The following is a 56,391-nucleotide window of genomic DNA, read 5'->3' as shown; positions in this document are numbered from 1 at the left end:
GGAGACCTCGGTGACGGAGGCGGCGGGCGCCCGGATGACGAGGTCCTGCTCGGCCTGGATGACGGAAAGGGGCCGGGCCCGCGGTCGTTGTCGTGCGCTACGGGGCCGTGCTCTACGAGAACGGGTCGAAGTCCCGGTACTCCTCGGCGACCTCGTCGCGCTCCGCCTCGCGGTCGCGGCGGCGCTGAGCGGCCGGGCGCGGCTCCTCCAGGCGGTGGTCCTCGCCACGGCGGCCCAGCATCTCCGCGCCGGCGGTCACGGTCGGCTCCCAGTCGAAGACGACCGCGTTGTCCTCGGCGCCGATCGCCACGCCGTCGCCCGCCCGGGCCCCGGCCTTGCGCAGCGAGTCCTCGACGCCCAGCCGGGCGAGCCGGTCCGCGAGGTAACCGACGGCCTCGTCGTTGTTGAAGTCGGTCTGGCGCACCCAGCGCTCCGGCTTCTCGCCGCGCACCCGGTAGATGCCGTCCTCCTCCAGCGTGACGGTGAACCCGGCGTCGTCCACGGCCTTGGGCCGGATGACGATGCGGGTGGCCTCCTCGACCGGCTTGGCGGCGCGCGCCTCGGCGATGATGCCGGCCAGGGCGAACGACAGCTCCTTCAGCCCGGTCCTGGCGACGGCGGACGCCTCGAAGACGCGGTAGCCGCGCGCCTCCAGGTCGGGGCGGATCATGTCCGCGAGGTCCTGGCCGTCCGGGATGTCGATCTTGTTGAGGACGACGATGCGGGGACGGTCCTCCAGGCCCCCGTACAGCTTCAGCTCCTCCTCGATCATGTCGAGGTCGGAGACCGGGTCGCGGTCGGACTCCAGCGTCGCCGTGTCCAGTACGTGGACGAGCACCGAGCAGCGCTCGACGTGGCGCAGGAACTCCAGGCCGAGCCCCTTGCCCTGGCTGGCGCCCGGGATCAGGCCGGGGACGTCCGCGATGGTGTAGACGGTCTCGCCGGCGGTGACCACGCCCAGGTTCGGGACGAGGGTGGTGAACGGGTAGTCCGCGATCTTCGGCTTCGCCGCCGAGAGGACGGAGATCAGCGAGGACTTGCCGGCGCTCGGGTAGCCCACGAGGGCCACGTCGGCGACGGTCTTGAGCTCCAGGACGATGTCGCGGCTCTCGCCGGGCTCCCCGAGCAGCGCGAAGCCGGGGGCCTTGCGGCGGGCGGAGGCCAGCGCGGCGTTGCCGAGGCCGCCGCGGCCGCCCTGGCCCGCGACGAAGGCGGTGCCCTGGCCGACCAGGTCGGCGAGCACATTGCCCTGGCGGTCGAGGACGACGGTGCCGTCCGGGACGGGCAGGACCAGGTCCTGGCCCTCCTTGCCGGTGCGGTGGTCGCCGCCGCCGGGCTGGCCGTTGGTGGCCTTGCGGTGGGGGTGGTGGTGGTAGTCGAGGAGCGTGGTGACGGACTGGTCGACGACCAGGGTCACATCGCCGCCGCGGCCGCCGTTGCCGCCGTCCGGACCGCCGAGCGGCTTGAACTTCTCACGGTGAACGGAGGCACAGCCGTGGCCTCCGTTACCCGCGGCGACATGCAGTTCGACGCGGTCCACGAAGGTGGTCATGGATGGAACCTCCAGTTGCATACCTGCGGAAAAACTTCGCTCGCCCCCGTAAGGGCAACACGCGAAAGGCGGACCCACTTCCCTTCTCGGGAAGTGAGGTCCGCCTCCACGTCATACCGCTCTACGAGCGCCGGGAATTCAGCCGGCGATCGGAACGATGTTCACGACCTTGCGGCCACGGTGCGTGCCGAACTCGACCGCACCGGCGGCGAGGGCGAACAGCGTGTCGTCGCCGCCACGGCCGACGCCCGTGCCCGGGTGGAAGTGGGTGCCGCGCTGGCGGACCAGGATCTCACCGGCGTTGACGGCCTGGCCGCCGAAGCGCTTCACGCCGAGCCGCTGAGCATTGGAATCGCGCCCGTTCCGGGTGGACGATGCGCCCTTCTTGTGTGCCATGTGTTCTCAGTCCCTTACTTCGCAGCCGCGGGAATACCGGTGACCTTGATCGCCGTGTACTGCTGGCGGTGACCCTGGCGACGGCGGTAGCCGGTCTTGTTCTTGTAGCGAAGGATGTCGATCTTCGCGCCCTTGTGGTGGTCCACGACCTCGGCCTGGACCTTGATGCCGTCGAGCACCCACGGGTCGCTGGTCACGGCGTCGCCGTCGACAACGAGCAGGGTAGAGAGCTCTACCGTGTCGCCAACCTTGGCAGTGGAAATCTTGTCAACCTCAACGATGTCACCGACAGCAACCTTGTGCTGGCGGCCACCGCTGCGCACGATGGCGTACACGCGGATCTCACTCTCACTCGAAGCGGAAACCTCTGATGCCAGCCGCTCACACGGGTCCGGGAACCCGTGACGATCCGGAGTGGACGAGCGGCCTCTCCCGTACGAGCGGGAGGTCGGTGCTCAGAGGTGTGGCGAACAGACGCCGACGGTCAAGGTTACGGGGCCCCGCACAGCCGGTCAAACCGGGCCCCGCTCAGACCGCGGCGCTCCTGACGTACTCGGCGTACGCGTCCCTGATCCCGTCCTCCGACAGGTTCAGGTGTTCCAGGATCGTGTACCGGCCCGGCCGGGTCTTCGGCGCGAACGCGACCACCCGTACGAACTCGTCCACGTCGAAGCCCATGTCCTCGGCGGTGACCGGCAGCCCGTGGCGCCGCAGCACCTGGGTCATGCGTACGGACTCCTGGACGGCGCCGCGCAGATGCATCGCGAACGCCGCGCCGAGCCCGCACTGCTCGCCGTGGCTGGCGGCCCGCTGCGGGAAGAGCAGGTCGAAGGCGTGGTTGATCTCGTGGCAGGCGCCGGAGGCCGGGCGGCTGTCACCGGCCACCGACATCGAGATCCCGGTGAGCACCAGGCCCTCCGCCAGCACCTGGAGGAACGCGTCGTCGCCCAGGCCGCCCGGGTGGCGCAGCACGGCCTCGCCGGCCTGCCGTGCCATCGCGGCGGCCAGGCCGTCGATGTCCTCGCCGTTGACCCGGTGGGCCAGCTCCCAGTCGGCCACGGCCGAGATGTTGGACAGGGCGTCCCCGACCCCGGACCGCACGAAGCGGACGGGGGCCTCGCGGATGACGTCGAGGTCGATGACCACGGCGATCGGGTTCGGCACGCCGTACGAGCCCCGGCCCGCGTCGTTGTCCAGCGTCGCGACCGGGGAGCACAGCCCGTCGTGGGACAGGTTCGTCGCCACGGCGACCAGGGGCAGCCCGACGCGCGCCGCCGCGAACTTGGCACAGTCGATGATCTTGCCGCCGCCGAGGCCCACCACGGCGTCGTACCGCCCGGACTTCATGGCCTCGGCGAGCTTCACGGCGTCGTTCAGCGTGCCGCCGCCCACCTCGAACCAGGAGGCGCCCGGCAGGCTGCCCGTGAGCCGTTCCCGCAGGGCCCGGCCGGAACCCCCGCTGATCGCGACCGCCAGCTTGCCCGAGCCGGAGATCCGCTGGTCGGCGAGGACGCCGGCCAGGTCCGCGAGGGCCCCGGCCCGGATGTCGACGACGACCGGCGCGGGTATCAGCCGGGTCAGTACTGGCACGCGATCTTCCTGCCCTTGGCCAGGTCCTCGTGGTTGTCGATCTCGACCCACTTGACGTCGCCGATCGGCTCCACGTCGACCTTGAAGCCGCGGTTGACGAGCTCCTGGTAGCCGTCCTCGTAGTAGAGGTCCGGGTCGCGCTCGAAGGTGGTCTTCAGCGCGTCGGCCAGCTCCTCGGCCGCCTCGCCCTCGATGAGGGTGACGCCGATGTACTCACCGGTGGCCTCGGCCGGGTCCATCAGCTTGGTGATCCGCCGGACGCCCTTGCCGTCCTCCACGACGACCTTCATCTCCTCGTCGGCGAGGGACTTCACCGTGTCGAGGGCGAGGATGATCTTCTTGCCGTTGCCGCGCGCGGCCAGCAGCGTCTTCTCGACGGAGACCGGGTGCACGGTGTCGCCGTTGGCGAGGATGACGCCGTCCTTGAGGGCGTCCCGGCCGCACCACAGGGAGTAGGCGTTGTTCCACTCCTCGGCCTTGTCGTTGTCGATCAGCGTGATGCTGACGCCGTACTTGGCCTCCAGCGCCGCCTTGCGCTCGTACAGGGCCTCCTTGCGGTAGCCCACGATGATCGCGACCTCGGTCAGACCGACCTCGGCGAAGTTGCCGAGCGTCAGGTCGACCACGGTCAGGCTCTCCTCGTCGCCCTCGGGGCCGACGGGCACGAGCGCCTTGGGCAGCGTGTCGGTGTAGGGGCGCAGACGACGGCCGGCGCCGGCGGCCAGAATCATGCCGATCATGGGGTTCTCCTCGGTGCGGTGTTACGGGTGTCTGGGATCAGGAGTACGGGCGCGGCGGGCGGGTCAGAGTTCCGACGCCACGTAGGCGCGCAGCCAGGTACGGAAGTCGGGGCCCAGGTCCTCGCGCTCGCAGGCGAGGCGGACGATGGCCCGCAGATAGTCGCCGCGGTCGCCGGTGTCGTAGCGCCGGCCCCGGAAGACCACGCCGTGCACCGGGCCGCCGAGCTTCTCGTCGGCGGCGAGCTGCTGGAGCGCGTCGGTGAGCTGGATCTCGCCGCCCCGGCCCGGCTCGGTCTCGCGCAGCACGGCGAAGACGGCGGGGTCCAGGACATAGCGGCCGATGACCGCGAGGTTGCTCGCCGCGTCGCCCGGCTCCGGCTTCTCGACCAGGCCGGTGACCCGGACGATGCCGTCCTCGGGGGTGGGCTCCACCGCCGCGCACCCGTAGAGGTGGCTCTGTTCGGGCGCCACCTCCATCAGCGCGACGACGCTGCCGCCCTCGCGCTCCTGGATCTCCGTCATCCGGGTCAGCAGCGGGTCGCGCGGGTCGATCAGGTCGTCGCCGAGGAGCACCGCGAAGGGCTCGTCGCCCACATGGGGCTCCGCGCACAGGACGGCGTGGCCGAGGCCGCGCGGGTCGCCCTGGCGGACGTAGTGCATGGTCGCGAGATCGCTCGACTCCTGGACCCGGACCAGCCGCTCGGCGTCGCCCTTGCGGGTCAGCGCCGACTCCAGCTCGTAGTTCCGGTCGAAGTGGTCCTCCAGCGCGCGCTTGTTGCGCCCGGTGATCATCAGTACGTCGCTCAGCCCCGCTGCGGCGGCCTCCTCCACGACGTACTGGATCGCCGGCTTGTCCACGACCGGCAGCATCTCCTTGGGAGTCGCCTTCGTCGCCGGCAGGAACCGGGTACCGAGCCCGGCGGCCGGTATGACGGCCTTCTGGATCTTGCGCATGTGGGGGCTTTCGTGTCGGGGGCGGGAGGGCCCGGGCCCGTGACACGGTCCGGCCGGTCCCGGGGTGGGACCGGCCGGACCGTGTCACGCGAGACGGATCAGTCCTCGTCGGCCGTGGCCGTGACGGCCGGGGCGGTCTGCTGCTCCGCCGCCACCGTCTTCTTCGCCGCCGCCTTCTTGGCCGTCGTCTTCTTCGCGGCCGTCTTCTTGGCCGCGGTCTTCTTGACGGCCGCCTTCTTGGCCGTGGCCTTCTTGGCGGTCTTGCGGGCCGCCTTCTTGGCCGGAGCCGCCTCGGACTCCGCCTCCGCCTCGGGGGCCTCGGGGGTCTCCACCACGACGACCGCGGCCTCCTCGGCCCCCGCGGGGGACCCGGCGGGCGCGCTGACCTTGCGGGTGGCGCGGCGCCGGACACGCGGCGGCGCGGCCGGCTCCTCGGCCGGGGCCTCGGCGTGCGACGCCTCGACGACCGGGTCCTCGGCGGCCACCGGGTCGGGAGCCTGGACCGGCTCCTCGGCGGCGGCCGGGGCGGGCTCGGCCGCCGGGGCGGGCTCGGCCACGACCGCTTCGGCCGGGGCCGGCGAGCCCGCCGGGGCGGTCGCCTTGCGGGTCGCCCGGCGGCGCGTACGGCCCTGAGGTGCCTCGGCGGGCGTCTCGGCCACCGGCTCCGGAGCCGCGACGGGCTCCGCGACCGGCTCGGCCACGATCTCCTCCACCGGGGCGGCGGAGGTCTTCGGGGCGCCGGCCGGGGCCGATGCCTTGCGGGTGGCCCGGCGGCGGCCACGGCCGCGTGCGACGGCGGCCTCGGCCTCGGCGGCGCTGCTGTACAGCTCCTCGTCCGGGACGAACTCGGGCTCGGGCAGGGCCACCGGCGCGGCGACCTCCGCCGCCACCTCGGCCTCGGTCTCGGCCTCCGCCTCGGTGTGCTCCTGGACGTGCTCGTGGCCGTGCTCGTGGTCCTGACCACCGCCGCGGCGCTTCTTCGAGCGCTTGCCGCCGCCACCGCCGCCCACGGACGCGGGCTGCTCCATGTGGACGATGACACCGCGGCCGTTGCAGTGGACGCAGGTCTCGGAGAAGGACTCCAGCAGGCCCTGGCCGACCCGCTTGCGGGTCATCTGGACCAGGCCCAGCGAGGTGACCTCGGCGACCTGGTGCTTCGTACGGTCGCGGCCCAGGCACTCCAGCAGGCGCCGCAGCACCAGGTCCCGGTTGGACTCCAGCACCATGTCGATGAAGTCGACCACCACGATGCCGCCGAGGTCGCGCAGCCGCAGCTGGCGCACGATCTCCTCGGCCGCCTCCAGGTTGTTCTTGGTGACCGTCTCCTCCAGGTTGCCGCCCTGGCCGGTGAACTTGCCGGTGTTGACGTCGACCACGACCATCGCCTCGGTCTTGTCGATCACCAGCGAGCCACCGCTCGGCAGGTAGACCTTGCGGTCCAGCGCCTTCATGAGCTGCTCGTCGATCCGGTACGTCGCGAAGATGTCGACCTCGGAGGTCCACCGCGACAGCCGGTCCGTCAGGTCGGGCGCCACGTGCGAGACGTAGCCGTGGATGGTCTCCCACGCGTCGTCGCCGCTGACGATGACCTTGGAGAAGTCCTCGTTGAAGATGTCGCGGACGACCCGGACGGTCATGTCCGGCTCGCCGTACAGGAGCGTCGGCGCGTTGGAGCTGCCGGTGCCCTTCGCCTTCTTCTGGATGTCCTCCCACTGCTGCTGCAGCCGCTCGACGTCACGGCGCAGCTCGTCCTCGCTCGCACCCTCGGCGGCCGTGCGCACGATGACGCCCGCGTCCTCGGGGACGATCTTCTTGAGGATGGTCTTGAGCCGGGCGCGCTCGGTGTCGGGCAGCTTGCGGCTGATCCCGGTCATCGAGCCCTCGGGCACGTAGACCAGGTAGCGGCCGGGCAGCGAGACCTGGCTGGTCAGGCGGGCGCCCTTGTGGCCGATCGGGTCCTTGGTGACCTGCACCAGGACGGACTGGCCGGACTTGAGCGCGGTCTCGATGCGGCGGGGCCCGTGGGCCATGCCGAGCGCCTCGAAGTTGACCTCACCGGCGTACAGGACCGCGTTGCGGCCCTTGCCGATGTCCACGAAGGCGGCCTCCATGGACGGCAGCACGTTCTGGACCTTGCCCAGGTAGACGTTGCCGACGTAGCTGGTGGCCTGCTCCTTGTTGACGTAGTGCTCCACGAGCACGTTGTCCTCGAGCACGCCGATCTGGGTGCGCTCGCCGCTCTGGCGGACGACCATGACGCGCTCGACGGCCTCGCGGCGCGCCAGGAACTCGGCCTCGGTGATGATCGGCACCCGGCGGCGGCCCTGCTCGCGGCCCTCGCGGCGGCGCTGCTTCTTGGCCTCCATACGGGTCGAGCCCTTGATGGACTGGACCTCGTCGAAGCCGGTGCCGAGCTCCCGCTCCTCCTTCTTGCGGGGCTCCCGGACCTTGACGACCGTGCGCTCCGGGTCGTCCGAGCCGTTCTCGGCGTCGGACGCCGCGTCACCGCTGCGGCGACGACGGCGACGGCGACGGCGGCTGCTGCTCGTGCCGGAGGCGGCGGACTCGCGCTCGTCGTCCTCCTCGTCGGCCTCGTCCCCGGACTCCTGGGCGGCCTCGGGCTCGTCCTCGGCCTCGTCGTCCGTCTGCTGCTCGGCGCCCTCGTCCTCGGCGGACTCGCCCCGGCGACGGCGACGGCCGCCCCGGCGACGGCGGCGCGACGGGCGGTCGCCGTACTCGTCGGTGTCCTCGCCGTCCTGCTCGGCCTCGGCCGCGGCCTCCGGCTCCGGCTCGTCCTCGGCCTGCTCCTGCGCCGGGGCGGCGGTCACGGTCTCGGTGGCATCGGCCTCGGCGGCCTCACCGCGACGGCGGCGCCGACGGCGCGAACCGCTCTGGGACGCGGTCTCGGCGGGCGCGGTGCGCTCCTCGGCCGGGGCGGACTCCTCCTCGGGCTCCACCTCGTGCGAGGCGGCGGCCGCGGCGGCGGCCGCGGTCTCCGGTGTCTGGAACATCGGCTCGGCGAAGACCGGCGCCTGGAAGACGGCGACGGCCGGGCGGGTGGCCCTACGGCCGCGGCGCGCGGGCTCCTCCGGCTCGGCGGTGAACTCGGGGCGGCCGGCGGCGGCGGTGGCCCGGCGGCGCTGACGGCCGCGCGGGGCGGCCTCCTCGACCTCGACGGGCTCGGCGGCCAGCTCCTCCACGGCGGCCTCGGGCAGGCTCTCACCGGGCTGGGCCTCGGCGGGCTGCTCGGCGGCGGCCTTCGGCGCACCGGCCGGGGAGGTGGCCTTGCGGGTCGCGCGACGGCGGCCACGGGGGGCCTCTGCGGGCTGCTCGGCGGCGACCGGCTCGGCGGTGACCGGCTCGGCGGGCGTCTCGGTGAGCTCTTCGGTCTCCTCGGCCTCTTCCGCCTCGTCGGTGACCTCGGCGGCCGGCTCCACGGGTGCGGCGGCCTGCGGGGCACCGGCCGGGGCGGAGGCCCTGCGGCGGGTACGGCCGCGCGGGGCCTCGGCGGGCTCGGCGACGGCTTCGGCGACCGGCTCGGGGGCCTTCTCGGCCTCCGCCACGATCTCGGCGTCCTTGGGCGCGCCGGCGGGCGAGGTGGCCTTGCGGACGGCACGACGGCGCGGGCGCGCCGGAGCGGCGGCCTCGGCGGCAGGCTCGGGGCTCTCCACGACGGGGGCCTCCTCAACGATCTCGGCCGGCTCGGCGGCCTTCGGGGCACCGGCGGGCGACGTGGCCTTGCGGACGGCACGACGGCGCGGGCGCGCCGGAGCGGCGCTCTCGGCGGCAGGCTCGGGGCTCTCCACGACGGGGGCCTCCTCAACGATCTCGGCCGGCTCGGCGGCCTTCGGGGCACCGGCGGACGACGTGGCCTTGCGCACGGCACGGCGACGACGGGGGGCCTCGGCGGCCGGTTCGGCGGCGGCCGGCCCGGCGGTCACGGGCTCGGCGGCCGGTTCGGCGGTCACGGGCTCCACGGTCTCCGCCGACTCGGCGCCCTTCGGGGCGCCGGCCGGGGACGTGGCCTTGCGGACCGCGCGGCGGCGGGGGCGGGCGGGGGCGGCCTCGGCGGCCGGTTCCGCGACGCTCGGGGACTCTGCGGCGTCAACGGCCGGTATGGCCGGCGCTTCGGCGGCGGCCTGCGCCCCGGCCGACGGCGGGCCGGCAGGGCGGGAGGCGGCGCGGCGCCTGCGGCGCGGGGGCAGCTTGTCCCCGGGGGTGTTGTTGTCTTCTGCGTTCCCGGCGGTGCCGGGTTCGTTCGGCTGGGGCATGCGGGCGTTTCTCCCGTCGCGCTCCCGGGCGCCGCACCTGATTCCGGTCCGGCTCGGTCCGCGGGTGGCCGCGGCACCGCCGTCCGGGGCGCGGGCGCCGCACGGGAGCTGAATCTTGGCTCGCCGGTTCCGTACGCGGTGTGCGGACGGCCTGGCGAAAGTCTTATGGGTCAGCGCGCGGCCCGGCCCAGGTGGCTCCCGAGCGCGAGGGCTGCGCTACGACGACCGCCTTACGCGGAACCTGCACCTTCCGGCGCCGTCGCGACGGCGGTCCCGGTGGCCGTGGTTGATGCGGCCGGGGCTGCCTCGCGGTCGGGCGCGAGCGGGTCGGTCACCGTGCCGGACTCCTCGTCGAAGAGCCCCTGCGCCAGCCTGGTCACCGCTGCGGGGACCGGCGGCGCCAGGTCGGCCACAACGCGGAGACCGGACAGGACGTCGTCAGGCCGTACGGCAGGTGTCACGTGCCGAACAACCAGGCGCAGTATCGCACAGGCCCTGTCACCGGACCTATCAGCCGGAAGATCGAGGGTCCGGAGGTCGACCACGGCGGCACGGGCGTCGAAGGCCCGCATGCCGTTCTTCGTACGGCGCTCGACCTCGACGGTCTCCGCCGCGTCGAAGGCGGACACGGCCTTCTCCGCGTCCTCCCGGGTCACCCCGTCCAGGCGGATCTCCCAGACGGAGGCGGTCAGCCGGTCGGCGAGTCCCGAGGTGCGGGCCTCGACGGCGTCCGTGATGTCCAGGCCGTCCGGCATCGAGTCGTTGAGCAGCTCACGCAGGACACCCGGATCACGGGGCTCGGTGAGGGCGATCTCCAGGAACTCGGCCTCGCTGCCCGTACCGGTGGGGGCGGCGTTGGCGTACGACACCTTGGGGTGCGGGGTGAAGCCCGCCGAGTAGGCCATGGGCACCTGAGAGCGGCGCAGCGCCCGCTCGAAGGCACGCTGGAAGTCGCGGTGGCTGGTGAACCGGAGGCGGCCGCGCTTGGTGTAGCGCAGTCTGATGCGCTGCACCGCCGGTGCGGGCGGCGGGCCTTCGGGCTGTCGCTTGCCCAGTGGTTCTTCTCCTCGGTGCGGGGCGGGCGCGGTGGCGCGCCGCCCTCGAAATACGGGTGGCCCGGGGGCCCGGTCCGGCTCACCCCTGCTGTGCGGATTTCTCCGGGAGCGGGGAGAACTCTGGACCCGGCGCCGCGCTGGGCACGGTCGTTGCACTACCCAGAGTACGCGCAAGGGGGCTTACGGGTTCCCCGGGCTCGGGTTCGGCGGGCGCGCCGACCAGGGCGCGCCACGCGTCGCGCCTGGCCCGGCGCACCGTCTCCCGGGCCGCGCGCAGCGTCTGGCGGGTCGTGCGGCCCACCGCGCGCAGGGCCCGCCCGACGGGTGCCAGGAAGGCGTCGCGCACGACGTGGCCGACCGGGACGCACACCGTGCGGTACGCCCAGCGCACCGGCGCGGCGACCAGGTTCCGGGCGAGCCAGGCGAGCGCCCGGCCGACCGCCCGGGAGAGGTATCCGGCGACCCGCCAGGCGATGCCGAGCGCGGCGGCGATCTCCCGGCCGACCGGGGTCAGGACGCGCCGGTACACCCAGACGACGGGCGTGACGAGAAGCACGACGACGAGCCAACGCAGCGCGATGCCGATGCCCCGGAAGAACGCCTCGATCCCCCGGATCACCAGATCCACCACCCAGGCGATGCCGTGGCCCAGCGGGGTGAGCACCCGCCGGTACACCCAGACGAGCGGGACCACCACGAGGTACCGGACCAGCCAGGCCACGGCGAGCCCGACGGGCACCAGGACGTACCGCCACAGCAGCACCACCGGCATGACGAACACCATGGCGAGCAGCCATTTCAGGGCGGAGCCCAGCCACCGCGCCGCCGGGACCAGCACCTCCCGGTAGAGCCACCGCAGCCCGTGTCCGAGCGGGGTGAGCAGATGCGCGTACACCCATGGGAGGGGCACCACGATCCCGTACCGCACCACGGGCACCACGACGTGGCGCCAGAGCGCGACCCACGGCCATACGAACACCGCGCGGGCCAGCCAGAGCAGGGCGTGTCCCAGCGGGACGCACACGTACCGCCACAGCCATCCCGCCGGGATCACCACCAGCACGTCGAAGAGCCGGGCCAGGGCGCGTCCGAGCGGCCGGAACAGCACCCGTTCGGCGGCCCGGGCGGTGACGACGAGGGCGTCCCACACCATCCGTACCGGCAGGACGACGAGGAGCACCACGATCCGGACCGGGATCCGGATGAGCGTGGTGAGACAGCCGTCGCCGCCCTCGTAGTGCGCGGGCGCCTGGTGGGCGCCGTACTCCGCCGGTGCCCGGTGCTTTCCCTGTTCCATGCTCCCCATGACGCGAAGGCCCGGCCGGGGGTTTCCCCGGACCGGGCCTTCGTCACCGAGCTGTCACACGCCCGCGACCGCTTCGCGGCTCACTTCACGACCGTCAGCGGCAGGAGCTTCTTGCCGGTCGGGCCGATCTGGATGCTGGTGTCCATCTGCGGGCACACCCCGCAGTCGAAGCACGGCGTCCAGCGGCAGTCCTCGACCTCGGTCTCGTCCAGCGAGTCCTGCCAGTCCTCCCAGAGCCAGTCCTTGTCGAGGCCCGAGTCCAGGTGGTCCCAGGGCAGGACCTCCTCGTAGGTCCGCTCGCGGGTGGTGAACCAGTCGACGTCCACACCGAACTCCGGCAGGGTCGCCTCGGCGCTCTTCATCCACAGGTCGTAGCTGAAGTACTCGCGCCAGCCGTCGAACCGGCCGCCGGCCTCGTAGACCGCGCGGATGACGGAGCCGACCCGGCGGTCGCCGCGCGAGAGCAGGCCCTCCACGATGCCGGGCTTGCCGTCGTGGTAGCGGAAGCCGATCGAGCGGCCGTACTTCTTGTCGCCGCGGATCTTGTCCCGGAGCTTGGCGAGACGGGCGTCGGTCTCCTCGGCGCTGAGCTGCGGCGCCCACTGGAACGGGGTGTGCGGCTTAGGCACGAAGCCGCCGATGGAGACCGTGCAGCGGATGTCGTTCTGCCCGGAGACCTCGCGGCCCTTGGCGATCACGTTGACCGCCATGTCGCCGATCTGGAGGACGTCCTCGTCGGTCTCGGTGGGCAGCCCGCACATGAAGTACAGCTTCACCTGGCGCCAGCCGTTGCCGTACGCGGTGGCGACCGTGCGGATCAGGTCCTCCTCCGAGACCATCTTGTTGATGACCTTGCGCATGCGCTCGGAGCCGCCCTCGGGGGCGAAGGTGAGACCGGAGCGGCGACCGTTGCGGGTCAGCTCGTTGGCCAGGTCCACGTTGAACGCGTCGACGCGGGTGGACGGCAGTGAGAGGCCGATCTTGTCGTCGGTGTAGCGGTCGGCAAGGCCCTTGGCGATCTCACCGATCTCGGTGTGGTCGGCGGAGGACAGCGAGAGCAGGCCGACCTCCTCGAAGCCGGTCGCCTTGAGGCCCTTCTCCACCATCTCGCCGATGCCGGTGATGCTTCGCTCCCGCACGGGGCGCGTGATCATGCCGGCCTGGCAGAAACGGCAGCCGCGGGTGCAGCCGCGGAAGATCTCCACGGACATCCGCTCGTGGACGGTCTCGGCGAGCGGGACCAGGGGCTGCTTGGGGTACGGCCACTCGTCCAGGTCCATCACGGTGTGCTTGGACACCCGCCACGGGACACCCGACTTGTTGGGTACGACGCGGCCGATGCGGCCGTCCGGAAGGTACTCCACGTCGTAGAAGCCGGGGACGTACACGCCGCCGGTCTTCGCGAGGCGGAACAGGACCTCCTCGCGGCCCCCGGGGCGGCCCTCGGCCTTCCAGGCGCGGATGATCTCGGTGATCTCCAGGACCGCCTGCTCGCCGTCGCCGATGACCGCGCAGTCGATGAACTCCGCGATCGGCTCCGGGTTGAACGCGGCGTGGCCGCCCGCGAGCACGATCGGGTCGTCGATGTCCCGGTCCTTGGCGGCCAGCGGGATGCCGGCCAGGTCCAGGGCGGTGAGCATGTTGGTGTAGCCCAGCTCGGTGGAGAAGCTGAGCCCGAAGACGTCGAACGCCTTGACCGGGCGGTGGCTGTCCACGGTGAACTGCGGCACCTCGTGCTCGCGCATCAGCGCTTCGAGGTCCGGCCAGACGCTGTAGGTGCGCTCGGCGAGGACGCCCTGGCGCTCGTTCAGTACCTCGTACAGGATCATGACGCCCTGGTTGGGCAGCCCGACCTCGTACGCGTCCGGGTACATCAGCGCCCAGCGGACGTCGCACTCGTCCCACGGCTTGACGGTGGAGTTCAGCTCACCGCCGACGTACTGGATGGGCTTCTGCACATGCGGGAGCAGAGCTTCGAGCTGTGGGAAGACCGAATCGACAGACATCGCGAACTTTCGAGAGCCGGCAGGGGTGACCATCCAGCGTACCTCGCTGCTCAGCCTCCGGCGGACCGCCGGATGCGGGCCTTGTGCGCCCGGTGCCACACCCCGGGCAGCTCGCGTTCGGTCGCGGCGGCGGCCGCCTCCTCCCGCCCGTACACCAGTCCCCAGGTGAACGACGGCTCCCCCGCCGCGTGTGCCTGTACGGCGAGGGCGCGCAGGGTCTCGCGGGCGACCACGCTGTCCTGGTGGTCGCCGAGGAGGCTCTGTACGGCCTTGAGCCGCTTGGCCGCCTGCTTCGCGGGCCTGCCCAGGGCGGGGCGGGCGGCCTCCGCCGCGTACCTGGCCCGCTTGGCGGCCTTGCGGGCGCGGTGCAGGGCGGCATCCCGGTCCGGCCCGGGCGGCAGATCCAGGGCGTGCGCCACCCGTCCGGCGAGGCGCTTGTGATCCTTGCGGACCGCGTGGGCCAGCTCCTCGTCCGGCGCGGCGGCGGCCCCGGGCAGCAGCGGCGGAGCGGCGAGCAGCGCGTCCAGGGCGCGCAGCAGGTCCAGGTGGCGCGCGGAGTCGAGGGCGGCGACCATGCGCCGGCGCGACGCGCTGCGGGCCGCCTCCGACCGGAGCCGCAGCCGGGCCGCGGCCGGTCCGATGACCAGCGCGCCGGGCAGTTCGTCGAGCCGGGCGCGCAGGCGGGCGTCCAGGACCTCCTGGTCCCGGTCGACGCCCAGCTCCCCCGCTAGCCACTTCAGCTCGGCGCCCAGCGCCCCGGTGGCCTCGCGGTCCAGGACGCGGCGGTGCGTGCGCAGGGCGCTGCGCAGCCGGCGGGTGGCGACGCGCATCGCGTGGACGGAGTCGGGCAGTCCCCGGCGCACGGCCGGGTCGAGCGCCACGATCGCCTCGGCCTGGCGGCGTACGTAGCCGAGGACGTGGTCACCGGCGGTGCGCGGGGTGCCGGGCTCGTCGGCCGGCGCCTCTCCGGGTGCCGTCTCCGCCAGTGCGCGGGCCAGCTTGGAGGGGGCTGTGGAGGGCCGGATGCCGGCCTCCTCCAGCGCGCGGCCGACGGTGTCGAGGAAGGCGGGGTCGCCGTCGTCGGCGAGTTCGGCCTCGATCTCGGTCCAGGCCGCGGTGCGGTCGCCGCCGTGCAGCCGCTCCGCGAGGACCTCGTCCACACTGAGCTCGGCCAGCGGGGTGCCGTCGTCGCCGGTGAGGACGTGGACGTCGCGGACGGAGACCAGCCGGACCACGGCGACGACGGGGGCGTCCAGGACCCGGGAGCGGATCAGGGCGGTGAGGGCGGCCGGAGGGGTGTCGGAGAGCGGGGCCCGGATCTCGTCCCGGACGCCCTCGGCGACGGGGAGTTTCAGGTGCCAGCCGGCGTCCGCCCCGCCGGTGCGGCGGCGCAGGGTGACCCCGGATGCGGCGAGGCGCAGGTCCTCGGTGTCGTAGTAGACGGCGTCCAGTTCCATGACGCCCTCGTGCACGACGGACCCGACGCCGGCCACCCGGCCCAGGTCGGGCAGCCGGGTGGCGTCGGTGGCTTCGTACTTCCGCTCGATCTCGCGCTTGGAGTCGGCCATACGACGAATCTAACGCGCCGCCGGGAAACGCTCAGGCCGTTATCGGCCGTTGCACCCGGATCGACTGGAGCAGTCCGATGGCGACCCAGACGGCGAACATCGAGGAGCCGCCGTAGGAGACGAACGGCAGCGGGAGTCCGGCGACGGGCATGATGCCGAGCGTCATGCCGATGTTCTCGAAGGCCTGGAAGGCGAACCAGGCGATGATCCCGGCGGCGACGACCGTGCCGTACAGCTCGGTGGTCTCGCGGGCGATGCGGCAGGCGCGCCACAGGACGACGCCGAGCAGGACGAGGATGAGCCCGGCGCCGAGGAAGCCCAGCTCCTCACCGGCGACCGTGAAGACGAAGTCGGTCTGCTGCTCGGGAACGAACTGCCCGGTGGTCTGGGTGCCCTGGAAGAGGCCGGTGCCGTGCAGGCCGCCGGAGCCGATCGCGATGCGGGCCTGGTTGGTGTTGTAGCCGACGCCGGCCGGGTCGAGCGCCGGGTTGGCGAACGCGGCGAAGCGGGCGATCTGGTAGTCGTCGAGCAGCCCGAGCTGCCAGATGGCGACCGCCCCGGCCACGCCCGCGCCGAGGAGCCCGAAGACCCAGCGGTTGGACGCGCCGGAGGCCAGCAGCACACCGAGCACGATGACGACCATGACCATCACGGAGCCGAGGTCCGGCATCCCCATGACGATCACCATGGGGAGCGCCGCGAGGCCCAGGGCCTTGGCGACGGTCCGGTGGTCGGGGTGGTCCTGGTCGCCGGCGTCGACGCGGGCGGCGAGCAGCATCGCCATGCCCAGGATGATGGTGATCTTGGTGAACTCGGAGGGCTGGATGGAGAAGCCGCCGGGCAGCAGGATCCAGGCATGGGCGCCGTTGACGGTGGCGCCCAGCGGGGTGAGGACCGCCAGGACGAGGAGCACGGACAGCCCGTAGAGGATCGGCACCGCGCCGCGCAGGGTGCGGTGGCCGAGCCAGATCGTGCCGATCATCAGCGCCATGCCGATGCCGGTGTTGAGCGCGTGCCGGAACAGGAAGTAGTACGGGTCGCCGTGGGTCAGCGAGTCGCGTCCCCGGGTCGCCGACCAGACCAGCAGCGAGCCGATGAAGGAGAGCGCGATCGCCGAGCCGAGGAGGGGCCAGTCGAGCCGGCGCACGACGGAGTCGCGTGCCATGAGCCGGCCCCAGCCGGACCGCTCGGGGCCGTAGCGCGGGACGGAGAATCCGGCCATCAGTCGCGCCTCCCCAGCACCGCGGCGAGCGTCTGCTCGGCGGCCGGCTTCTCCGAGGCGGGGTGGTACGGCTTGATCGTCGGGGCGTCGATGGTGCCGTCCGTCCGGATCTTCGGCAGCCCCTTCTGCGGCGTCGGCAGGAGAGCCTTCTTGAGGTCCTGCTTGCCGGTGGCGTCGAGCCCGTACAGGGCGTTGTAGATGTTGCGGACGGCGGGCCCGGACGCGCCGGAACCCGTACCGCCCTGGGAGATCGTCATGACGATCGAATAGTCCTTGGTGTACGTGGCGAACCAGGAGGTCGTCTGCTTGCCGTAGACCTCGGCGGTACCCGTCTTGGCGTGCATCGGGATCTTGTCCTGCGGCCAGCCGCCGAATCGCCAGGCGGCCGAACCGCGGGTCGCGACACCCGCGAGGGCTTCGTCTATCTCGTCGCGCGTCTTCTTGGTGAAGGGCAGCTTGCCGTGCGACTCGGGCGCGATCGCCTGGACGGTCTTGCCGTCGCCGCTGACGATCGCCTTGCCGACGGTGGGGTCGTAGAGCGTGCCGCCGTTGGAGATGGCCGCGTAGATGGTGGCCATCTGGATCGGGGTGACGAGGGTGTCGCCCTGGCCGATGGAGTAGTTGACGGAGTCACCGGCGCGCATCCTGTCGCCTTCGAGGCAGTTCTCGTAGGCGATCTTCTCGACGTACGTGCCGTCCTTCTTGCCCTGCTTGCACCAGGCGTCGTGGTTGGCCTTGGCGAAGTTCTTCTTCCACTCGCGGTCCGGGACGCGGCCGCTGACCTCGTTGGGGAGGTCGATGCCGGTCTCCTTGCCGAGGCCGAACTGGTGGGCGGTCTTGTAGAACCAGTCCTTGGGGTGCTTCTTGGGGTTGTTGCCGCCGTCCTTCAGCCACTCCTTGTGCGCGATGCCGTAGTACACGGTGTCGCAGGAGACCTCCAGGGCGCGGCCGATGGTGATGTCGCCGTAGCCCTGGGACTCGTAGTTGGTGAAGGTCTGCCCGCCGATGGAGTACGAGCTGGGGCAGGGGTAGTGGCCGTCGAAGGGGTAGCCGGCGTTGACCGCGGCGGTCGAGGAGATGACCTTGAAGATCGAGCCGGGGGCGGCCTGGCCCTGGATGGCCCGGTTCAGCAGCGGGAAGTTGGACTTCTTGCCGGTGAGCTCGGCGTAGTCCTTGGCGGAGATGCCGCCGACCCAGGAGTTCGGGTCGTAGTTGGGCAGGGACGCCATGGCGACGACGCGGCCGGTCTTGGCCTCCATGACGACGACCGCCCCGGAGTCCGCCTTGTAGTTCTCGCCGGTGTTGTGGTCGAACTCCAGGCGGGCCTTCTTCATGGCGTCGTTGAGCTCGTACTCGGCGACGGCCTGGACGCGGGCGTCGATCGAGGTGACGACGCTGGCGCCGGCCTCCGCCTCGTCGTTCTTGGCCTGGCCGATGACGCGGCCCAGGTTGTCGACCTCGTAGCGAGTGACGCCGGCTTTGCCGCGCAGCTCCTTGTCGTACGTGCGCTCCAGGCCGGAGCGGCCCACCATGTCGGAGCGCAGATACGGGGAGTCGCTGTCCTGGGCCTTGGTGATCTCCTCGTCCGTGACGGGCGAGAGGTAGCCGAGGACCTGGGCGGTGTTGGCCTTGCCGGGCGCCGGGTAGCGGCGGACGGCGGTGGGCTCCGCGGTGATGCCGGGGAAGTCCTCGGCGCGTTCGCGGATGGTCAGGGCCTGCTGGGTGGTGGCTTCGTCGGTGACCGGGATCGGCTGGTAGGGCGAACCGTTCCAGCACGGCTGCGGGGTCTTGGCGTCGCAGAGCCGGACCTTGTCGAAGACGTCCTGCGGCTTCATGTCGAGTACGCCGGCGAGCCGGGTCAGCACGGCCTTGCCGTCGTCGTCCATCTTCAGCAGCTCGGTGCGGCTGGCGGAGACCACGAGGCGGGTCTCGTTGTCGGCGAGCGGGACGCCGCGCGCGTCGAGGATCGAGCCGCGGGCGGCGGGCTGGACGACCTGCTGGACGTGGTTGTTCTTGGCCTCGTCCGAGTACTCCTGGCCGTTGCGGATCTGGAGGTACCAGAGGCGGCCGCCGAGGGTCAGGAGCAGCGAGAAGACGAGGACCTGGATGACGATCAGCCGGATCTGGACGCGCTGGGTGCGGCCGGTCTCGGGAATGTTGCTCACGGGGCTCCCCCGGTGGTGGTCCGGGGGCGGGGCCCGGCGGAATGCTGCCTCACAGTCGCTTGACTCCCTTGATCCGTCCGGCGCGTGCCGCCCGGTTGCGGGCCGCCTTCACGCGCAGTCCGCCGCGCTGGCTGCCGATCCGCAGCCCGGTCCCCGCCGCCAGCCAGCCGGCCGCCACGTCGCCGCGCCCCGAGGAGGACTCGGTGACGGGGTCGTTCACGGTACGTCTGGCGAGCGCCATGATCAGCGGCACGGTGAACGGGGCCAGGAGCAGGTCGTACACCGCTGCGGTGAACAGCAGGCTGCCCAGACCCACGTGACGGGCCGCCGTGTCGCCGACGAGCGCGCCGACGCCCGCGTACAGCAGGGTCGACCCGATCGCCGCGGCGACGACCACGGCCATCGGCAGGAACGCGGACTTCAGCTGCCCGTTCTCCGGCCGGGCCAGGCCCGCGAGGTAGCCGATGACGCAGAGGACCAGGGCGTAGCGTCCGGCGGCGTGGTCGGCCGGGGGCGCCAGGTCCGCGAGGAGGCCCGCGCCGAAGCCGATGAGGGCGCCGCTGACGTGCCCGTAGACGAAGGCCAGGCCGAGGACGACCATGAGCAGCAGGTCGGGTACGGCGCCGGGGAGCTGGAGGCGGGCCAGCACGGAGACCTGGACGACGAGGGCGAAGACGACCAGAACGATGGAGAGCAGGGTCCGGTTGACGTGCATGGGGATCAGCTCTACCTCTGTTCGTTGACCGCGTTGTCGGCGTTCGGAGTGGCGTTCCCGCTGGGGTTCGGGCTGGGGCTCTCGTGGATGTTGCCGACCACGTTGCCCTCGGTGTCCACGATGTCGCCGTTGGGCGAGATGGTGACGGTGACGGTCGGCGTGGGCTTCGGCTTGGCGGGCGCCTTCGGCTTCTTCGGCAGGACCATGTCGCGGGGGTCCTCGCGCGGGGCCTGGACGACGATGCCGACGATGTCCAGCTTGGTGAAGGAAACGTACGGGCGTACGTAGACGGTCCGGGTGAGGTCGCCGCCCGAGGGGTCGACGCGGACGACCTCGCCGACGGGGACGCCGGGCACGAACGGCTTGTCCTTGCTGGAGCCGAACGTGACGAGGCGGTCGCCCTTCTTGACCCGGGCCTTGCCGTTCAGGAACTGCACCGCCAGCGGGCGCGAGCCCTGGCCGGTGGCGAAGCCCAGCTCGTCGGTGGACTCCATCCGGGTGCCGACGGTGAAGTCGGGGTCGTTGGCGAGGAGCACCGTCGCGGTGTCCGGGCCGACGGTGGTGACGCGGCCGACGAGCCCGTCCCCGTTGAGGACGGTCATGTCGCGCTTGAGGCCGTCCTTGGAGCCCGCGTCGATGGTGACCGTCCAGGAGAAGCCCTGGGCCGCTCCTATGGCGATGACCTCGGCCGCCTTGATGCCGTACTGGCCGGTGGCCGACTTCTTCAGCATCTCGTCCAGCTGGCGGACCCGGCTGCGGTTGCGGTCGTCGCTGCCGAGCTTCGCCTTCAGCTCGGCGTTCTGCTTCTCCAGCGCGGCGATCTTGTCGTGGCGGGTTCCGGAGGCGCGGACCGCCCCTATGGCGTTGCCCACCGGGTCGACCGCCGACGCCACGCCGTTCTCCACGGGTCCGAAGACCGTGGCGGCGGCCTGCCGGGCGCCGTCCACCGGTGACGCCTCACCGCCGCGGATGTCCACCGTGATCAACGCGAACGCGATGGCGATCAGCAGCACCAGGAGCAGCCGGCTCTCTCGTGTGTCCCTCACAGTGCGGCGGCCGTGCCTTCCTCGTAGGAATGATCGTGCCTGTATGTCGGCGGTCCCCCGCGCGGAGCGGCAGCGTCCGCGCGGGGGCCGTGGAGTTACTACCGTCGGGGCTGGGCGTCCAGGACCTGCTGGAGCGCCTCGAACTCCTCGACGCACTTGCCGGAGCCGAGCGCCACCGAGTCCAGCGGGTCCTCGGCGATGTGGATCGGCATGCCCGTCTCGTTGCGCAGCCGCTCGTCCAGGCCGCGCAGCAGCGCGCCGCCGCCGGTGAGGACGATGCCGCGGTCCATGACGTCGCCGGACAGCTCCGGCGGGCACTTGTCGAGCGTCGTCTTGACCGCGTCGACGATCGCGTTGACCGGCTCCTCGATGGCCTTGCGGACCTCACCGGCCGAGATGACGACGGTCTTGGGCAGGCCCGAGACCAGGTCGCGGCCGCGGATCTCGGTGTGCTCGTCCTTCTCCAGGTCGTACGCCGAGCCGATGGTGATCTTGATCTGTTCGGCGGTGCGCTCCCCGAGGAGGAGCGAGTACTCCTTCTTGATGTGCTGGATGATCGCGTTGTCCAGCTCGTCACCGGCGACCCGAATGGACTGGGCGGTGACGATCCCGCCGAGCGAGATCACCGCGACCTCGGTGGTGCCGCCGCCGATGTCGACCACCATGTTGCCGGTGGCCTCGTGGACCGGGAGGCCCGAGCCGATGGCCGCAGCCATGGGCTCCTCGATGATGTGCACCTGGCGGGCGCCGGCCTGCGTCGACGCCTCGATCACGGCGCGTCGCTCGACCCCGGTGATGCCGGAGGGCACGCAGACCACGACCCGGGGGCGGGCCAGGTAGCGACGCTTGTGGATCTTCAGGATGAAGTAGCGGAGCATCCGCTCCGTGATCTCGAAGTCGGCGATCACGCCGTCCTTCAGGGGCCGTACGGCGACGATGTTGCCGGGCGTACGGCCGATCATCTTCTTGGCCTCGGCGCCGACCGCCAGAATTCCGCCGGTGTTGGTGTTGATGGCCACGACGGACGGCTCGTTCAGGACGATGCCGCGCCCCCTGACGTACACCAGCGTGTTGGCAGTCCCGAGGTCGATAGCCATGTCACGGCCGATGAACGACATTGAGTTCCCCTTGTTCCCCATGAGGATGCGTCGGGCCTCCCAAGTGAAAGCCGCGATGGCTTGATTTGGTAGGCGGGATGGGCGCTGCGGGCGTGGAAGGTTCCATCGTAGTGCCGGATGTGCCGGCACAGCGCGAGGGTACGCCGCCTTGCTGGGCAGAACGGGTGGCCGTTCCACTCATGGTGACGTTACGTCGGGGGGATGCGTTCCCGCGAACGGACACCCTATGCCGAAGGGCGACCGAATTAATTCGGTCGCCCCAGGTCGCGAGCGCTGTTCGGCTGATCCGGGTTCAGGAAAGTCCGGGGAAGAACAGCTTCATTTCCCGCTCCGCGGACTCCTCGGAGTCCGAGGCGTGGATGAGGTTCTCCCGGGTGATCGTGCCGAAGTCACCGCGGATCGAGCCGGGCGCGGCGGCGATCGGGTCGGTGGGCCCGGCCAGGGCGCGGACGCCCTCGATGACCCGTTCGCCTTCGGCCACCAGGGCGACGATCGGGCCCGACTGCATGAACTCGACCAGCGGCTCGTAGAAGGGGCGGCCCACGTGCTCGGCGTAGTGCTGCTCCAGCGTGGCGCGGTCCAGGGTACGCAGCTCCAGCGCCGTGATCTTCCAGCCGGCCTTGCGCTCGATGCGGCCGACGATCTCGCCGACCAGACCGCGACGGACGGCGTCGGGCTTGAGAAGAACGAGGGTGCGCTGGGTCATGTGCGGCTCCTTGCAGGCATACGGGTGCGGTGAGGCGAGATTACAGGGGCCCGGCGACGAGCCCGCCGCCGGGTTTGCCGCGGTGGGCGCGCGACACGCCGGGCAGCACCCGGCGAGCCCGGCCGTCAGCCGCCGGCGGGCGACTCCGCCTCCGCCTGGGCCGCCCAGCGGGCCTTCACCTCGTCGATCCGGCGGCCGTAGTGCACCGAGGCCCACCACAGCGCGCCGAAGGCCAGGCCCAGGATGAACATCACCGGGATCACGAAGCCGCTCGCGACCAGCGCGATCTGGAGGGCCCAGCCGAGCTGCACGCCCCCGGGGCGGGTGAGCATGCCGCAGAGCAGCACGGAGAGGAGCATCCCGATGCCGCACACCGTCCAGACCGTGGCGTTCGACAGGTCGTCGGACTTCATCGCGACGAGTCCGGCGAACCCGATCACGAAGAACTCGCCGATCAGCGTGGACGCACAGAGCATGCGCATGGTCAGCGCCTTCCCAGGAGCAGCCGGGCCTCGCCGACCGTGATCACGGAACCGGTCACCAGGACGCCGGCGCCCGCGTACTCGTCCTCTTCCTCGGCGAGCGTGATAGCCGCCTCCAGCGCGTCGTCCAGCCGGGGTTCGACCTGCACCCGGTCGTGGCCGAAGACCTCGACGGCGACGGCCGCGAGGGCGTCGGCGTCCATGGCGCGCTCGGTGGAGTTCTGCGTGACGACGACTTCGGCGAAGATCGGCTCGAAGGCTTCCAGGAGCCCGCGCACGTCCTTGTCGCCGCTGGCGCCGACCACCCCGATCAGCCGGGAGAAGCCGAACGCCTCGGACAGGCCCTCGGCGGTGGCGCGGGCGCCCGCCGGGTTGTGCGCGGCGTCCAGGACGACGGTCGGGCTGGAGCGGACGACTTCGAGGCGGCCGGGCGAGATCACCGAGGCGAACGCGGCGCGCACGATGTCGGCGTCCAGTGCGCCGGGCTGCTCGGCGCCGACGCCGAAGAACGCCTCGACCGCGCAGAGCGCCACCACCGCGTTGTGCGCCTGGTGGGCGCCGTACAGCGGCAGGAACACATTGTCGTACTCGCCGCCGAGGCCGCGCAGGGTCAGCAGCTGGCCGCCGACCGCGATCTCGCGGGAGACCACGCCGAACTCCATGCCCTCGCGGGCCACGGTGGCGTCGGCCTCGACGGCCTTCTTCAGCATGACCTGGGCGGCGTCCACGGGCTGCTGGGCCAGGATGACCGTCGCGCCCTGCTTGATGATCCCGGACTTCTCGGTCGCGATCTCGCCCGTCGTGGAGCCCAGGCGGTCGGTGTGGTCGAGCGAGATGGGGGTGACGACGGCGACGGAGGCGTCGATGACGTTGGTCGCGTCCCAGGTGCCGCCCATGCCGACCTCGACCACGGCGACATCGACCGGCGCGTCGGCGAAGGCCGCGTACGCCATGCCGGTCAGCACCTCGAAGAAGGACAGCCGGTAGGGCTGCTGGGCGTCGACCATCTCGACGTACGGCTTGACGTCCTCGTACGTGGAGATGAACCGCTCCGGGTCCACCGGGGCGCCGTCCAGGCTGATCCGCTCGGTGATCGACTGGACGTGCGGCGAGGTGTAGCGGCCGGTGCGCAGGTCGAAGGCGCCGAGCAGGGCTTCGATCATGCGGGCGGTGCTCGTCTTGCCGTTGGTGCCGGTGATGTGGATCGAGGGGTACGCGCGCTGCGGCTCGCCGAGCACGTCCATCAGGGCGGCGATGCGCGTGACGGACGGCTCCAGCTTGGTCTCGCCCCAGCGGCCGGCGAGCTCCTGCTCCACCGCGCGCAGTGCCTTGTCGACCTCGGGGTCGGCGGGGCGGGCGGGGAGCTCCTCGGGGCGGGGCGGCCCCGAGGCGGCGCGCAGCGTGCGGCTCCCGGCCTCGATCACCGCCAGGTCGGGGTCGCGCTGGGTCGCTTCGTCCACGATCTCCGCGAAGGTGTCGTCGGGGTCGGACGCGTCGGGCCGGTCGGGGCGGGGCTCACTCACGGGCCCCAGTCTACGGATGGCCACGGACATCGTGCGCAGCCGCCCGGGGGCCGGACACGCCGGAGCCCCCGCGCCCCTCGGGTGAGGGGGGCGGGGGCTCATGGGCGTCGTCTCAGCTCTGCGGCAGGGCCGCCAGCTGGCCGGTGATGCGCTCGATGTCGGCCTCGGCCTTGGTGAGCCGGCCGCGGATCTTGTCGACCACGTTGTCCGGGGCCTTGGCGAGGAACGCCTCGTTGCCGAGCTTGCCCTCGGCCTGGCCCTTCTCCTTGCGGGCCGCCTCAAGGTCCTTCGTCAGCCGCTTGCGCTCGGCGTCCACGTCGATCGTGCCCGACAGGTCCAGGGCGACGGTCGCCCCGGCGACGGGCAGCGAGGCGGTGGCGTGGAAGCCGTCCCCGGCCGGCTGGAGCCTCAGCAGCTGCCGCATGGCCGTCTCGTGCGGGGCGAGCGGGGTGCCGGTCAGGGTGAGCTCGGCCGGGACCTTCTGGCCGGGCTGGAGGCCCTGGTCGGAGCGGAAGCGGCGGACCTCGGTGACGACCTGCTGGACGAGCTCGATCTCCCGCTCGGCGGCGTCGTCCCGGAAGCCCGAGTCCTTCGGCCAGTCCGCGATGACGACGGACTCGCGGCCGGTGAGCGCGGTCCACAGGGTCTCGGTGACGAAGGGGACGACGGGGTGCAGCAGGCGCAGCATCACGTCGAGGACCTCGCCCAGGACCCGGCCGGAGACCTCGGCCGGGCGGCCGCCGCCGAAGAACGTGGTCTTGGACAGCTCGACGTACCAGTCGAAGACCTCGTCCCAGGCGAAGTGCCGCAGCGCCTCGCTGAGCTTCGAGAACTGGAAGTCGTCGTAGTACGCGTCGACTTCGGCGACCGTCTTGTTGAGGCGGGAGAGGATCCAGCGGTCGGTCACCGACATCTCGTCGGCGGACGGCAGCTCGCCCTCGATCGTCGCCCCGTTCATCAGGGCGAACCGGGTCGCGTTCCAGATCTTGTTGGAGAACTTCGCGGAACCCTGGACCCAGTCCTCGCCGATCGGGACGTCGGTGCCCGGGTTGGCGCCGCGCGCGAGCGTGAAGCGCAGCGCGTCGGAGCCGTACTTGTCCATCCAGTCCAGCGGGTTGACCACGTTGCCGAAGGACTTCGACATCTTCTTGCCGTGCTCGTCGCGGACCATGCCGTGCAGCACGATCTTCTCGAACGGCGGGACGTCCTTGTTGATGTACAGGCCGAACATCATCATCCGGGCGACCCAGAAGAAGAGGATGTCGTAGCCGGTGACCATGACGGAGTTCGGGTAGAACTTCGCGAGGCTGTCGGTCTGTTCGGGCCAGCCGAGCGTGGAGAACGGCCACAGGCCGGAGGAGAACCAGGTGTCCAGGACGTCGCTGTCCTGGGTCCAGCCCTCGCCGGTGGGCGGCTGCTCGTCGGGGCCGACGCAGACCATCTCGCCGTCGGGGCCGTGCCAGACGGGGATGCGGTGTCCCCACCAGAGCTGGCGCGAGATGCACCAGTCGTGGAGGTTGTCGACCCAGTCGAAGTAGCGCTTCTCCATCTCCTGGGGGTGGATCTGGACCTTGCCGTCGCGAACGGCGTCACCGGCCGCCTTGGCGAGCGGGGCGACCTTGACCCACCACTGCATGGACAGCCGGGGCTCGACCGTGGTCTTGCAGCGCGAGCAGTGGCCGACGGAGTGGACGTACGGCCGCTTCTCGGCGACGATCCGGCCGTCGGCGCGCAGGGCGGCGACGATCGCGGAACGGGCCTCCAGCCGGTCCAGGCCCTCGAAGGGGCCGGGGACGGTGATGACCGCGCGCTCGTCCAGGACGGTGAGGAAGGGCAGGTCGTGGCGCTGCCCGATCTCGAAGTCGTTCGGGTCGTGGGCGGGGGTGACCTTGACGGCACCGGTGCCGAACGACGGGTCGACGTGGTGGTCGGCGACGACCGGGATGGTGCGGTCGGTCAGCGGCAGCTTGATCTGCTTGCCGACCAGGTGCTTGTACCGCTCGTCGTCGGGGTGGACGGCGACGGCGGTGTCACCGAGCATCGTCTCGGCACGCGTGGTGGCGACGACGATGGTCTCCTCGCCCTCGCCGTACGTCATGGAGACGAGTTCGCCGTCGTCCTCCTGGTACTCGACCTCGATGTCCGAGATCGCGGTGAGGCACCGGGGGCACCAGTTGACGATGCGCTCACGGCGGTAGATGAGCTCGTCGTCGTACATCCGCTTGAAGATGGTCTGGACGGCCTTGGACAGGCCCTCGTCCATGGTGAACCGCTCACGGGTCCAGTCGACGCCCTCGCCGAGGCGGCGCATCTGGCCGGAGATCTGGCCGCCGGACTCGTTCTTCCACTGCCAGACGCGCTCGACGAACGCCTCGCGGCCCAGGTCGTGGCGGGACTTGCCCTCCTTGCCGAGCTCGCGCTCGACGACGTTCTGGGTGGCGATGCCGGCGTGGTCCATGCCCGGCTGGTACAGCGCCTCGAAGCCCTGCATGCGCTTGCGGCGGACGAGGGCGTCGATCAGCGTGTGCTCGAAGGCGTGGCCGAGGTGCAGGGAGCCCGTGACGTTCGGCGGCGGGATGACGATCGTGAACGGCGGCTTGTCGCTCTTGGCGTCCGCCTCGAAGTACCCGCGTTCCACCCAGCGCTCGTACAGCTTCCCCTCTACCTCGGCCGGCGTGTACTGGGTCGGCAGTTCGGGGTTGCTGGCTGGCTGCTGCGCTGGGTTCTCGGTCACGCGGACAGTTTAGAGCCGTCACAGGAGTGCACTGAAACCGGTTTGTTCGGTAACGGTGTGCCTCCCGGTGGTCCGCGCGCGCGAGCCTTCCGTCAGGATGTTCGCAACGCGTAAGTATCACGAACAGGGGACACCGCAGATGAGCTACAACCAGCCGGGTCCGTACGGTGGCCAGCCGCCGCAGGGCCAGCCCGGACCGTACGGCCAGCAGCCCGGCCCGTACGGCGGTCAGCCGCCGCAGGGCCAGCCGCAGGGGCAGCCCGGCTACGGCTACCCGCAGCAGGCCCCCCAGGGCGTCCCGCCCCAGCAGCAGCCCCAGCCCGGTTACGGCTACCCGCAGGCGCAGCAGCCGGGCCCGTACGGGCAGCAGCCGCCCACCCCGCCGCCGTACGGCCAGCAGCCCTACGGCCAGCAGCCGGGCTTCCCGCCGCCGGCGCCGCAGAAGAAGAAGAAGACGGGCCTGATCGTGGCGGCGGCGGTCGTGGCGCTGGCGGTCGTCGCGGGCGGGGTGTACTTCATCACCTCGGACGGCGGCAGTTCCTCCGTCGCGTCCTCCACCAAGGGCTACAAGCTGACGCCGCCGGAGTCGGTGGGCGAGTACAAGCACGACAAGACCGACTCCGACAACAAGACCGGCCCGCTGACCGGCAAGGACAAGACCGAGACCGAGGCGATGGGCGTCAAGTCGCCCGTGGAGGCCAGCGCCGTCTACGCCAGCGGGGACATGGAGAAGAACCCGCTCACCACGAAGATGCTGATGCTCAAGGGCGTCTGGGGCCAGATCGACGACCCGGAGAAGACGCTGAACGCGGCCTTCGCCGGCGCCAAGGACGAGATGGCGAAGGACGAGGGCGACGACGACAGCGAAGTCTCCCTCGTCGGCTCCCCGAAGAGCTACACGCCCAAGGGCTTCGACGGCGCCCTGATGAAGTGCCAGACGCTCAAGACGGTCAACAAGAAGTCCGACGGGTCGCTCCAGAACGGCCCCAAGGAAGTCATCGTCCCCGTCTGCATCTGGACCGACTACAGCACCGTCGGCATCGTCTTCGCCGTCGACCTGGGCGCTGCCATGACCACCGGCAAGAGCATGCCGACCGAGGACGTGGCCGACCTCGCCGCCAAGCTCTACAACAGCTCCCGCACCAAGATCTGACCCGCGGCAGCGCGAAGGGGCGCCCCGCCGGTTCTTCCGGCCGGGCGCCCCTTCGCGTACGTACGTCTACCGCACCGCGTTACGCGGACTTCTCGTGGCGGCCCTCGTCGCCCTTGCCGATCGTGCGCGGTTCGCGTGGGACCAGCGTCGGGTTGACGTTGTTGCGGACCACGTCGGCGGTGATGACCACGCGGGCGACGTCCTTGCGGGACGGGACCTCGTACATCACCGACTGGAGGACCTCCTCCATGATCGCCCGCAGGCCGCGCGCGCCGGTCTGGCGCAGGATCGCCTGGTCGGCGATGGCCTCCAGCGCCTCGCGCTCGAAGTCCAGCTCCACGCCGTCGAGTTCGAACAGGCGCTGGTACTGCTTGACCAGGGCGTTGCGCGGCTCGATGAGGATCTGGAGCAGGGCCTCGCGGTCCAGGTTGTGGACCGAGGTCAGGACGGGGAGGCGGCCGATGAACTCGGGGATCATCCCGAACTTCACCAGGTCCTCCGGCATGACCTCCTGGAACTGGTCGCTGGCCTGGATCTCCCGCTTGGAGCGGATCGTGGCGCCGAAGCCGATGCCCTTGGCGCCGGCCCGGGACTCGATGATCTTCTCCAGGCCGGAGAAGGCGCCGCCCACGATGAACAGCACGTTCGTCGTGTCGATCTGGATGAACTCCTGGTGCGGGTGCTTGCGGCCGCCCTGGGGCGGCACGGAGGCGGTGGTGCCCTCCAGAATCTTCAGCAGCGCCTGCTGGACGCCCTCGCCGGAGACGTCACGGGTGATCGACGGGTTCTCGCTCTTGCGGGCGACCTTGTCGATCTCGTCGATGTAGATGATCCCGGTCTCGGCCTTCTTGACGTCGTAGTCGGCGGCCTGGATCAGCTTCAGCAGGATGTTCTCGACGTCCTCGCCGACATAGCCGGCCTCCGTCAGCGCCGTCGCGTCCGCGATGGCGAACGGGACGTTGAGCATGCGGGCCAGCGTCTGCGCGAGCAGCGTCTTGCCGGAGCCCGTGGGGCCCAGCAGCAGGATGTTGGACTTGGCGAGCTCGATCGCGTCGTCGCGGCCCGCCCCGCCGCCGTTCTCGCCGGCCTGGACCCGCTTGTAGTGGTTGTACACAGCGACCGAGAGGGCCTTCTTCGCGGGCTCCTGCCCGACGACGTACCCCTCGAGGAACTCGTAGATCTCGCGGGGCTTGGGAAGCTCTTCCCAGCGGACCTCGCTCGTCTCGGCGAGCTCCTCCTCGATGATCTCGTTGCAGAGATCGATGCACTCGTCGCAGATGTACACACCGGGACCCGCGATGAGCTTCTTCACCTGCTTCTGGCTCTTTCCGCAGAACGAGCACTTGAGCAGGTCGCCGCCATCACCGATGCGTGCCACGAGGTGCTTCCCCTTCGCCTGGGAGACGCCTGGTGCAGCGGCTCCTGTGCCTCTATCCGACGGTACCTTGCCTGGCCCCCCATGCGGGCCCCCCTTGGCACGGTTCACACGGCCGGAGCCGGGTACCGCAGCCGTGCCAAGGGGTGAAGGCGCATGTCAGGCGAGCGCGCCGGCCGCGCTCTTGCGCGTCGACACGATCTGGTCGACAAGGCCGTAGGCCAGGGAGTCCTCAGCGGTGAGGATCTTGTCGCGCTCGATGTCGTCGCGGATCTTCTCGATCGGCGTGGTGGAGTGCTTGGCCAGCAGCTCCTCCAGCTGGGTCCGCATGCGCAGGATCTCGTTGGCCGCGATCTCCAGGTCGGAGAGCTGCTCGCGGCCGGTCTGCGAGGACGGCTGGTGGATCAGCACGCGGGCGTTCGGCAGGGCCATGCGCTTGCCCGGGGTGCCGGCGGCGAGCAGGACCGCGGCGGCGGAGGCCGCCTGGCCCATGCAGACCGTCTGGATGTCCGGCTTCACGAACTGCATCGTGTCGTAGATCGCGGTGAGCGCCGTGAACGAGCCGCCGGGGCTGTTGATGTAGATGGAGATGTCCCGGTCCGGGTCCATCGACTCCAGGCACAGCAGCTGCGCCATGACGTCGTTGGCGGACGCGTCGTCGATCTGCACGCCGAGGAAGATCACGCGCTCCTCGAAGAGCTTCGCGTACGGGTCGTACTCACGCACGCCCTGCGACGTGCGCTCCACGAAGCGCGGGACGATGTAGCGGTTGTCCACCTGCGGGCCCGTGTAGAGGCCGCTCGCGGAGGCGCCGGGGAAGTTGTTCATGTGGGTGTTCACCATCCTGGTGGCGTTCTGTGGCTGGGTGTCTCGGCGTACGAGAGATGCGCGGTGCGGTACGGGCGCTGTCCGGGGGTCCGGATCAGGCGCCGGTGCCGCCGCCGCCCGGAACGCCCGACGCGATCGAGATGATCTCGTCAATGAGGCCGTAGTCCTTGGCCTCCTCCGCGGTGTACCAGCGGTCGCGGTCGCCGTCGCGGATGATCGTCTCCACGGTCTGGCCGGAGTGGCGGGCGGTGATCTCCGCCATGCGCTGCTTGGTACGCAGCAGGTACTGGGCCTGGATCTTGATGTCCGAGGCCGTACCGCCGATGCCGGCCGATCCCTGGTGCATGAGGATGTCGGTGTTCGGAAGCGCGAAGCGCTTGCCGGCGGTGCCGCCGGTGAGCAGGAACTGGCCCATCGAGGCCGCCATGCCCATACCGATGGTGACGACGTCGTTCGGGATGTACTGCATGGTGTCGTAGACGGCCATGCCGGCCGTCACCGAGCCGCCGGGGCTGTTGATGTAGAGGTAGATGTCCTTGTCCGGCTCTGCGGCAAGGAGGAGCAGCTGCGCGGTGATCTTGTTGGCGATGTCATCGTCCACCTGCTGGCCGAGGAAGATGATGCGCTCGCCGAGCAGTCGGCTGTAGACCTGGTCGCCGAGGCCACCACCGAGGGACGGCTCTCCGGCGGCGTAGGGCATCAGATTCGTCACGTATCCACCTGCTCGTCTCTGACGGCTCCGGCCGTCTCAGCGTCTTCGTACCGGGTGGGCCGGGACTACCCGACCCTTCCTTCATGGACCCTAACGCGCAGGTGGAACAACGCCATCCCGCTTCCGCGACTGTTCGCTGGGAGCGCAAGCTCCGCAGCTGGCACAAGGGTTGTGGCGCGGCGTCCGCCGGTACGACGACGGGCTCCGGACGCGGTGGCGTCCGGAGCCCGTCGTACGGGGTCAGCGCGAGGGTCAGCCCTCGTTCTTCTCCTCGGAGTCGGTGGCGGCCTCGGTGGCCTCGGCCTCCGTGGTCTCCTCCTCGTCATCCTCCAGTTCGACGACCTCACCGTTGGTGTCGACGACCTTGGCGGCCTCGACCACGACGGCGAGCGCCTTGCCGCGGGCGACCTCGCCGACGAGCATCGGCACCTGGCCGCCCTCGACGACGGCCTGGGCGAACTGGTCCGGGCTCATGCCGGAGGAGGCGGCGCGCCGCATGAGGTGCTCGGTGAGCTCCTCCTGGTTGACGTTCAGCTTCTCCTTGTTGACGAGCTCGTCAAGGATGAACTGGGTCTTGATGCCCTTGACGGCCTGCTCGGAGGTCTCGGCCTCGAACTCCTCGGCGGTCTTGCCCTGGATCTCCAGGTACTTGTCGAGGGTGAGCCCCATCTGGCCGAGCTGGTGGTGCTCCAGGTTGTGCTTGCGGGTCTGGACCTCGTCCGCGAGCAGCTTCTCCGGGATCGGGACCTCGGCGAGCTTGAGCAGCTCCTCCAGGACGCGCTCCTGGGCCTGGGTGGCCTGGTCGTACTGCTTGGTGTTCTCGAGGCGCTTGCGGCTGTCGGCCTTCAGCTCCTCCAGCGTGTCGAACTCGCTGGCCATCTGGGCGAAGTCGTCGTCCAGCTCGGGGAGCTCACGGGCGGCGACGGCGGTGACCTTGACGGTGACCTCGGCGTCCTTGCCCTCGGCGGAGCCGCCCTTCAGCTGCGAGGTGAAGGTGGCCTCGCCACCGGCCTCCAGGCCGGTCACGGCCTCGTCGATGCCCTCGAGGAGCTCGCCGGAACCGATGGTGTACGAGACACCCTCGGCCACGCCGTCCTCCAGGACCTCGCCGTCGACCTTGGCCTCCAGGTCGATCGTGACGACGTCGCCCTCGGCGGCGGCGCGCTCGACCGGGTTGGTGGAGGCGAAGCGGCCGCGCAGCTGCTCGACGGCCTTCTCGACGTCCTCGTCGGTGACCTCGATGGCGTCGACGGTGACCTCGATGCCGGAGTAGTCCGGGATCTCGATCTCGGGGCGCACGTCCACCTCGGCGGTGAAGGCCAGCAGCTCGCCGTCCTTCAGCTCCGTGATGTCGACCTCGGGCTGGCCGAGGACGTTCAGCTCACCCTCGTTGACGGCCTCGGTGTAGAACTTCGGGAGCGCGTCGTTGACGGCCTCCTCCAGCACAGCACCACGGCCGAACCGCTGGTCGATGACCCGGCTGGGGATCTTGCCCTTGCGGAACCCCTTCACCGTGACCTGCTGGTTGATCTTCTTGTACGCCGCGTCGAGGCTGTCCTTGAGCTCCTCGAAGGGCACCTCGATGCTGAGCCGAACCCGGGTCGGGTTCAGGGTCTCCACGGCGCTCTTCACGGTTCGGTCTCCTTGGTGGCTGACTTCTTGGGGTTCTGCTCCGCCGCACGGGAGGCGGCTTCGCGGACCGAGCCCGGTACATCAGACACACGGGCACGCATTTTGCATAGTAACGGCAAGGGGGAGAACTCCCGCAACGCGATCTTGTCCACGCGATCTTGCCAGTGGTCGGGGTGGCCGGATTCGAACCGACGACCTTCCGCTCCCAAAGCGGACGCGCTACCAAGCTGCGCCACACCCCGTCGGTGCGACACGTAGGGTACATGCAGCAGGGCACCGCGCCGGCCGCTTTCGGTGGGGCCACGCCAAGGGGTGTGCGGGCAGCGCCCGCGACCCGCTACGATGCTTGTCGTGCCGCGGTCCTTGTGACCTGCGGTGCGGTGCATGCGGGCGTAGCTCAATGGTAGAGCCCTAGTCTTCCAAACTAGCTACGCGGGTTCGATTCCCGTCGCCCGCTCCAATCGCCGAAGGGCCCGGTCCGGTGGACCGGGCCCTTCGCGTCGTGGCCGGACGGCTCAGAAGTTGATCTGGCCTATCGAGTCGATGATCGAGTGCATGAACCGGTTGATCGACGGCCCCATGCCGGTCGGCGCCAGGAAGAAGCCGAAGAGCGCCGCGACGATCGCGGGGCCCGTCTTGATGGAACCGCTCCGGATCATGACGACCAGGACGATCCCCAACAGAAGCACCACAGACAGCGAAATGGCCACGACTGCTCACACCTTCGGTCGGTCCGCCTTGCCGGCCCGGAGATGTGCGGCCGTGCACCCTCCGTCGCCTCCATCGTGCCACCAACTCCCGCCGGGGTGTTGCCGGGTGACGTATCGACCTGTCGATATCGCGCCATCTTGCGCCCCTTGCGCCCCCCTGTGCGCCGGGCCGGGGCGGGGCCGCCCGCCGCGTACGGGACCGCGGACGTGTGATCTCCGGAAATATGCGACGGTGATCGTTTCCGTATCCACACACTTCATTCACAGGGGAATTCGACGCCGAACGCGAGGTAATTCACTTCGGTCAACTGCCTGCCGGATTGCCCCATTTGATGGGTATTAAACGGTTCATAACGGGCACATTTCGCTGGTTTGCCATTTGATATGCAGGGAAGACGCGCTATTCAACAGCGGTTTTACGGATGGCAATCGAGACGTCTAGGGTGCCTGAGATGTTCCACGCTCCGAACGCAATGCAGAGGGCCACACTCCCCCCGGCGACCGAGGAGGCGGAGCCCAGACGCCCTGCCTCGACGGCGACCCGGGAGGCCCCGGCACCGGCAGCGGAACGGCCCGCTCGGAGCGGCGGGGCCAAGCAGCGTGACGCCTTCTTCGACAACGCCAAGTACCTCGCCATCGTGCTCGTCGCGGTCGCCCACTCCTGGGTCCCGGTCATGGACGGGAGCCGGACCGGCCGGGCGCTGTACATGGTGGTCTACACGTTTCACATGCCCGCCTTCATCCTCATCTCGGGCTACTTCTCCCGGTCGTTCGACCTGAGCCCCAAGAAGGTGAAGCGGCTCGTCACCGGTGTCGCCGTGCCCTACGTGGTGTTCGAGACGGCGTACTCGCTGTTCCGCCGGTACGCGAACGACCAGCCGGACGCGGCCGTCAGCCTGCTGGAGCCCTGGTACCTGACCTGGTTCCTGGCCGCCCTGTTCATCTGGCGGCTCACCACGCCGATCTGGCGCACCCTCCGCCATCCGCTGGCCGCTTCGCTCGTGATCGCCGTTCTCGCCTCGCTCGCGCCCAGCATCGGTGACGACCTCGACCTGCCGCGCGTCCTGCAGTTCCTGCCCTTCTTCGTGCTCGGACTCCAGCTGAAGCCCGAGCACTTCGAGCTGGTCCGCCGCCGCGAGGCCCGGCTGTTCGCGCTGCCGCTCTTCGCCGGGGCGCTGGTCTTCGCGTACTGGGCGGCGCCCCGGATGCAACTGGGCTGGTTCCTGCGGGACTCCAGCGCCCAGGACATGGGAGCGCCGTGGTGGTCGGGCGCGGTGATGACCCTGGCGATGTTCGGCTGCGCGACCCTGCTGACGGCCGGGTTCCTCGCGCTGGTCCCGCGCCGCCACATGTGGTTCACGGTGCTCGGCGCCGGCACCATCTGCGGCTACCTGCTGCACGGCTTCCTGGTGAAGGGCGCCGACTACGCGGGGATCTTCGACGACCACGCGTGGCTGGTCGGTCCGGCGGGCCTGGTGATCGTGACCGTGGTCGCCTCCACCGCCGTCACCCTGCTGTGCACGCCGCCGGTGCGGCGCGTCCTGCGCTGCGTGACCGAGCCGGACATGAACTGGGCGTTCCGCCGGGACGCCGCCAAGATCTGACGTCTCCCCGCACTTCACGAAGCCCGGCCCCGGTGGCCGGGCTTCGTCGTGTCCTCGGGCGGTGTTGGCTCAATCCCGTCGTTCCGAGGGCGTGTCCGGTGCGGTGAGCCCCAGTAGCTCCCGTACCCGCGCATATTTCGCGGTCAGCCGGGTACGCGTGGCCGGCTCCAGCACCGCCAGGCGGGCCGGGTCGGCGTTGTGGGCGAGGTCCGCCTCCTTGATCAGCAGGGCGCCGGGGGTGGCCAGGATGCGCCGGGTGTACGCCTCCGGCTCCTCGCCCGCCCGCTTGGTGACGGCGAGCACCATGTCCTTGACCGCCTGCGGCAGCGCGGCCCCGGCCAGCCACTCGGCCGACAGCGCGTCGTCCTCCACGGCGTCGTGCAGCCAGGCCGCGGCGATCTGCTCGTCGCTGCCGCCTCTGCTCCGTACGCCCTCCGCGACGGCCGCGAGGTGTTCCGCGTAGGGGCGGCCGGCCTTGTCCCGCTGGGCGGCGTGGGCCTCGCGGGCCAGGGCCTCGACCTCGGCGAGGGTCAGCTGAGCGTGTGATGCGGTCATGGCGAGGACTCTAGAACCCCTTCGCGGAACGGCCCAGAGAGTTGCGACGTCAAACGTTCGGTAAACTAACTGCTGACCATTACTTGACGATCTCTTGACTCTTCGAAAGGTCAGGCTCATCGGACACGCAGAGACGCTCATCGCCATGGGCGGCGCCTTCCTCGCCGCCGCGGTTCTCGCCCGCGCCGGGCGCCGCATCGGACTGCCCACCATCCCCCTGTTCATCCTGGCCGGAATCCTGCTCGGCCCGCACACCCCCGGCATCGTCCTCGTCGCCGACCCGCACGACCTGGAGATGCTCTCCGCGCTCGGCCTGGTGCTGCTCCTCTTCTACCTGGGTCTGGAATTCCACCTGGACGACCTCAAAGCGGGCGGCCGCAAGATGGCCCTCGCCGGGGGCACCTATCTCGCCCTGAACGTCGGCGCCGGGCTCGGCTTCGGCTTCGCGCTCGGCTGGGGCACCTCCGAGGCGCTGGTCCTCGCCGGGGTGCTCGGGATCTCCTCGTCGGCCATCGTCACCAAGGTGCTGGTGGACCTCGGGCGGATCGGCAATCCGGAGACCCGGCCCATCCTCGGCATCATCGTCGTGGAGGACGTCTTCCTCGCTCTGTATCTGGCGGCCCTCCAGCCCATCCTGTCCGGCGCCGACAGCCTCGCCGCGGCGGTGACCGACGGCGGCAAGGCGTTCGGCTTCCTGCTGCTGCTCGCCCTGGCCGCCCGGTTCGGCACCCGGGTCGTCGGCAAGCTGATCGGAACCAAGGACGACGAGCTCCTGGTCATCTCCTTCCTCGGCGCCGCCGTCCTGGTGGCCGGGATCTCGGAGTGGTTCGGCGTCGCGGACGCGATCGGCGCCTTCATGGTCGGGCTGATGCTCGGCAGCACGTCGTCGGGCGAGCGCATCCTCAAGCTGGTGCACCCGCTGCGCGACGCGTTCGGCGCGATCTTCTTCTTCGCCTTCGGGCTCTCCATCGACCCGGGCGACCTGCCCCCCGTGCTCTGGCCGGTGCTGGCCGCCGTCGCGGTCACCCTCGCGATGAACGTGTGCGCCGGGATCGCCGCCGCCAGGGTGTACCGCTTCGGCCCGCAGGCCACCGCGAACATCTCGACCACCCTGGTGGCGCGCGGCGAGTTCGCCCTGATCCTCGCCACGATGGCGGCGGGCGCCGGTCTCGACGAACGGCTCTCCCCGTTCATCGCGGGCTATGTGCTCGTCCTCGCCGTGCTGGCCCCGCTCGCCGCCGGGCGCTCGCACTGGCTGGCCCGCCTCCTGCCGGGCAGCCCGGAACCTGCGCTCCCCGAACCGGTCGGCGCCGGTTCGGGACTTCCGTGAGTTCAGGACTTCCGTGACAGGAGCAGCAGGGCCCGGTCGTCGTTGACGTCCTTGGCGCACGCCTCGATCAGGTGCCAGGCCGCGCCCTCGAAGCCGGTGCTGACGTAGCGGTCGGCCTCGCCGGTGAGCCGGTCGATGCCCTCCGCGATGTCCCGGTCGGACGCCTCCACCAGTCCGTCGGTGAAGAGCATCAGCACGTCGCCGGGGGCGAGATGGCCCTTGACCGGGTCGAACTCGGCGCCGTCGTACACCCCGAGCAGCGGGCCCTCCGCCGCCATCTCCTCCCATTGGCCGCTGCCGGCGTGGAGCTGGAGGGCCGGCGGGTGGCCCGCCGAGAGGAGTTCGTAGTCGCCGGTGTCCAGGTCGAGGACCAGGTGGATCGAGGTGGCGAAGCCCTCGTCCCAGTCCTGGCGGAGCAGGTAGCCGTTGGCGGCGGGCAGGAAGCCGTGCGGGGGCAGCGAGCCGAGGAGCCCGCCGAAGGCGCCGGACAGCAGCAGGGCGCGGGAGCCGGCGTCCATGCCCTTGCCGGAGACGTCGGTCAGGACGGCTTCCAGGGTGCGGCCGCCGTTGGTCCGGGCCGCGACGACGAAGTCGCCGGAGAAGGACTGCCCGCCGGCCGGGCGCAGCGCCATCTCGCGGTGCCACCCCTGCGGGAGGCGGGGCAGCGAGCTCTGGACGCGGATGCGTTCGCGCAGGTCGAAGAGCATGGTGCCGCCGCGTCGCCAGGGCACTCCGACCCGGGCGCGGAACTGGGCGAGGACCAGCCCGAAGAACCCGCAGGCGGCGACGGTGAGCACGGTGCCGGGGGTGACCCTGGCGGGGCCGTCCTCGTACGGACCGAGCCAGACCGACTCCACGATGAGGGCGACGGCGGCCGCCGCGTACAGGCCGAGGAGGCTGGCGGGGCGCAGCAGCAGGCCGCCCGCGACGATCGGCAGGACGAGCATGGTGGGCGCGCACCAGACCGGGTCGACCAGGGTGAGGCAGGTGATGACCGGGATGACCAGGAACAGACCGGCCAGGGCGATCCAGTCGGAGCCGTCGCCGCGGAAGTAGTCGACCCCGGACCGGCGCAGCGTGGTGTAGACCCGGTGCGCCGATTTCCGCCATCGGGCCGGGTACGTCTCTGCTCCTGCGCGTCGGGCCATTGCCGGGACCTTATCCACCCGGCGGCCTCCGGTGCAGGGGGACCCCGTGACAATGTGTTCGAAATCGGCCCGACCGGTGCCGTACTCGCGCGTAGGCCGTGCGGATTACGCGGACTGGCAGCCGGGGCACCAGAAGAGGTTGCGGGCGGCCAGGCCGGCGGTGCGGATCTCGGTGCCGCAGACGTGGCAGCCCTGGCGGGCGCGCCGGTAGACGTAGACCTCGCCGCCGTGGTCGTCCACGCGGGGCGGGCGGCCCATCGCCTCGGGCAGGTGCTCGGGGCGGACGGTGTCGATCCGGTTGTGGCGTACGCCCTCGCGCATCAGTGCGCGCAGGTCCGCCCAGATCGCGTCCCACTCGCGCCGGGTGAGGTCCTTGCCCGCCCGGTACGGGTCGATGCCGTGCCGGAACAGCACCTCGGCGCGGTACACGTTGCCGACGCCCGCGATGACCTTCTGGTCCATCAGCAGGGCGGCGACGGTGATCCGGCTGCGGGAGATCCGCTGCCAGGCGCGTTCGCCGTCCTCGCCGTCGCGCAGCGGGTCGGGGCCGAGGCGGTCGTGTATCGCGCGCTTCTCGGCGTCCGTGATCAGGGCGCAGGTGGTGGGGCCGCGCAGGTCCGCGTGGTGCGCGTCGTTGACCAGGCGCAGCCGGACGGTGTCGGTGGGCGGCGGGGCCGGCACCGTACCGAAGTGCAGCTTGCCGAAGAGGCCGAGGTGGATGTGGACCCAGCCGGTGTCGCCGAAGGAGAGGAAGAGGTGCTTGCCGTGGGCGTCGGCCGTCTCCAGGACGTGGCCGTCGAGCAGTGCGGCGCTGTCGGAGAACTTGCCCTGCGGGCTGCTCGTCCGCACCGGCCGGCCGGCGAAGCGCTCGCGGTGGTCCGCGGCGAGGCGGTGGATCGTGTGTCCCTCGGGCACGGTCGCGGGTCTCCTGGGTGGTGCGGGGGCGGACATGACTGTGCCGCCGGACGGACCGGCGGCACAGGGGGGGTCAGCCCTGCTGCGGGTGGTGGGCGGGGACCGGGGGGAGCTCGCCGGTGTTCTCGTACGCCGTGAGCATGTCGATGCGGCGGGTGTGCCGCTCCTCGCCGGAGTACGGGGTGGAGAGGAAGATCTCCACGAACTTGGTGGACTCCTCGACCGTGTGCATCCGGCCGCCGATGGCGATCACGTTGGCGTCGTTGTGCTCGCGGCCGAGCGCGGCGGTCTGCTCGCTCCAGGCCAGTGCGGCGCGGACGCCCTTCACCTTGTTGGCGGCGATCTGCTCGCCGTTGCCGGAGCCGCCGATCACGATGCCGAGGCTGCCCGCGTCGGCGGCCGTCTTCTCGGCGGCGCGGAGGCAGAACGGCGGGTAGTCGTCCTGGGCGTCGTAGATGTGGGGACCGCAGTCGACGGCCTCGTGGCCCTGGGCCTTGAGCCACTCGACGAGGTGGTTCTTGAGTTCGTAACCGGCATGGTCGGATCCGAGGTACACGCGCATGGGAGGAGTGTGGCACGTGCGGCGCGCCGGCGCCGACGACGGGGTGCGGTGTGCCCGGTGCCGGGCAGAACGCGCGGAGGCCCGCCGTTCCGCGGTGCGGTCCGGCGGGCCTCCACAGAGGTCCTGCGTGGTCAGCCCCGGCGGCCGAGGAGCTTCCAGGAGGCGGGGAGCGCGCCCATGGCCAGGGCCGCCTTCAGCGCGTCGCCGAGCAGGAACGGCGTCAGGCCCGCGGCGATCGCGGCGCTCGCCGACATGCCGGTGGACAGCGCCAGGTACGGCACGCCGACCGCGTAGATGATCGCCGAACCGAGGACCATCGTCCCGGCCGTGCGCAGCGCCGAGCGGTCGCCGCCGCGCCGGGCCAGGCCGCCGACGACGGTGGCGGCCAGGAGCATGCCGAGGACGTAGCCGAAGGAGGCGCCGCCCGGGCCGGAGCTGCCGGCCGAGAACCACGGCATGCCCGCCATGCCGACGAGGGCGTACACGGCGAGGGAGAGGAAGCCGCGGCGGGCGCCGAGCGCGGTGCCGACGAGGAGAGCCGCGAAGGTCTGGCCGGTGACCGGGACCGGGGAGCCCGGGACCGGCACGGCGATCTGGGCGGCTATGCCGGTGAGCGCGGCGCCGCCGAGCACCAGTGCGGTGTCCACGGCGTAGCGGTGCCGGGCGGCGGGCAGCAGGTCGGCGAGGACCGCTCCGGTGCGGGCGGGGGCGGCAGCAGTGCTCATCGGGGACTCCGCGGGGGTGAGGGTGGAGACGGACTGACCGTGACGCTATCCGACCGGGCCGCGCCCGATCACCATCAACGGCCCACAAAGCGGCGATCGGGGCGTTGGTGGGATTCACACAAGGCGGGTGGCGCAATCATCGCGGAGCGTGATGCTTGTCACGGAGGTGAGCGGGGATGCGCCCCGGGCGGGTCGGGAAGGCGCACGGGAGCGGGACTGTGAACTCCCTCCAAAGGCGCGGTACGTGACGGTGGCCCACCGCCCGCCGCCGCGTGCGCGCCCGGTGTGGACCCGGTGACCGTATAGCGGACGGTGGTTACCGGCGAGCGGATCACGTGTCCAGACTGGGAGAACGTCCCCGTCTCACCGACCGAACAGAGCCCGTCCATGTCCCGGACCTCCGCGCCCTCCCCCACCGGCTCCCCGGCCAACGCGCCGGACACCGGCCCCGACTCGCCCCTGTCGCACGGGCTGAAGCAGCGCCATCTCTCGATGATCGCCCTGGGCGGTGTCATCGGCGCCGGGCTCTTCGTCGGCTCCGGAGCAGGCATCGCCGCCGCGGGCCCCTCGATCGTCATCGCGTACGCGGTCTCGGGGCTGCTGGTGATGCTCGTGATGCGGATGCTCGGCGAGATGTCGGCGGCCCATCCGGCGTCCGGCTCGTTCTCGGTGCACGCGGAGCGGGCGATCGGGCCGTGGGCCGGGTTCACGGCGGGCTGGGCGTTCTGGGTGCTGCTCTGCACGGCCGTCGGCCTTGAGGGGATCGGCGCGGCCAAGATCGTGACGGGCTGGCTGCCGGGGACCCCGGAGTGGGCCTGGGTGGCCCTGTTCATGGTGGTGTTCCTGGGCACGAACCTGGCCTCGGTGACGAAGTTCGGCGAGTTCGAGTTCTGGTTCGCCGCGCTCAAGGTCACCGCGATCACGCTGTTCCTGGTGCTGGGCGTGCTGGCGGTCCTGGGCGTCCTGCCGGGTACGGACGCGCCGGGCACCGCCAACCTCGGCGGCGAGGGCGGCTTCCTGCCGAACGGCCCGGACGGCCTGGTCATCGGGCTGCTCGCCTCCGTGTTCGCGTACGGCGGCCTGGAGACGGTCACCATCGCGGCCGCGGAGTCCGAGGACCCGGTGCGGGGCGTCGCGAAGGCCGTGCGGACGGCGATGTGGCGGATCGCGCTGTTCTACGTGGGCTCGATGGCGGTCGTCGTCACGCTGGTGCCCTGGGACGACCCGAAGGTGGTGGAGGTGGGGCCGTTCTACGCGGCGCTGGACCACCTCGGCATCGGGCAGGCGGCGCAGATCATGAACGTCGTCATCCTGGTCGCCCTGCTCTCCGCGATGAACGCCAACATCTACGGCGCCTCGCGCATGGCCTGCTCGCTGGTGTCGCGCGGTCAGGGCCCGAAGCGGCTGGGCCGGGTCTCCGGCGGGGTGCCGCGCACGGCGGTCCTGGTCTCGTCCGCCTTCGGCTTCCTGTGCGTGCTGCTGAGCTACTGGCGCCCGGACGACGTCTTCCCGTGGCTGCTGAACATGACCGGTGCGGTGATCCTGGTCGTCTGGATCTTCATCGCCGTCTCCCAGCTGGTCCTGCGCGCCCGTCTGGAGCGCGAGGCGCCGGAGAGGCTGGTGGTGCGGATGTGGCTGTTCCCGGGGCTGACGGTGGGGGCGCTGCTCGCCATGGCCGGCATCTTCGTCCTGATGCTCCGCCAGCCCTCGACCCGCGACCAGCTGCTGGCATCGGGCGCGCTGACGTTGGCCCTGGCGGCGATCGGGGCCGTACGCCAGCGGCGGCGCGCCGGAGTCTGAGCCGAACCCCCGTGGACCGTACGAAACACCGGGTCCTAAGCCGAAGGGCTGACCCGGTGTTTCGCGTTGCTGCTGTTAGCCTGCTGTTGCATAGATGTTGCAATAACAACTTGTCAGCAGTTGGAGGGTTCGAAACCAATGGCCACGTACACGCTCCCGGAACTCCCGTACGACTACGCCGCGCTCGAACCAGTCATCAATCCGCAGATCATCGAGCTCCACCACGACAAGCACCACGCCGCGTACGTGAAGGGCGCCAACGACACCCTGGAGCAGCTGGAGGAGGCGCGGGACAAGGAGGCGTGGGGGGCGATCAACGGCCTCCAGAAGAACCTCGCCTTCCATCTGTCCGGCCACATCCTGCACTCGATCTACTGGCACAACATGACCGGCGACGGCGGCGGCGAGCCCCTGGCCGCGGACGGTGTCGGCGACCTCGCGGACGCGATCACCGAGTCCTTCGGCTCCTTCGCCGGCTTCAAGTCGCAGTTGACGAAGGCCGCGGCCACCACGCAGGGCTCCGGCTGGGGCGTCCTCGCGTACGAGCCGGTCAGCGGCAAGCTGATCGTGGAGCAGGTCTACGACCACCAGGGCAACGTGGGCCAGGGCTCGACCCCGATCCTGGTCTTCGACGCCTGGGAGCACGCCTTCTACCTCCAGTACAAGAACCAGAAGGTCGACTTCATCGAGGCGATGTGGGCCGTCGTCAACTGGCAGGACGTGGCCAAGCGCTACGCCGCCGCCAAGGAGCGCGCGGACGTGCTGCTGCTCGCCCCCTGAGCCGGCGGCCCCGCAGCGATACACCCCGGACGTCCTGCCTCGTGATCGTCTTCTCACCCTTCACCTGGCAGGCGGATGAAGGGGAGGCCCCCGCCTGGACGTGACAGGCGGGGGCCTCTCTGTCGCCCGTCCCCGGCTGTCATGATGTCCGGCATGAGGAGCACGTCATGACGATCACCGTCCACGAGCTGGTGTACTACCCGGTCAAGGGCTGCGCCGGGACCCGCACCGACTCCGCCCGGGTCACCGCCACCGGCCTCGAACACGACCGGACGTTCATGGTGGTCGACGCTGCCGACGGCGCGTTCCGCAGCCAGCGCGCCCACCCCGCGATGGCGGCGTTCGGGGTCCGGGTCCTCGACGCAGGAAGGGCCCTCGCCCTGTCCGCCGAGTCCGTCGGGCCGCTGCGCCTGGACGTGGCCCCGGACGGGCCGCGCCGCGAGGTCAGCATGTTCGGCCGGGACCTCGGGGAGGCCGTCGACCAGGGGGACGAGGCGGCGCAGTGGTTCTCCGACGCGCTCGGGGCCGCGTGCCGGCTGGTCCGGGTGGCCCCCGGCTTCGACCGCGACGGCTGGGGCGAGACCCCCGGCAAGCTCAACTTCGCCGACGCGCACGCGGTCCTGGTCACCTCGACCGCCTCGCTGGCCGGCCTCAACGCCCGCATCGCGGCCCGGGGCGACGCCGCGCCCGTGCCCATGGACCGCTTCCGGGCCAACATCGTGCTGACCGGTGACGACGAGCCGCACTTCGAGGACCGGGTGGCGCGGATGACCGTGGGCACCGCCGAACTCGCCCACTCCGTCAAGGCGATCCGGTGCAACGTCCCCCTCGTCGACCAGCGGACCGGGCGCCGCGCCGGCCCGGAGCCGGTGCGCACGCTGGCCACGTACCGCAGGGAGCCGGAGTTCGGCAACAAGCTCAGCTTCGGCGCGAAGAACGCGGTGGTCCACGAGGGCGTGGTGCGGGTCGGCGACCCGGTCTCCGTCCACCGCCCGGCGGCCGGCTGAACACCCGTATAACCAGCTGCCCCGCCCGTACGACTCCCCTATCGTCGTGCTGATGTGCCCGGAACGGGACGACGACGTGGAGGATGACTGTGCGCTACCGCGAGCTGGGACGCAGCGGACTTTCGGTGTCCGAGATCGGCTACGGGGCCTGGGGCATCGGGGAGTCCAGCTGGGTGGGGGCGACGCGGGACGAGTCCTTGCGCGCCCTGCACCGGGCCGTCGACCTCGGGGTGAACCTCATCGACACCGCGCGCGGCTACGGCGAGAGCGAGCGCATCGTCGGGCAGGTGGTCCGCGAACGAACCGGTGACGAGGTGCTGGTCGCGACCAAGGTGCCGCCGAAGAACCAGGTGTGGCCGGCGGCGGACGGCACGGACCCGGCGGACGCGTTCCCCGGGGACCACATCCGTACCAGCCTGGAGACCAGTCTCGCCGCGTCCGGACTGGACCACTTCGACGTGCTCCAGTTCCACGTCTGGAACGACGAGTGGCTGGGGCGCGGGGACTGGCTGGAGACGGTCGCGGCGCTGAAGCAGGAGGGCAAGGTCCGCCTGTTCGGGGTCTCCGTCAACGACCACTCGCCGGAGAGCGCGGTCGCGCTCGTGCGCAGCGGGCTCGTGGACAGCGTGCAGGTCATCTACAACGTGTTCGACCAGTCCCCGGCCGAGGAACTGCTGCCGGCCTGCGCGGAGCACGGCGTCGGCGTGATCGTCCGGGTCGCGCTGGACGAGGGCGGTCTGACCGGCCGGATCACCGCGGACACGACGTTCCCCGAGGGCGACTTCCGCAACCGCTACTTCCGCGACGGCCGCCCGGCCCAGGTCGAGCGGCGCGTCGCGGCGATCGTGGCGGACCTGGGCATCGAGCCGGACGCGATCGCGGAGCACGCGCTGCGGTTCGTCCTGAGCCACCCGGCGGTCTCGACGGTGATCCCGGGGATGCGCAGCGTCCGCAACGTGGAGCGCAACACCGCGCTCAGTGACGGACAGCCGCTCACCGCCGAGCAGTTGGCGGTCCTGGCCAAGCACAGCTGGCGGCGCGACTTCTACTCCTGAGGGGCGCCCGCGCCCGCCGGGGTCTTCGTCCACGGGCCGACGCCGAGCCGGCCCGTGGTGCCGAGGTCCAGCTCCGGGGTGACCGTCACGGGCGCGGCGCCGGGCTTCGCGGTGACCTCGACGTACGGGGCGTTCACCGGGTCGCCCTCGGTGGTGGTGTTGCGCCAGGCGAGGGTGGCGTGCGCGCTCTCGCCGGGGCGCAGCGTGACGGGGCGGGGTTCGGCGTTGCCGCCGATGCCGGTGGAGATCGCGGTGGTGCCGCGCAGGATCTTGATCCCGCTCACCGGCTCGCGGTCATCGCCGAGGAGCCGGAGCGCCGGGTAGCCGTTCAGCTCGTAGTCGGCGGTGGAGCAGTTGGTGAGGTTGATGCCCACGACGTGCAGCCCCATCGCGGCGTCGCCCCGGTCGTTGGTGATGCGGACCCCCGAGGACGGGCAGGCGCCGTCCCCGGCCGGGGCCCCGTCGGCAGGGACGGCCCGCACCTTGGTGATCCGGGCCCGGTACCGGCGGGCCGAGCCCGGTCCGTCCTCGGCGTCCAGGGGCCGCCGCACGGTCTGGCCGGGCTCGACCGCCTCGACGGTGCGCGTGGTGCTGTCCATGGCCTCGCCGAACCCGTTGACCAGGGTGAACGTGATGGTGAAGGTGAGCGGTTCGTTGTCCGTGTTGGTGACCTCGAACCCGGTGGACGGGGCGCCGGAGGGACCGCACCCGCCGCTGACGACCCGGACGTTGTCCCAGGTCCGCCCGGCGGGGTCGGGGAGCGGCGCGAGGGAGGCGCAGGTCGCCCCGGGCGAGGCCGAGGCCCCTGCGGTCTCCTTCCCGCATCCGCTGAGCAGCGCGGTGCTCGCGAGGGCGGCACACAGGGCGAGGGCGGTGGCGGGACGCATCCGCCCAGAAGATCAAAGGGAGCCCGGGCCGGGCTGTGCGCCAGGTCACATATCGCGTCACGGTGGCGTCACAGCCGGCGGCGGGGACCGGCGGGGACCGGTCCCCGCGACGGGGTGTGCGGTCAGTCGAAGATCGGGCCCTGGGTGCGGGTGCGCTTGATCTCGTAGAAGCCGGGGATGGAGGCGACCATCAGGGTGCCGTCCCAGAGCTTCGCGGCCTCCTCACCCTTGGGGGCCGGGGTGACGACCGGGCCGAAGAAGGCGATCTGTTCGCCGTCGGCGCCGGGGACGGCGATGACCGGGGTGCCGACCTCCTGGCCCACCTTCTCGATGCCCTCCTTGTGGGAGGCGCGCAGCTCGGTGTCGTAGGTGTCGGAGTCCGCGTGGTCGGCGAGTTCGACGGGGAGGCCGACGTCCTTGAGGGCGTTCTGGACGGCCTCCCGGGTCGGGCCCTCGCCGCGGTTGTGGAAGCGGGTGCCGAGCGCGGTGTAGAGGGGGCCGACGACCTCGTCGCCGTGCAGCTGCTGGGCGGCGACCACGACGCGGACCGGGCCCCACGCCTTGTTCTCCAGCATGTCGCGGTACTCGGCGGGCAGCTCGTCGAGCCGGTCCTCGTTGAGCACGGCCAGGCTCATCACATGCCAGCGGACCTCGACGTCGCGGACCTTCTCCACCTCCAGCATCCAGCGGGAGGTCATCCAGGCCCAGGGGCAGAGCGGGTCGAACCAGAAGTCGACGGGGGTCCTGCCGGTCGCCGTGCTGTTGTCAGACATCTCTCTCCTCGAACGGGCGGATCGCGCCGGTGGGCAAGTCTGTGCCCGACAACACCGGACGACGCTCCGGCCATTCCCGCCCGCAGGTCCGGATGACGGCATGGGAGGATCAAACTATTCGAACGTGACACAAAGGAGTGTGCCGTGCCCGGCGAGAACCTGTCCCGAGACGAGGCCCGCGAGCGGGCCGAGCTGCTGACCGTCGACGGTTACGACGTCGAACTCGACGTGCGCTCCGCGACCGGCGGGCCCGGCCGGGACGCGGCGGACGGTCCGCTGACCTTCCGCTCGTTGACGACGATCCGCTTCCGCGCGGCGCGCGGCGGCGCGTCGACCTTCGCGGACCTCATCGCCCCTTCGGTCAACGCGGTGACGCTGGACGGCACCGAGCTGGACCCGGCGGCCGTGTTCGACGGGGCGCGGATCGCGCTGGCGGACCTGGCGGAGGGCGAACACGTCCTGGTGGTCGACGCGCAGTGCGCGTACAGCCGGACCGGCGAGGGCATGCACCGGTTCGTGGACCCGGAGGACGGCGAGGTCTACCTCTACACCCAGTACGAGCCGGCGGACGCCCGCCGCGTCTTCGCCAACTTCGAGCAGCCCGACCTCAAGGCCCCCTACCGCTTCCGGGTGACGGCGCCCGCCGAGTGGACGGTGTGGAGCAACGGCGCGGAGGAGTCCCGCGAGGGCGGGGTGTGGCGGTTCGCGGAGACGCAGCCGATCTCCACGTACATCACGGCGGTCGTCGCCGGTCCGTACCACTACGTCACCGACTCGTACAGCCGGACCCTCGCGGACGGCACGACACTGGAGATCCCGCTCGGCGCGATGTGCCGCAAGGGGCTCGCCAAGCACTTCGACGCCGACGACATCTTCCTGATCACCAAGCAGGGCCTGGACTTCTTCCACGACAACTTCGACTACCCGTACCCGTTCGGGAAGTACGACCAGGCGTTCGTGCCGGAGTACAACCTCGGCGCGATGGAGAACCCGGGCTGTGTCACGTTCCGCGAGGAGTACATCTTCCGCGGCAAGGTGACGCAGGCGGCGTACGAGGGCCGGGCCAACGTCATCCTGCACGAGATGGCGCACATGTGGTTCGGGGACCTCGTCACCATGCGGTGGTGGGACGACCTGTGGCTGAAGGAGTCCTTCGCGGACTTCATGGGCGTCTTCGCGATGACCGGCGCGACCCGCTTCGAGGACGGCTGGATCACCTTCGCCAACAACCGCAAGTCCTGGGCGTACCGCGCCGACCAGCTGCCCTCCACCCACCCGGTCACGGCCGACATCCGTGACCTGGAGGACGCCAAGCTGAACTTCGACGGCATCACGTACGCCAAGGGCGCCTCCGTCCTCAAGCAGCTCGTGGCGTACGTGGGGCGGGAGGCGTTCCTGGAGGGCGCCCGGCGCTACTTCAAGAAGCACGCGTACGGAAACACCCGGCTCGGGGACCTGCTGTCGGTGCTGTCCGAGACCTCCGGGCGTGACATGACCGCCTGGTCGCGCTCCTGGCTCCAGACCGCGGGCGTCAACTCGCTGACCCCGCTCGCCACGTACGACGCGGCCGGCCGGATCACCGAGCTGGCCGTCCTCCAGGAGGCCGCCGAGTCCCACCCGGAGCTGCGGCCCCACCGGGTGGCCGTCGGCCTGTACCGCCGCGACCCGGAAGGGGAGCTGGTGCGTTACGCGCGCGCCGAGGCGGACGTGTCGGGCCCGCGCACCGTGATCGAGGAGCTGGCGGGGGCCGAGCGGCCCGAGCTGATCCTCGTCAACGACGACGACCTGACGTACTGCAAGGTCCGCTTCGACGAGGTCTCCCTCGCCACCTTGCGCGCCCACCTGGGCGACATCACGGACCCGCTGGCCCGGGCGCTGTGCTGGTCGGCCCTGTGGAACCTCACCCGCGACGGGCTGATGCCGGCCCGCGACTTCGTCTCGCTGGTCCTGGCTTTCGCCGGGCGCGAGACGGACATCGGTGTGCTCCAGATGCTGCACGCCTGGACGCGCGGCGCGCTCGTGAACTACGCGGCTCCCGCGTGGCGCGAGGAGGGCGGCCGGGCGCTGGCCGAGGGCGCGCTCGGCGAACTGCGGCTCGCCGAGCCGGGCAGCGAGCACCAGCTCGCCTGGGCCCGGTTCTTCGCGTCGGTCGCCACGTCGGACACCGACTTCCAGCTGCTGTCCGGGCTGCTCGACGGCACCGCCAGGATCGACGGGCTCGACGTCGACCAGGAGCTGCGCTGGGCGTTCCTGTCGCCGCTGGCCGCCCACGGCGCGGCCGACGAGGCGGCGGTCGACGCGGAGCTGGCCCGGGACGACACGGCCTCCGGCAAGCGGCACCAGGTGCGGTGCCTGGCCTCCCGGCCGTCCGCCGAGGTGAAGGCCCGGGCGTGGGCGGACGTCGTGGAGTCGGACGCGCTGTCCAACGCGCTGGTGGAGGCGACGATCGCGGGCTTCGCGCAGTCCTCCCAGCGGGAGCTGCTGGCGCCGTACACCGCGCGGTACTTCGAGGCGATCGAGCGGGTCTGGGCCGAGCGGTCGATCCAGATCGGGATGGCCGTGGTCAAGGGGCTGTTCCCCTCCCTCCAGGACGACCCGGCGACGCTGGAGGCGACCGACGCGTGGCTGGAGTCCCGGGCGGACGCGGCGCCGGCGCTGCGGCGGCTGGTCCTTGAGGCCCGGGACGACCTTGCCCGGGCGCTGCGGGCGCAGGCTGCGGATTCGGTGGCCTGACCCGGCCGGGGGCCCTTGTCCGGTTGCCGTGCTCCCGGACAGGGGTTCCGTTCTCAAACGCCGGACGGGCTGGGGTGCGGTGCGGGACGGTGTTGTTGTCCGGGTATGTCGACGGCCCTGTAACAGGGGTTAAGGTCGCGGCCGTTGGCGGGATACACCGGAGCATGACCCAGAACACCCCGCTCCAGTCCGGCCGCTCCGTTCCCGCTCGCGGGCGTCAACGCGTCCTCTCCGCCACCGAGTTGAAGGCGATGGGCGTGCCCGTCGGGCGAGCCGCGGAGCGGTGCCGGGACGGTGGTCCGTGGCAGCAGCCGCTGCCCGGCGTCTTCGTCCTGCACCCCGGACCGCTCAGCGGCCGGGAGCGGTTGCGGTCCGCCCTGCTGTACGCGGGCCGCCCCCCGGCCTCCGGGCGGCGCCCGGACCCCGCGCGCACCGTGGACCCGGCGTACGGCGACGCGGTGCTCACCGGGCTCGCCGCGCTCTCGCTGTACGGCTTCACCGCCGCGCCGCCCGCCGCCACCGTGGAGCGGGTCGACGTGCTGGTGCCCCGGGTGCGGCGGCTGCGCTCGGCCGGGTACGCCCGGCTGCTGCGGACCGCCGAACTGCCGCGCCCGGAACGGGTGGACGGGCTGCCGGTGGCCCCGGTGGCGCGGGCGCTGGCGGACGCGGTGGCCGGGCTCGGGGACGCGGTCACGGTGCGCCGGCTGCTGACCGAGGCGGTGCGCGGCGGCCACTGCGAGCCGGCGGTGCTGGTGGGCGAGCTGAACCGGGCGAAGGTGCTCGGCCGGCCGCAGGTGGTCGACGCGGTCGACTCGCTGCTCGCCGAGGGCCGGGCGATGGCGGAGGAGCGGCTGTACGACATGGTGCGTACGCACGGGCTCGAGGAGCCGCTGTGGAACGTGGACCTGCGGCTGCCCGGCGGCCCGCACCTGGGCGGCGTGGACGCCTACTGGCCCGATGAGGCGGTCGCCGTGGAGCTGGACACCAGGGCCCCGCGCCACAGCCGGCAGGACGAGAGGCACGAGGCCGAGTGGTCCGCGTACACGGCGCGGCGCGAGCACCTGGAACGGCTCGGCGTCACGGTCGTGCACCTCACGCCGAAGAAGCTGCGGGACGCGCTCGGGCAGCAGGCGACCGTGGTCCGGACTGCGCTGATGGCCGCGGCGGACCGGGAGCCGGCGGCGTACGTGATGATCCTTCCCCGCTGAACCGGGGCCCCGCACCTCACATGGCTGGATGTGCGTCCCGTATCCACCCGTTCGTCCCTGCTGACGCTTCCGCCCCGATGGCGGGATCACGCCATGTACCCAACAAGCCCCCCACAAGTCTCCACAAAGCCCTGTCATTTACGAAAGGGTGAGCGGTCATCCGGTACCGATTTCCGGACTCTCTCTTTCACATACAGGGATGCTGATGACCTCCGAATCCCCCGGTTCCATATCCGGAGCGAGACGAGCGGCCCGGGTGGCGGCCGCCGCCGGTCTGGTGGCCGCGCTGGCCGCCACCGGTGTCGCCCCCGTCTTCGCCGCCGACGACCCGGCCACCGCACCCGTCAAGGCCGCCGGCACCGCTCCCGCGGACAAGCTGGGCACCGCCGACGCCGAGGTCCTGACCAAGGCCAAGGCCAAGGGCGAGAAGAACGTCACGATGATGGTCGCGACCGCCCCCGGTGCGACCGAGCAGGTCACCAAGCAGCTGGACGCCGTCAAGGGCTCCGTGCTGGGACGTGCGTACGACAAGCTGGGTTACGTACGGGCGACCGTGCCGACCGCGACCGCCGAGGCCACCATCAAGGCGGCGTCCAAGCTCAGCTCCGTCCACGGCATCGATCTCAAGCAGGAGATCGTGCTGGACGACCCGACGCCCGCCGCGGACCGGGCGACCGGCGCGAAGAGCAGGGCGAAGTCCACCGGCAGCTACCCGGCCCCCGGGAAGAAGACGCCCGCGAAGAACCCGTACAACCCGTCCTTCGAGACGGGCGCGGTCGACTTCGTGAAGCAGCACCCGAAGGCGGACGGCCGCGGGATCACCATCGGCGTCCTGGACGCGGGCGTCGACATCGCGCACCCCGCGCTCCAGAAGACCACCACCGGTGAGCGCAAGATCACCGACTGGGTGACCGCCACCGACCCGGTGAGCGACGGCGACGGCACCTGGCTGCGGATGACGGACGCCGTCTCCGGCCCGGTGTTCACGTACAAGGGGCGTACCTACAACGCGCCCAAGGGCTCGTACCGGATCAGCCTGTTCGCCGAGGCCGCCACCAAGGGCGGCGACATGGCGGGCGACCTGAACCGCGACGGCGACACCACCGACACCTGGGCCGTGCTCTACGACCCGGTCAGCGGCGCCTCCCGGGTCGACCTGAACAACAACGGCGACTTCGGCGACGACACCGCCCTCAAGCCGTACAAGGAGAAGCACCAGGTCTCCTACTTCGGCAAGGACGACCCGCGCACCGACGTCTCCGAGCGCATCCCGTTCGTCGTCGAGAACCGCGAGGACGTCGTCTACAACGCGGCCGGCGCCACCTCCGACTACGTCTCCATCGGGGTCATCGAGTCCGAGCACGGGACGCACGTCGCCGGCATCACCGCCGCCAACGGCCTCTTCGGCGGCACGATGAACGGTGCCGCGCCCGGCGCGAAGATCGTCTCCTCGCGCGCCTGCACCTGGTCCGGCGGCTGCACCAACATCGCGCTCACCGAGGGCATGATCGACCTCGTCGTGAACCGCGGCGTCGACGTCGTCAACATGTCGATCGGCGGCCTGCCGCCGCTGAACGACGGCAACAACGCCCGCTCCGAGCTCTACAAGCGGCTCATCGACATCTACGGCGTCCAGCTGGTCATCTCGGCCGGCAACGACGGCCCCGGCGTCAACACCATCGGTGACCCCGGCCTCGCCGACCACGTCATCTCGGTCGGCGCGTCCATCTCCAAGGAGACCTGGGCCGCCAACTACGGCTCGAACGTCACCAAGAAGTACGACATGATGCCGTTCTCCTCGCGCGGCCCGCGTGAGGACGGCGGCTTCGCGCCGACCCTGACGGCGCCCGGCGCGTCGATCAACTCGACCCAGACCTGGCTGCCCGGTTCGCCGGTCAAGGAGGCGGGCTACTCCCTGCCGGCCGGCTACTCCATGCTCCAGGGCACGTCGATGGCCTCCCCGCAGGCCGCCGGCGCGACCGCGCTGCTGCTGTCCGCCGCGAAGCAGAAGCACATCGAGCTGCCCCCGGCCGACCTGCGCACCGCGCTGACCAGCACCGCCACCAAGATCAAGGACGTGCCCGCGCACGCCCAGGGCGCCGGTCTGATCAACATCGTGGACGCCTGGAAGCTGATCTCCAAGAAGGGCGCCCCGGCGCACGAGTACACGGTCAAGGCCCCCGTCGACACCGCGATCGACTTCGCGCTGAAGACCCCGGGCTTCGGCACCGGCCTGTACGACCGCGAGGGCGGCCTCAAGGCCGGCCAGAAGAAGACCTACGACGTCACGGTCACCCGCACCACGGGCCCGGACAAGAAGGTCGAGCACAAGCTCTCCTGGAAGTACGACGACGGCACCTTCGAGCTCGTCGGCCCCAAGAAGGTCTCGCTGCCGCTGGGCAGGCCCGTCACGGTCAAGGTCCAGGCGAAGCCGCGGACCGCGGGCGTCCACAGCGCGATCCTTCAGCTGGACGACAGGAAGACCGCCGGCACGGACCAGCAGATCCTGACGACGGTCGTCGTCTCCAAGGAGCTGGCGAAGCCGTCCTACGCGTTCAAGGCGTCCGGCTCGGTGCAGCGCAACGGCTCCACGTCGTACTTCGTGACCGTGCCGGAGGGCGCCAAGACCCTTGAGGTCGCGATGAGCGCCCTGCGCTCGGGCAGCCAGACCCGCTTCATCTCCATCCACCCGTACGGGGTGCAGATGGAGGACAGCGGTACGCCGTTCTGCTACCCGAACTACGAGAACCCGGCCAACACCTGCCGCCCGGACGCGCGCTCCTACGCGGACCCGCAGCCCGGTGTCTGGGAGATCGAGGTCGAGGCCCGGCGCACGTCGCCGCTGCTGGACAACCCGTACAAGCTGGACGTGGCGCTGCTCGGCGCGACCTTCGACCCGGCGGTGCAGACCATCGCCGAGGCGAAGATCGGCACCCCGGCCTCGGTCGACTGGACGGTGACCAACAACGCGGGCGCCCTGGAGGGCAGGCTCAAGGGCGGCTCGCTGGGCTCGGCCGACGTCGAGCGCCCGTCGATCTCCACCGGTGGCTCGTACACCAAGGAGGTCACCATCGGTGAGGGCGTCGAGAAGCTGGACGTCGCCATCGGCGGGACGAGCGACGCCAACGCCGACCTCGACCTGTACGTGTACAAGGGGAGCGCCGAGGTCGGCGCCTCCACCACGGCCGGTTCCGAGGAGTCCGTCAGCCTGGTGAAGCCGGCCGCCGGCACGTACACCGTCGTCATCGACGGGTACGACGTCCCGGCCGGGACCACCGAGTACGACTACCGCGACGTGTACTACTCCGCGTCGCTCGGCACGATCTCCGTGGACGAGTCGAAGGCCGTGAACCTGGCCCCCGGCGCGTCGGCCCGGGTCGGCGCCCAGGTCGAGGTGGCGGGTGCGGCCCCCGAGGGCCGGCAGTTCTTCGGCGAGGTCGGCCTCGTGAACGCCCGGGGCACCGCGGCGGGCACCGGCAGCGTCGTGATCGAGAAGGTCACGCCGTAACCACACGGTGCTGAACATGTGATCCGTACGGCAGTGGGGCGGGTGCTCGCCGAGCACCCGCCCCACTGTGCTGCGCGCCACTCGTCCGCAGGCCGGACAATGGATTGGACAAGGCGGGCGTGGACAGACGCATCATGGACCGGCAACCGTGCCCGTTCGTATGTCTGAGGGAGTCCCTGTGAAGGTCGGAATCGTCGGCGCCACCGGTCAGGTAGGCACAGTCATGCGCGGCATCCTGGCCGAGCGGAAGTTCCCGGTCGATGAGCTGCGGCTGTTCGCCTCCGCGCGCTCGGCGGGCTCCGTCATCGAGTGGCAGGGACGCGACATCATCGTCGAGGACGCCTCCACGGCCGACTACACGGGCCTCGACATCGTGCTGTTCTCGGCCGGCGGCGCGACCTCGAAGGCACTCGCCGAGAAGGTCGCCTCGCAGGGCGCCGTCGTGATCGACAACTCGTCCGCCTGGCGCAAGGACCCCCAGGTCCCGCTGGTCGTCTCCGAGGTCAACCCGCACGCGGTCGCGGACCGCCCCAAGGGCATCATCGCCAACCCGAACTGCACCACGATGGCCGCCATGCCCGTGCTGCGCCCGCTGCACGCGGAGGCGGGGCTCGAAGCGCTGACCGTCGCCACGTACCAGGCGGTCTCCGGGTCCGGTCTCGCCGGTGTCGCCGAGCTGCACGGCCAGGCGTCCAAGGTCGTCGCCGACGCGGACAAGCTCACGCACGACGGCTCGGCCGTGGACTTCCCGGAGCCGGGCGTCTACAAGCGCCCCATCGCCTTCAACGTGCTGCCGCTGGCCGGCTCGATCGTGGACGACGGCTCCTTCGAGACGGACGAGGAGCAGAAGCTCCGCAACGAGTCCCGCAAGATCCTGGAGATCCCGGAGCTGAAGGTCTCCGGCACGTGCGTCCGCGTCCCGGTCTTCTCCGGCCACTCCCTCCAGGTCAACGCCCGCTTCGCCCGCCCGGTCTCCGTGGAGCGCGCGTACGAGCTGCTGAAGGACGCGCCGGGCGTCGAGCTGTCCGAGATCCCGACGCCGCTCCAGGCCGCGGGGAAGGACGCGTCCTTCGTGGGGCGCATCCGCAACGACGAGACCGTGGAGAACGGTCTCGCGCTCTTCGTCTCCGGCGACAACCTGCGCAAGGGCGCGGCGCTGAACGCGGTCCAGATCGCGGAGCTCGTCGCGGCGGAGCTCGCCGGCTGAAGCCGGGGTGCCGTGGGGTTCGGGGGCGCCGCCCCCGGACCCCCGCTCCTCAATCGCCGGAGGGGCTTGATTCACGCCTCACCTCGAAGTGCCAGCAGCCGTACTCCACGGCGCGTACGTGCACCAGCGCCACCGCCGGGTCCGCGAAAGCCTCCCTCAGCGCCTCGTCGTAGCCGCGTTCCTCGTCCGCCGGGATCTCCAGGAGGCGGCCGCCCGTGATGCGGCCGTCCGCGTCGTAGCGGCGGACCGTGCGGAGCGCGCCCGCGCGGGAGAACGGGTAGCCCTTCCGGGCCGGGTCCGGCCCCTCGCACGCGTCGGCGTGGATGAAGACCGGGCCCTGCTCGTCGTACGCCCCCGGACGGGCCCAGGTCGCCGCGGCCCAGCGGCGCAGCGGGGCGTAGGAGACCAGGGCGATGCGCTCCCCCGGTTCGCTGCCGCGCAGGCAGCACCGCAGCGGGTCGCCGCCCTCCGTGGCGGTGTACGGGACGCAGGGGCGCCCGGCGTCGTCGGTCTCCCGGAGTTCTTTCAGCGCGTCCGGTTCGATCGCGCGTGCCTCGTACGTGGTCATGGACCCGAGCGTGCCGCGCCGGAGCTCCCCGGTCCGGCGGAAAACGGACATCGCCCTGGGTGCACGTCCCGTGGAAGGATGGCGGGAAACATCACAGAGCAAGGAGATGACCGCGTGCCTGGCACGAATCTGACCCGCGAAGAGGCACAGGAGCGGGCGCGCCTGCTGACCGTGGACGCGTACGAGATCGATCTCGACCTCTCCGGAGCGCAGGAGGGCGGGACCTACCGGTCCGTCACCGTCGTGCGCTTCGACTCCGCCGAGGCCGGTGCGGAGACCTTCATCGACCTGGTCGCCCCCGCGGTGCACGAGGTCGAGCTGAACGGCAGCGCGCTGGACGTCGCCGCGGTGTTCCGCGACTCGCGGATCACGCTGCCGCACCTGCAGGCCGGGGCCAATGAGCTGAAGGTCGTCGCGGACTGCGCGTACACCAACACCGGTGAGGGCCTGCACCGCTTCGTCGACCC

At 71.2% G+C, this 56,391-nt stretch carries 44 protein-coding genes, 2 tRNA genes and 1 pseudogene; 13 read left to right on the top strand and 34 right to left on the bottom strand.

The features are described from left to right. Nucleotides 1-112: 112 nt before the first annotated feature. From obgE to ABZ565_RS31300, 20 genes are all read right to left on the bottom strand, one after another. On the bottom strand, nucleotides 113-1,552 hold the full coding sequence (gene obgE / locus ABZ565_RS31395; RefSeq protein WP_361034409.1) for a GTPase ObgE: 1,440 nt from the start codon (nucleotides 1,550-1,552) through the stop codon (nucleotides 113-115). 138 nt (nucleotides 1,553-1,690) lie between these two features. Then, nucleotides 1,691-1,948 (bottom strand): 50S ribosomal protein L27, encoded by a 258-nt coding sequence (rpmA, locus tag ABZ565_RS31390; protein ID WP_018103204.1) that lies wholly within the window; start codon nucleotides 1,946-1,948, stop codon nucleotides 1,691-1,693. Between the two features lie 14 nt (nucleotides 1,949-1,962). Then, nucleotides 1,963-2,283, bottom strand: coding sequence for a 50S ribosomal protein L21 (gene rplU, locus ABZ565_RS31385; RefSeq protein WP_014045903.1), 321 nt, complete (start codon nucleotides 2,281-2,283; stop codon nucleotides 1,963-1,965). Between the two features lie 193 nt (nucleotides 2,284-2,476). Further along, nucleotides 2,477-3,538 (bottom strand): iron-containing alcohol dehydrogenase family protein, encoded by a 1,062-nt coding sequence (locus ABZ565_RS31380; RefSeq protein ID WP_361034406.1) that lies wholly within the window; start codon nucleotides 3,536-3,538, stop codon nucleotides 2,477-2,479. Beyond that, entirely contained in the window at nucleotides 3,526-4,278 is a 753-nt protein-coding gene (locus ABZ565_RS31375) for a phosphocholine cytidylyltransferase family protein (protein ID WP_361034403.1), read from the bottom strand. The genes ABZ565_RS31380 and ABZ565_RS31375 overlap by 13 nt, the downstream gene beginning before the upstream one ends. A 63-nt stretch (nucleotides 4,279-4,341) precedes the next feature. Then, nucleotides 4,342-5,232, bottom strand: a complete 891-nt coding sequence (gene galU, locus ABZ565_RS31370) for a UTP--glucose-1-phosphate uridylyltransferase GalU (RefSeq protein ID WP_361034400.1) — start codon at nucleotides 5,230-5,232, stop codon at nucleotides 4,342-4,344. Nucleotides 5,233-5,330: 98 nt separating this feature from the next. Further along, nucleotides 5,331-9,503 carry an Rne/Rng family ribonuclease gene (locus ABZ565_RS31365; protein WP_361034397.1) on the bottom strand — a complete coding sequence of 1,391 codons (4,173 nt, stop codon included), beginning with the start codon at nucleotides 9,501-9,503 and terminating at the stop codon, nucleotides 5,331-5,333. A 230-nt stretch (nucleotides 9,504-9,733) separates the two neighbouring features. Continuing rightward, nucleotides 9,734-10,516, bottom strand: a complete 783-nt coding sequence (locus ABZ565_RS31360; protein WP_361034394.1) for a TIGR03936 family radical SAM-associated protein — start codon at nucleotides 10,514-10,516, stop codon at nucleotides 9,734-9,736. A 121-nt stretch (nucleotides 10,517-10,637) separates the two neighbouring features. Further along, a complete protein-coding gene (locus ABZ565_RS31355) occupies nucleotides 10,638-11,855 on the bottom strand; it encodes a hypothetical protein (RefSeq protein WP_361034391.1) in 1,218 nt (405 codons plus the stop codon). An 89-nt stretch (nucleotides 11,856-11,944) separates the two neighbouring features. Continuing rightward, nucleotides 11,945-13,870, bottom strand: a complete 1,926-nt coding sequence (locus ABZ565_RS31350) for a TIGR03960 family B12-binding radical SAM protein (RefSeq protein ID WP_361034388.1) — start codon at nucleotides 13,868-13,870, stop codon at nucleotides 11,945-11,947. 50 nt (nucleotides 13,871-13,920) lie between these two features. After that, nucleotides 13,921-15,438, bottom strand: coding sequence for a CYTH and CHAD domain-containing protein (locus ABZ565_RS31345; protein ID WP_361034385.1), 1,518 nt, complete (start codon nucleotides 15,436-15,438; stop codon nucleotides 13,921-13,923). A gap of 31 nt (nucleotides 15,439-15,469) precedes the next feature. Beyond that, nucleotides 15,470-16,660: a rod shape-determining protein RodA gene (gene rodA / locus ABZ565_RS31340; protein WP_361034382.1), complete on the bottom strand. Its 1,191-nt coding sequence runs from the start codon at nucleotides 16,658-16,660 to the stop codon at nucleotides 15,470-15,472. Further along, nucleotides 16,660-18,825, bottom strand: a complete 2,166-nt coding sequence (mrdA, locus tag ABZ565_RS31335) for a penicillin-binding protein 2 (RefSeq protein WP_361034379.1) — start codon at nucleotides 18,823-18,825, stop codon at nucleotides 16,660-16,662. Before mrdA ends, rodA begins: the two co-directional genes overlap by 1 nt. 49 nt (nucleotides 18,826-18,874) lie before the next feature. Beyond that, nucleotides 18,875-19,540 carry a rod shape-determining protein MreD gene (gene mreD, locus ABZ565_RS31330; RefSeq protein WP_018103193.1) on the bottom strand — a complete coding sequence of 222 codons (666 nt, stop codon included), beginning with the start codon at nucleotides 19,538-19,540 and terminating at the stop codon, nucleotides 18,875-18,877. An 11-nt stretch (nucleotides 19,541-19,551) separates the two neighbouring features. Next, nucleotides 19,552-20,586 (bottom strand): rod shape-determining protein MreC, encoded by a 1,035-nt coding sequence (gene mreC / locus ABZ565_RS31325; RefSeq protein WP_361034375.1) that lies wholly within the window; start codon nucleotides 20,584-20,586, stop codon nucleotides 19,552-19,554. Between the two features lie 98 nt (nucleotides 20,587-20,684). Continuing rightward, on the bottom strand, nucleotides 20,685-21,704 hold the full coding sequence (locus ABZ565_RS31320; RefSeq protein ID WP_018103191.1) for a rod shape-determining protein: 1,020 nt from the start codon (nucleotides 21,702-21,704) through the stop codon (nucleotides 20,685-20,687). 292 nt (nucleotides 21,705-21,996) lie between these two features. Further along, nucleotides 21,997-22,410, bottom strand: a complete 414-nt coding sequence (ndk, locus tag ABZ565_RS31315) for a nucleoside-diphosphate kinase (RefSeq protein ID WP_018103190.1) — start codon at nucleotides 22,408-22,410, stop codon at nucleotides 21,997-21,999. Between the two features lie 125 nt (nucleotides 22,411-22,535). Next, nucleotides 22,536-22,892 (bottom strand): DUF4233 domain-containing protein, encoded by a 357-nt coding sequence (locus tag ABZ565_RS31310; protein WP_361034372.1) that lies wholly within the window; start codon nucleotides 22,890-22,892, stop codon nucleotides 22,536-22,538. A 2-nt stretch (nucleotides 22,893-22,894) separates the two neighbouring features. Next, on the bottom strand, nucleotides 22,895-24,415 hold the full coding sequence (locus ABZ565_RS31305; protein ID WP_361034369.1) for a folylpolyglutamate synthase/dihydrofolate synthase family protein: 1,521 nt from the start codon (nucleotides 24,413-24,415) through the stop codon (nucleotides 22,895-22,897). Nucleotides 24,416-24,527: 112 nt separating this feature from the next. Beyond that, nucleotides 24,528-27,149, bottom strand: a complete 2,622-nt coding sequence (locus ABZ565_RS31300; RefSeq protein ID WP_361034366.1) for a valine--tRNA ligase — start codon at nucleotides 27,147-27,149, stop codon at nucleotides 24,528-24,530. A gap of 139 nt (nucleotides 27,150-27,288) precedes the next feature. On the opposite strand from ABZ565_RS31300, the gene ABZ565_RS31295 reads away from it, so the two are divergent. Beyond that, nucleotides 27,289-28,302: a hypothetical protein gene (locus ABZ565_RS31295; RefSeq protein WP_361034363.1), complete on the top strand. Its 1,014-nt coding sequence runs from the start codon at nucleotides 27,289-27,291 to the stop codon at nucleotides 28,300-28,302. A gap of 79 nt (nucleotides 28,303-28,381) precedes the next feature. On the opposite strand, the gene clpX is transcribed toward ABZ565_RS31295, so the two are convergent. The 5 genes from clpX to ABZ565_RS31270 all read right to left on the bottom strand — a co-directional run bounded on the left by clpX (nucleotide 28,382) and on the right by ABZ565_RS31270 (nucleotide 33,091). Continuing rightward, nucleotides 28,382-29,680, bottom strand: coding sequence for an ATP-dependent Clp protease ATP-binding subunit ClpX (gene clpX, locus ABZ565_RS31290; RefSeq protein WP_018103185.1), 1,299 nt, complete (start codon nucleotides 29,678-29,680; stop codon nucleotides 28,382-28,384). Between the two features lie 156 nt (nucleotides 29,681-29,836). After that, complete coding sequence (locus ABZ565_RS31285; RefSeq protein ID WP_018518168.1) at nucleotides 29,837-30,520, bottom strand: ATP-dependent Clp protease proteolytic subunit; 684 nt, start codon at nucleotides 30,518-30,520, stop codon at nucleotides 29,837-29,839. 79 nt (nucleotides 30,521-30,599) lie between these two features. After that, nucleotides 30,600-31,205 (bottom strand): ATP-dependent Clp protease proteolytic subunit, encoded by a 606-nt coding sequence (locus tag ABZ565_RS31280; RefSeq protein ID WP_266540745.1) that lies wholly within the window; start codon nucleotides 31,203-31,205, stop codon nucleotides 30,600-30,602. Nucleotides 31,206-31,469: 264 nt separating this feature from the next. Continuing rightward, nucleotides 31,470-32,849: a trigger factor gene (tig, locus tag ABZ565_RS31275; RefSeq protein ID WP_361034360.1), complete on the bottom strand. Its 1,380-nt coding sequence runs from the start codon at nucleotides 32,847-32,849 to the stop codon at nucleotides 31,470-31,472. A 165-nt stretch (nucleotides 32,850-33,014) separates the two neighbouring features. Beyond that, nucleotides 33,015-33,091: transfer RNA gene (locus ABZ565_RS31270), tRNA-Pro, on the bottom strand. A 144-nt stretch (nucleotides 33,092-33,235) separates the two neighbouring features. On the opposite strand from ABZ565_RS31270, the gene ABZ565_RS31265 reads away from it, so the two are divergent. Further along, nucleotides 33,236-33,309: transfer RNA gene (locus ABZ565_RS31265), tRNA-Gly, on the top strand. A 55-nt stretch (nucleotides 33,310-33,364) separates the two neighbouring features. Here ABZ565_RS31265 and ABZ565_RS31260 read toward each other — a convergent pair. Next, entirely contained in the window at nucleotides 33,365-33,559 is a 195-nt protein-coding gene (locus tag ABZ565_RS31260) for a hypothetical protein (protein ID WP_361034356.1), read from the bottom strand. Between the two features lie 452 nt (nucleotides 33,560-34,011). On the opposite strand from ABZ565_RS31260, the gene ABZ565_RS31255 reads away from it, so the two are divergent. Then, nucleotides 34,012-35,163: an acyltransferase family protein gene (locus tag ABZ565_RS31255; protein WP_361034353.1), complete on the top strand. Its 1,152-nt coding sequence runs from the start codon at nucleotides 34,012-34,014 to the stop codon at nucleotides 35,161-35,163. Nucleotides 35,164-35,232: 69 nt separating this feature from the next. On the opposite strand, the gene ABZ565_RS31250 is transcribed toward ABZ565_RS31255, so the two are convergent. Beyond that, nucleotides 35,233-35,718, bottom strand: a complete 486-nt coding sequence (locus ABZ565_RS31250) for an HD domain-containing protein (RefSeq protein ID WP_361034350.1) — start codon at nucleotides 35,716-35,718, stop codon at nucleotides 35,233-35,235. Nucleotides 35,719-35,863: 145 nt separating this feature from the next. Between ABZ565_RS31250 and ABZ565_RS31245 the strand changes: the two genes are divergently transcribed. Continuing rightward, nucleotides 35,864-37,048, top strand: a complete 1,185-nt coding sequence (locus ABZ565_RS31245; protein ID WP_361034347.1) for a cation:proton antiporter — start codon at nucleotides 35,864-35,866, stop codon at nucleotides 37,046-37,048. A gap of 2 nt (nucleotides 37,049-37,050) precedes the next feature. Here the strand turns inward: ABZ565_RS31245 and ABZ565_RS31240 are convergent, their stop codons facing one another. The 4 genes from ABZ565_RS31240 to ABZ565_RS31225 all read right to left on the bottom strand — a co-directional run bounded on the left by ABZ565_RS31240 (nucleotide 37,051) and on the right by ABZ565_RS31225 (nucleotide 40,398). Then, on the bottom strand, nucleotides 37,051-38,196 hold the full coding sequence (locus ABZ565_RS31240; protein WP_361034344.1) for a PP2C family protein-serine/threonine phosphatase: 1,146 nt from the start codon (nucleotides 38,194-38,196) through the stop codon (nucleotides 37,051-37,053). 105 nt (nucleotides 38,197-38,301) lie between these two features. Continuing rightward, the gene (locus ABZ565_RS31235; RefSeq protein WP_361034341.1) at nucleotides 38,302-39,111 is read right to left on the bottom strand and encodes a DNA-formamidopyrimidine glycosylase family protein; all 810 of its coding nucleotides are present in this window, start codon (nucleotides 39,109-39,111) and stop codon (nucleotides 38,302-38,304) included. A 73-nt stretch (nucleotides 39,112-39,184) separates the two neighbouring features. Beyond that, nucleotides 39,185-39,673, bottom strand: a complete 489-nt coding sequence (locus tag ABZ565_RS31230) for a ribose-5-phosphate isomerase (protein ID WP_361034338.1) — start codon at nucleotides 39,671-39,673, stop codon at nucleotides 39,185-39,187. 131 nt (nucleotides 39,674-39,804) lie between these two features. Beyond that, on the bottom strand, nucleotides 39,805-40,398 hold the full coding sequence (locus ABZ565_RS31225) for a biotin transporter BioY (RefSeq protein ID WP_361034335.1): 594 nt from the start codon (nucleotides 40,396-40,398) through the stop codon (nucleotides 39,805-39,807). A 387-nt stretch (nucleotides 40,399-40,785) separates the two neighbouring features. Here ABZ565_RS31225 and ABZ565_RS31220 point away from each other — a divergent pair, with 387 nt between their 5' ends. The 4 genes from ABZ565_RS31220 to ABZ565_RS31205 all read left to right on the top strand — a co-directional run bounded on the left by ABZ565_RS31220 (nucleotide 40,786) and on the right by ABZ565_RS31205 (nucleotide 45,040). After that, nucleotides 40,786-42,198, top strand: coding sequence for an amino acid permease (locus ABZ565_RS31220; RefSeq protein WP_361034332.1), 1,413 nt, complete (start codon nucleotides 40,786-40,788; stop codon nucleotides 42,196-42,198). 138 nt (nucleotides 42,199-42,336) lie between these two features. Further along, the gene (locus ABZ565_RS31215) at nucleotides 42,337-42,978 is read left to right on the top strand and encodes a superoxide dismutase (protein WP_073965192.1); all 642 of its coding nucleotides are present in this window, start codon (nucleotides 42,337-42,339) and stop codon (nucleotides 42,976-42,978) included. Nucleotides 42,979-43,145: 167 nt separating this feature from the next. Continuing rightward, a complete protein-coding gene (locus ABZ565_RS31210) occupies nucleotides 43,146-43,985 on the top strand; it encodes an MOSC N-terminal beta barrel domain-containing protein (protein WP_361034328.1) in 840 nt (279 codons plus the stop codon). Between the two features lie 89 nt (nucleotides 43,986-44,074). Beyond that, nucleotides 44,075-45,040 carry an aldo/keto reductase gene (locus tag ABZ565_RS31205; RefSeq protein WP_361034412.1) on the top strand — a complete coding sequence of 322 codons (966 nt, stop codon included), beginning with the start codon at nucleotides 44,075-44,077 and terminating at the stop codon, nucleotides 45,038-45,040. Here ABZ565_RS31205 and ABZ565_RS31200 read toward each other — a convergent pair. Both ABZ565_RS31200 and ABZ565_RS31195 read right to left on the bottom strand, forming a co-directional pair. Continuing rightward, a complete protein-coding gene (locus tag ABZ565_RS31200; RefSeq protein WP_361034325.1) occupies nucleotides 45,031-45,927 on the bottom strand; it encodes a DUF4232 domain-containing protein in 897 nt (298 codons plus the stop codon). The two genes, ABZ565_RS31205 and ABZ565_RS31200, sit on opposite strands and share 10 nt — an antisense overlap. Nucleotides 45,928-46,049: 122 nt before the next feature. After that, complete coding sequence (locus ABZ565_RS31195; RefSeq protein WP_361034322.1) at nucleotides 46,050-46,700, bottom strand: DsbA family protein; 651 nt, start codon at nucleotides 46,698-46,700, stop codon at nucleotides 46,050-46,052. A gap of 144 nt (nucleotides 46,701-46,844) precedes the next feature. Here ABZ565_RS31195 and pepN point away from each other — a divergent pair, with 144 nt between their 5' ends. From pepN to ABZ565_RS31175, 4 genes are all read left to right on the top strand, one after another. Then, nucleotides 46,845-49,433, top strand: a complete 2,589-nt coding sequence (gene pepN / locus ABZ565_RS31190) for an aminopeptidase N (RefSeq protein ID WP_361034319.1) — start codon at nucleotides 46,845-46,847, stop codon at nucleotides 49,431-49,433. Between the two features lie 164 nt (nucleotides 49,434-49,597). After that, a complete protein-coding gene (locus tag ABZ565_RS31185; protein WP_361034316.1) occupies nucleotides 49,598-50,641 on the top strand; it encodes a hypothetical protein in 1,044 nt (347 codons plus the stop codon). Between the two features lie 199 nt (nucleotides 50,642-50,840). Further along, nucleotides 50,841-54,149 carry a S8 family serine peptidase gene (locus ABZ565_RS31180; RefSeq protein WP_361034313.1) on the top strand — a complete coding sequence of 1,103 codons (3,309 nt, stop codon included), beginning with the start codon at nucleotides 50,841-50,843 and terminating at the stop codon, nucleotides 54,147-54,149. Between the two features lie 178 nt (nucleotides 54,150-54,327). Then, nucleotides 54,328-55,356: an aspartate-semialdehyde dehydrogenase gene (locus ABZ565_RS31175; RefSeq protein ID WP_361034310.1), complete on the top strand. Its 1,029-nt coding sequence runs from the start codon at nucleotides 54,328-54,330 to the stop codon at nucleotides 55,354-55,356. A 49-nt stretch (nucleotides 55,357-55,405) separates the two neighbouring features. On the opposite strand, the gene ABZ565_RS31170 is transcribed toward ABZ565_RS31175, so the two are convergent. Beyond that, nucleotides 55,406-55,924, bottom strand: a complete 519-nt coding sequence (locus ABZ565_RS31170) for a DUF1203 domain-containing protein (RefSeq protein WP_361034307.1) — start codon at nucleotides 55,922-55,924, stop codon at nucleotides 55,406-55,408. A gap of 114 nt (nucleotides 55,925-56,038) precedes the next feature. Between ABZ565_RS31170 and ABZ565_RS31165 the strand changes: the two are divergent. Further along, nucleotides 56,039-56,391 (top strand): annotated as a pseudogene (locus tag ABZ565_RS31165) (aminopeptidase N); the annotation flags it as partial.

This window comes from Streptomyces sp. NPDC016469 (assembly GCF_040632905.1).
GTDB lineage: Bacteria > Actinomycetota > Actinomycetes > Streptomycetales > Streptomycetaceae > Streptomyces.
The sequence above is the reverse complement of the archived record's forward strand: the minus strand, read 5'-3'. Positions and strand labels throughout refer to the sequence as shown.

Bases quoted from the DNA above. Each gene is read 5' to 3' on its own strand.
- mreD (WP_018103193.1), bottom strand. From the start codon at position 19,540: ATGCACGTCAACCGGACCCTGCTCTCCATCGTTCTGGTCGTCTTCGCC.
- ABZ565_RS31230 (WP_361034338.1), bottom strand. From the start codon at position 39,673: ATGCGCGTGTACCTCGGATCCGACCATGCCGGTTACGAACTCAAGAAC.
- ABZ565_RS31245 (WP_361034347.1), top strand. From the start codon at position 35,864: ATGGGCGGCGCCTTCCTCGCCGCCGCGGTTCTCGCCCGCGCCGGGCGC.
- ABZ565_RS31220 (WP_361034332.1), top strand. From the start codon at position 40,786: ATGTCCCGGACCTCCGCGCCCTCCCCCACCGGCTCCCCGGCCAACGCG.
- rodA (WP_361034382.1), bottom strand. From the start codon at position 16,660: ATGGCCGGATTCTCCGTCCCGCGCTACGGCCCCGAGCGGTCCGGCTGG.
- ABZ565_RS31365 (WP_361034397.1), bottom strand. From the start codon at position 9,503: ATGCCCCAGCCGAACGAACCCGGCACCGCCGGGAACGCAGAAGACAAC.
- ABZ565_RS31180 (WP_361034313.1), top strand. From the start codon at position 50,841: ATGCTGATGACCTCCGAATCCCCCGGTTCCATATCCGGAGCGAGACGA.
- ABZ565_RS31185 (WP_361034316.1), top strand. From the start codon at position 49,598: ATGACCCAGAACACCCCGCTCCAGTCCGGCCGCTCCGTTCCCGCTCGC.
- ABZ565_RS31255 (WP_361034353.1), top strand. From the start codon at position 34,012: ATGTTCCACGCTCCGAACGCAATGCAGAGGGCCACACTCCCCCCGGCG.
- rpmA (WP_018103204.1), bottom strand. From the start codon at position 1,948: ATGGCACACAAGAAGGGCGCATCGTCCACCCGGAACGGGCGCGATTCC.
- ABZ565_RS31350 (WP_361034388.1), bottom strand. From the start codon at position 13,870: ATGTCTGTCGATTCGGTCTTCCCACAGCTCGAAGCTCTGCTCCCGCAT.
- ABZ565_RS31310 (WP_361034372.1), bottom strand. From the start codon at position 22,892: ATGCGCATGCTCTGTGCGTCCACGCTGATCGGCGAGTTCTTCGTGATC.
- ABZ565_RS31355 (WP_361034391.1), bottom strand. From the start codon at position 11,855: ATGGAACAGGGAAAGCACCGGGCACCGGCGGAGTACGGCGCCCACCAG.
- ABZ565_RS31280 (WP_266540745.1), bottom strand. From the start codon at position 31,205: ATGCCCTACGCCGCCGGAGAGCCGTCCCTCGGTGGTGGCCTCGGCGAC.
- ABZ565_RS31240 (WP_361034344.1), bottom strand. From the start codon at position 38,196: ATGGCCCGACGCGCAGGAGCAGAGACGTACCCGGCCCGATGGCGGAAA.
- ABZ565_RS31285 (WP_018518168.1), bottom strand. From the start codon at position 30,520: ATGGTGAACACCCACATGAACAACTTCCCCGGCGCCTCCGCGAGCGGC.
- ABZ565_RS31215 (WP_073965192.1), top strand. From the start codon at position 42,337: ATGGCCACGTACACGCTCCCGGAACTCCCGTACGACTACGCCGCGCTC.
- ABZ565_RS31195 (WP_361034322.1), bottom strand. From the start codon at position 46,700: ATGTCTGACAACAGCACGGCGACCGGCAGGACCCCCGTCGACTTCTGG.
- ndk (WP_018103190.1), bottom strand. From the start codon at position 22,410: ATGACCCAGCGCACCCTCGTTCTTCTCAAGCCCGACGCCGTCCGTCGC.
- ABZ565_RS31200 (WP_361034325.1), bottom strand. From the start codon at position 45,927: ATGCGTCCCGCCACCGCCCTCGCCCTGTGTGCCGCCCTCGCGAGCACC.
- ABZ565_RS31210 (WP_361034328.1), top strand. From the start codon at position 43,146: ATGACGATCACCGTCCACGAGCTGGTGTACTACCCGGTCAAGGGCTGC.
- ABZ565_RS31295 (WP_361034363.1), top strand. From the start codon at position 27,289: ATGAGCTACAACCAGCCGGGTCCGTACGGTGGCCAGCCGCCGCAGGGC.
- obgE (WP_361034409.1), bottom strand. From the start codon at position 1,552: ATGACCACCTTCGTGGACCGCGTCGAACTGCATGTCGCCGCGGGTAAC.
- ABZ565_RS31170 (WP_361034307.1), bottom strand. From the start codon at position 55,924: ATGACCACGTACGAGGCACGCGCGATCGAACCGGACGCGCTGAAAGAA.
- galU (WP_361034400.1), bottom strand. From the start codon at position 5,232: ATGCGCAAGATCCAGAAGGCCGTCATACCGGCCGCCGGGCTCGGTACC.
- ABZ565_RS31375 (WP_361034403.1), bottom strand. From the start codon at position 4,278: ATGATCGGCATGATTCTGGCCGCCGGCGCCGGCCGTCGTCTGCGCCCC.
- ABZ565_RS31345 (WP_361034385.1), bottom strand. From the start codon at position 15,438: ATGGCCGACTCCAAGCGCGAGATCGAGCGGAAGTACGAAGCCACCGAC.
- ABZ565_RS31225 (WP_361034335.1), bottom strand. From the start codon at position 40,398: ATGAGCACTGCTGCCGCCCCCGCCCGCACCGGAGCGGTCCTCGCCGAC.
- ABZ565_RS31250 (WP_361034350.1), bottom strand. From the start codon at position 35,718: ATGACCGCATCACACGCTCAGCTGACCCTCGCCGAGGTCGAGGCCCTG.
- ABZ565_RS31320 (WP_018103191.1), bottom strand. From the start codon at position 21,704: ATGTCGTTCATCGGCCGTGACATGGCTATCGACCTCGGGACTGCCAAC.